We start from the raw sequence: 53,047 nt of genomic DNA, 5'->3' as shown, positions 1-53,047 counted from the left end.
GGATGAAGACGATCGCGGCGATGACGCCGAGGGCGATGAAAGGCATCATCACCCGGAAGACCTGGTCGGGGCTCGTCCACCAGGCCTGGATGCCGTGCGGGAGCCGGGCGACGATCGACGCGAAGATCATGAGCGAGATGCCGTTGCCGATGCCGCGCTGCGTGATGAGCTCGCCCATCCACATGAGGAGGATCGTGCCCGCCGTCAGCGACATGACGATGAGGAAGACGTGCGGGACGTCGAAGCTCGGGATGATCGGCGTGCCCGCGTTCGGCGAGAAGCTCTTGAAGAGGAAGACGTAGCCGATCGACTGGGCGAACGCGAGGCCGACGGTGAGGTAGCGCGTGTACTGCGTGATGCGCGCGGTCCCGACCTCGCCCTCCTTCTGCAGCTTCTCGAGCGACGGCACGACGACGGTCAGGAGCTGCAGGATGATCGACGCCGTGATGTAGGGCATGATCCCGAGCGCGAAGACCGCGATGCGGCTCAGGCCGCCGCCGCTGAACGTGTTCAGGAGGTTCAGCACCCCGCCGGAGCCGAACTGCTTCTGCACCTGCTCGACCGCCTTGATGTCGACGCCGGGCACGGGGATGTGCGACCCGAGGCGGTAGAGCGCGAGGAGCAGGGCCGTGAAGGCGAGCTTCTTGCGGATCTCCGCGACGGTGAAGGCACTGAGGATCGTCGAGAGCATGAACCCGAGAGAGTAGCGTCGGGCGGCCCCGCGGCGCGCTGCCGCCCCGGAACGACGAACGGCCGCCCCCGGAGGAACGGCCGCGCGTGCGATGCGTCGTGGCGCCGGCGTCTACTCGACGACGGTGCAGGTACCGCCGGCGGCCTCGATGGCCTCCTTGGCGGCGGCGCTGAACTTGTGCGCCGAGACGTTGAGCGGCTTGGTGATGGAGCCCTTGGCCAGGATCTTGACCGGGACGTCCTTCGCCTTCGCGAGACCGGCGGCGGCGAGCGCCTCCAGCGTCACGTCCGCACCGGACTCGAAGCGGCGGTCGAGCATCTGGATGTTCACGCCCTGCGTGTGCGTGCGGAACATCTCGAACGGCATCGACTTCTTCATGTGCGGGCCGCGCAGCTTGCGCATCCGCATGTGCAGCGGCATCTGGCCACCCTCGAACCGCTGGCGGTCCTTGGCGCCCGAACGCGAGCCGTAGCCGTCCTGGCCACGCCCGGCGGTCTTGCCCATGCCGGAGCCGTGGCCACGGCCGACGCGCTTGCGCGGCTTGCGGGAGCCGGGGGCGGGCTGCAGGTTGTGCAGGCCGACCTCGGCGGGGTCGTACTTGGGATCAGCCATTGTCTTCCACCTTCACGAGATGCCGGACGCGGTGCAGCATGCCCCGCGCCTGGGGGGTGTCCTTGACCTGGACCGTGTGCCCGATCCGCCGCAGCCCGAGGGAGCGGAGGGTGTCGAGCTGCTTCTGGTCCGAGCCGTTCTTGGACTTCGTCTGGGTCACGGTGAAGTCGCTCATGATGCGGGCGTCTCCTCGGTGGTTGCGGGCGTCTCCTCGGCCACAGCGGGCTCGGCCTCGGCGGCGGGCGCCTCCTCGGCGGCGGGCTCCTCGGCGGGCGCCTCCTCGACCGGCGGGTGCACGTCGGCCTCGGCCGCGGCGGAGCCCGGCTCGGCGATCGTCGCGTGGGCCTCGGCCTCCGCGGCGGTGTCGCTCGGGGCGGCGTCCACGTGCGGCAGGCCGTCGTCCGCGGCGAGCGAGCCGTCGATGACCTCGTTCGGGGTCTCCTCCTTCGGCGCGAGGCCGAGGACGGCGTTGATCGACAGGCCGCGGAGCGCCGCGACCTCCTCCGGCTTGCGCAGCTGCGCCAGCGCGGTGATCGTCGCCTTCACGAGGTTGATCGGGTTCTGCGAGCCGAGCGACTTGCTCAGGATGTCGTGGATGCCCGCGAGCTCGAGGACGGCGCGCACGCCGCCGCCGGCGATGACCCCGGTACCGGGCGAGGCCGGCTTCAGGAACACGCGGCCGGCGCCGAACACGCCGAGCGACTCGTGGGTGATCGTCGAGTTGTGCTTCGGGACGCGGAAGAGGTTCTTCTTCGCCTGCTCGACGCCCTTCTGGATCGCGAGCGGGACCTCGTTGGCCTTGCCGTAGCCGACGCCGACGACGTCGCGCTCATCGCCGACGACGACGAGCGCCGTGAACGAGAAACGACGGCCGCCCTTGACGACCTTCGCGACGCGGTTGATCTCGACGACGCGCTCCTGCAGGTCGAGCCCCTGGGGGCTGACACTGCGATCGATGGCGGTCCTCATACCGTCAGTCCTCCTTCGCGAACGCCTTCGGCGAACGCCTTGACACGGCCGTGGTACTGGTACCCGCCACGGTCGAAGACCGCGACCTCGATGCCCTTCTGCTTGGCGCGGTCCGCGAGGACCTTGCCGGCCTCCGTCGCCTGCTCCATCTTGGAGAGCGTGCGGAGGTTGTCCTCGGTCCACTGCACCGAGGCGAGCGTCGCACCGGCGACGTCGTCGATGAGCTGGGCGTTGATGCCGCGGTTGGAGCGGAACACGGAGATCCGGGGCCGCTCGGCGGTCCCGGTGATCTTCGCGCGGACGCGACGGCGCCGCTTGAGGCGCTTCGCGGGCTTGGTGATCGTGCTCATGCGCGCTTTCCGACCTTCCGGGCGACGTACTCGCCCTCGTACCGCACGCCCTTGCCCTTGTAGGGCTCCGGCGGGCGCTGCTTGCGAATGTAGGCGGCCGTCTCGCCGACGACCTGCTTCGAGGCACCCCTGACGATGATGCGCGTCGGGACCGGGACCTCGAACTCGATGCCGGCGGGGGCCTTGACGTGGACAGGGTGCGAGTACCCGAGCGCGAGCTCGAGGTCGGTCCCCTTGAGGACCGCGCGGTAACCGACGCCCTGGATCTCGAGGGTCTTCTGGAAGCCCGCGGTGACGCCCTCGACCATGTTCGCGACGAGCGAACGGGTCAGGCCGTGCAGGGCACGGTGCTCGCCGCGGTCGGTCGGACGGGTGACGAGGATCTCCTCGCCCTCCTGCGCGACGGTGATGTCGCGGTGGATGCGCTCGCGGAGCTCGCCCTTGGGTCCGTTGACCGTCACGAGCTCAGGCTCGATGGCGATCGTCACGGACGACGGGACGGGGATGGGTTTACGGCCGATTCGGGACATGGGTGCCTACCAGACGTGGGCCACGACCTCGCCACCGACGCCCGCTTTACGCGCGTCGTGACCGGTCATGACGCCCTTGGACGTCGAGATGATCGCCGTGCCCATGCCGCCCTGGACCCGCGGGATCTTCGCGCTGGGCGCGTAGTACCGCTGGCCGGGACGAGAGACACGCTTCAGGCCGGAGATGGCCGAGCGACGATCGTCGGTGTACTTGAGCTGGATGTGGATGAGCTCCGCCGGACGCTCGGGCGTCGGCGCGATGGTCTCCCAGGAGAGGATGTACCCCTGCTCCTTGAGGATCTTCGCGAGCTCCTTCTTGAACGTGGACGCCGGGATGTCGACCGTCTCGTGCGACGCGCGGATGGCGTTGCGGATACGGGTGAGGAAGTCGGCGATGGGATCGGTCATCGACATGTGATCACCAACTGCTCTTCGTCATGCCGGGGATGTAGCCGTTGTGGGCCATCTCGCGCAGGCAGATGCGGCACAGGCCGAACTTGCGGTACACGGAGCGGGCGCGGCCACAGCGGCGGCACCGGGTGTACTCCCGGGTGGAGAACTTGGAACCGCGCGCCTGCTTCACGCGCTGGGACGTCTTGGCCATCTGCGTCAGGCCTCCGTGGTTTCGGCGGTGATGTAGGGGTTCCCGTCCTTGGAGAACGGGAAGCCGAAGGCCTCGAGCAGCGCGTACGCCTCGGCATCGGTCTTGGCGGTCGTCGTGAACGTGATGTCCAGGCCGCGGGTCTGATCGATGGCGTCGTAGTCGATCTCCGGGAAGATCGTCTGCTCCTTGATGCCCATCGAGTAGTTGCCGCGCCCGTCGAAGGACGTCGGCTTCAGGCCGCGGAAGTCACGCACACGCGGGAGCGCGACGGACGTCAGCCGGTCGATGAACTCGTAGGCGCGCTCGCGACGCAGCGTCACCGACGCGCCGACGGGCATGCCCTCACGGACCTTGAACTGCGCGATCGACTTGCGCGCGAGGCGCGTGTTCGGCTTCTGGCCGGCGATCGTCGCGAGCTGCTCGACGGCGTTCGCGAACTGCTTGTTGTCCTGCTTGGCTTCGCCGAGACCCATGTTCAGGGTGACCTTGACGAGCTTCGGCGCCATCATCGGCGTGGAGTAGCCGAAGCGCTCGACGAGAGCCGGGAGGATCTCGTCGTTGTAGCGCTGCTTCAGGCGGGCGTTGGTAACGGTGGCAGACATGGTGATCGACCTCAGTCCAGCTTCTCGCCCGAACGCTTGGCCACGCGGTTGCGCGTGCCACCCTCGCGGGTGACACCGACGCGCGTCGGCTTCTTCGTCTTGGGATCGATGAGCTGGACGTTGGAGATGTGGATCGGTGCTTCCTTCTCGACGACGCCACCGGCGGCCTTCGCCGGGTCCGTCGACTGCATGGGGCGCTGGTGGCGCTTGATGATGTTCAGGCCCTCGACGTAGACCCGCGACTTCTTCGGGTCGACGCGCAAGACCTTGCCGGTCTTGCCACGGTCCTTGCCGCTGATCACGATGACGTCGTCACCGGAGCGGATCTTCAGGGCGGCCATGTTAGAGCACCTCCGGCGCGAGGGAGACGATCTTCATGAAGTTCCGGTCGCGCAGCTCGCGCGCCACCGGGCCGAAGATGCGGGTCCCGCGCGGGTTGTTCGCGGCGTCGATGATGACGGCGGCGTTCTCGTCGAACGCGATGTAGGTGCCGTCGTCACGGCCGAAGGACTTCTTGGTCCGGACGACGACCGCCTTGACGACGTCGCCCTTCTTGACGGAGCCCTGCGGCGCGGCCTGCTTGACCGTCGCGGTGATGATGTCCCCCACGCCGGCGTAGCGACGGCGCGAGCCGCCGTTGACGCGGATGCAGAGGATCTCCTTGGCGCCGGTGTTGTCGGCGACGCGGAGTCGGGTCTCGTTCTGGATCACTTGGCACGCTCCAGCACTTCGTCAAGCCGCCAGCGCTTCGTCGCGCTCATGGGGCGGCACTCGATCACGCGGACGAGATCGCCGGCGCCGGCGTCGTTCTTCTCGTCGTGCACGTGGAGCTTCTGCGTGCTGCGGACGATCTTCTGGTACTTGCGGTGACGGCGGGCGTCGTCGATGCGCACGGTGATCGTCTTGTCGCCCTTGTCGGACGTGACGATGCCCTGGCGCACCTTCGGACGGCCGGTGCCCTTGGGCTCCGCGTGGGCCTGCTCGACGGGCGGCGCGGCGGCGCGGGCGGCCTTGGCCTTCTCGCGCTCCTGCTCCCGGCGGCGCCGGCGCGCCACGGCCTTCTTCTTGCGCTCCTCGGCGCGCTCCTCGGGCGTGGCGCCACGGCGCTTGCCACGGCGGGCGCGGGCGGCGACCTTCCGCTCCTTGGGGCTCAGCTGCGCGACCGGCTCGGCCTTGGGGGCCTCCGGGGCAGCGGTCTCCTCGGCGGCCACGTCGGGCGCCTCGGTCTCAGGGGTATCGGGGGTTTCGTCAGCCATGCTTAAGCCTTCGTGTTCTCGTCGATGCCGCGCTGGCGCGCGACGGTGAGCACGCGGGCCAGATCGCGCTTGGCGTTGCGCAGACCCGCGGTGTTCTCCAGCTCGCCGGTGGCGTGCTGGAAGCGCAGGCCGAAGACTTCACGGCGTGCGGTCTTGACCTGCTCGCGGACCTCGGTGTCGCTGAGGTCGCGCAGTTCCTTGGCGTTCATCACTGACCGTCCTCTCGCATGACGAACTTCGTGCGGACCGGGAGCTTCCGGCCGGCGAGGCGCATGGCCTCACGGGCGAGGGGCTCCGGCACGCCGGCGAGCTCGAACACGACGCGGCCCGGCTTGACGACCGCGACCCAGCCCTCGGGCGAGCCCTTACCGGAACCCATGCGGGTCTCGGCCGGCTTCTTCGTCACGGACTTGTCCGGGAAGGCGTTGATCCACACCTTGCCGCCACGCTTGATCTTGCGGGTCATCGCGATACGGGCCGCCTCGATCTGGCGGTTCGTGAGCCAGCCGGCGTCCAGGACCTTGAGGCCGTAGTCACCGAACTGCACGGTCGTCTGGGCGCGGCTCATGCCGGCCTTGCGACCGCGGTGCACCTTGCGGTGCTTCACGCGCTTGGGGGAAAGCATCAGTTATCGACCTCCGCCGTATCCGCCCGGACGTCCGCCGCCGCCACCCTGGCCGCCGCGTCCACCGGGTCCGCCACCACGACCGCCCGGGCCGCCACGGCCGGGACCGCCCGGTCCGCCGCCACGACCGGACCCGCCGGGACCGCCGCCCTGGCCACCGCGGCCACGACCGCCGCCGCCGCCGCGACCGTCACCGCGACCGCCGCCACCGCCGCCGCGACCGTCACGGTCGTCGGCGCGCTGCGGCGCATCGATCTCGGTCAGGTCGACGCCGCTGAAGCCCTCGGGCATGATCTCGCCCTTGTTGATCCAGCACTTCACGCCGATGCGGCCGAAGGTCGTCACGGCCTCGTAGAAGCCGTAGTCGATGTCCGCGCGCATCGTGTGCAGCGGGACGCGACCGTCGGAGTAGGACTCGGTCCGCGCCATCTCGGCACCGCCGAGGCGGCCGGAGACCTGGACCTTGCAGCCCTTGGCGCCGGAGCGCATCGCGCTGGTCAGCGCGCGCTTCATCGCGCGGCGGAAGGCGACGCGGTTGCGCAGCTGCTCCGCGATCGACTGGGCGACGAGGTTCGCATCGAGCTCGGGACGCTTGATCTCGAGGATGTTCACCTTGACGGACTTGCTGGTGATCTTGTGCAGGTCGCGGCGCAGGGCATCGACCTCGGAGCCGGACTTGCCGATCACGATGCCCGGACGCGCGGTGTGGATGTTGATCTCCACGTCGTTCGTGTCCTTGCGGATCGTGATCTGCGAGAGACCCGCGTGACTGAGCTTGCCGACGATGTGCCGCCGGATGGCGACGTCCTCGGCGAGGTAGTCAGCGAAGTGCTTCTCGTTGAACCAGTTCGACTTCCAGTCGTGGATGTACCCCACGCGCATGGACTCGGGATGGACTTTCTGTCCCATGGTCAGTCCTTCGGGGTGAGCTGGATGGTCAGGTGCGAGGTCCGCTTGCGGATCGGCGTCGCGCGGCCCATGGCCCGCGGGCGGAAACGCTTCAGCGTCGGTCCCTCGTCGGCGAACACGGCGACGATCTTCAGGTCGTCGCCGATCAGCTCGTGGTTGTTCTCCGCGTTGGCGACGGCGGACTTCAGGAGCTTCTCCCAGTCCTCCGCCACGGCACGCGGGGTGTGGGCGAGGATGGCGTATGCCTCGTCGACGCCCTTGCCGCGGATCTGGTCGCAGACCAGGCGCGCCTTGCGGGCGGACGTCCTCACGTACTTCGCCTGGGCGCGCACGATGGTGGGCGCAGCCGCGGGCTCACCCTTGGCCTGGCGAGCGCCCTTCGCCTTGGCGGCGGGCTCCTTCGCGGGCTTCGGGGTGGTGGGTGCGGGCTGCGGCGCTTCGGCGACCGGTTCCTCGACCACGGCGGGCTCCTCGGCAGGAGCCTCCGTCTCGGTCGGTGACTCCGCTGCCGGCGTCTCCTCGACCGGGGTCTCGACGACCTCGGGCTCGGTGTCCTTGGGTTCTTCGGTCATCGGCGCTTCCCCGTGTCGGCGTGGCCGCGGTAGGTGCGGGTCGGCGCGAACTCGCCGAGCTTGTGGCCGACCATCGACTCGCTCACGAACACGGGCACGTGCTTGCGACCGTCGTGGACGGCGATGGTGTGGCCGACCATCTCCGGGAAGATGGTGGAGGCGCGGGACCAGGTCTTGACCATGGTCTTCGTGTTGGCCTTGTTCTGGGCTTCGATGCGCGTCATCAGACGCTCCTCGACCCAGGGGCCCTTCTTACTCGAGCGGGACATGATTCCTAACGCTTGCCCTTGCCACGGCGACGGCCGCGGACGATGTGCTTGTCGGACGCCTTGTTCTTCTTGCGGGTGCGGTACCCGAGCGTCGGGACACCCCAGGGGGTGACCGGGTGACGACCCGGGGTCGTCGAGCCCTCGCCGCCGCCGTGCGGGTGGTCCACCGGGTTCATGGCGGTGCCACGCGTCTGCGGGCGGACGCCCATGTGGCGCTTGCGACCGGCGGTGCCGATCGTCACGTTCTGGTGATCGGCGTTGCCGATCGCGCCGACGGTCCCGCGGCACTCCGCACGGACCAGGCGCATCTCGCCGGACGGCAGGCGGAGGGTCGCCATGTCGCCGTCCTTCGCCATGAGCTGGATCGACGTGCCGGCGGACCGGCCCATCTGACCGCCACGGCCCGGCTGCAGCTCCACGTTGTGGATGACCGTACCGATGGGGAGGTTGGCCAGCGGGAGGCAGTTGCCCACGCTGATCTCCGCCGTCGGGCCGGACATGACCGTCATGCCGACGGTCAGGCGCGCCGGAGCGAGGATGTAGGACTTCACGCCGTCCGCGTAGTGCAGCAGCGCGATGTACGCGGTCCGGTTGGGGTCGTACTCGATCGCGGCGACCTTCGCGGGGATCGCGTCGCGCGTCCGCTTGAAGTCGACCTTGCGGTACAGGCGCTTGGCGCCGCCGCCGCGGTGACGCGCGGTCTTGCGACCGTTCGAGTTACGACCACCGGACTTCTTCAGGCCCTCGACGAGCGTGCGCTCGGGGGTCGTCTTGGTGATCTCGGCGAAGTCGGGGTACGTCGCGAAGCGGCGTCCCGGGCTCGTCGGCTTGGGCTTACGGATGGCCATCGAAAATCAACTACCCCTCGAGGCCCTGCAGGCCCTGGAAGATCGGGATGGACTCGCCCGGCTTGACCTGGACGATCGCCTTCTTCCAGGCCCGGGTGCGGCCGCGCGTGATGCCGCGGCGCTTGGGCTTGGACTTGACGGACGAGGTGCGGACCGAGACCACGTGGACCTCGAAGAGCTCCTCGATCGCCTGGCGGATCTCGGTCTTGTGGGCGTCCGGGTGCACGCGGAACGTGTACTTGTCGGCAGCGGCGAGCACGTAGCTCTTCTCGCTGACGACCGGACGGATGATGACTTGGGTCGCGTCCATGGGACTAGCCCTCCACCGTTGCGGTCTTGTCGCCGTTCGCGCGGGCGGCCAGCGAATCGAGCGCCTCCTGCGAGACGAGCACGTTCGCCGCACCCACGAGATCCACGACGCCGACGCCCTCGACGGGCAGCACGGCGCGGACCTGCGCGAGGTTGCGGAAGGAGAGCGCGGCCTGCGCCTGGTCCTCCGTGAGGACGACGAGGAGCGAGCCGGTCGCGCCCCAGTCGGCGATGAGCTTCGTCGCGGCCTTCGTCGACGGCGTGTCGAACGCCTTCGGGTCGAAGACGGCCAGCGTCTCGCGCTCCGCGTGGACGGAGAGGATCGAGCGCAGCGCGGCGCGCTTCTCCTTGCGGTTCACCTTGAAGGTGTAGCTGCGCGGCTGCGGGCCGAAGACGGTGCCGCCGCCGGTCCAGATCGGGGAGCGGCTCGAGCCGGCACGGGCGCGGCCGGTGCCCTTCTGGCGCCACGGCTTCGCGCCACCGCCGCGGACGTTGCCGCGGGTCTTGGTGGCGTGCGTGCCGGCGCGACGGGCGTTGAGCTCCGCGCGGACCGACTCGTGGACGAGCGGGCCGTTGAAGGAGGCGCCGAACGCCTTCTCGTCGAGCGAGACCGCGGAGCCGCCGCTCAGGTTCTTGGCGCTAGGCATCGGTACGGACCTCCACGACGCCGTTGCGGGACCCCGGGACGGAGCCACGCACCAGCAGCAGGTTCTGCGACGGATCGACCTGCACGATGGTCAGGCCCTTCTGGGTGACGCGCTTGTTGCCCATCTGGCCGGGACCGCGGATGCCCTTCATCACGCGGGCCGGCCAGGCGGACGCGCCGATGGAGCCGGGGGCGCGCACGTTGTGCGAGCCGTGCGACTTCGGGCCGCTGGCGAAGTTGTGGCGCTTGATCGTGCCCTGGAAGCCCTTGCCCTTGGAGGTGCCGGCGACCTTGACCTTCTGGCCGACCTCGAACGCCTCGACGGTGACCGTCTCGCCGACCATGAGCTCGTCCGCGTGGTCGCGGAACTCGACGACATGCCGCATGGGCGGCGCGTCGGCCTTCTTCAGGTGGCCGAGCTCGGCCTTGCTGAGGTGCTTCTCCTTGGTGGCGCCGAAGGCGAGCTGGACGGCGTTGTAGCCGTCCTTCTCCTCCGAGCGGATCGCGGTGACCGGACACGGGCCGGCCTCCAGGACGGTGACCCGCTCGATGCGGCCGTCCTCCATGAAGAGCTGGGTCATGCCCAGTTTCTTGGCGAGAATCGCGGGCATGGCTCAGCCGACCAACTTGATCTCGATGTCGACGCCGGCCGGGAGGTGATCCAGGCGCTGGAGCGAGTCCACGGTCTTCGGCGTCGGCTGATGGATGTCGATGAGCCGCTTGTGGGTGCGGATCTCGAAGTGCTCGCGCGAGTCCTTGTCCTTGAACGGCGAGCGGATCACGCAGTAGATGTTCTTCTCCGTCGGGAGCGGCACGGGACCGGAGACGGTCGCGCCGGTGCGCGTCGCCGTCTCGACGATCTCCTTGGCCGCGGACTCGATGGCCGACGTGTCGTAGGCCTTGAGCCGGATGCGGATCTTGTTCTGGGTGGCGGTTGCCATGTCTTCAGGTTCTTTCCGTCTGCCGTCTGGTGTTGGCTGTGCGCTGGACTTCTGCGCGGCTCCTGCGGTGCTGCGGCCCTGCCGGTGCTCCTTTTACGCGCCGAAGGCGGGCCCTTTCAGAACTTCAGGGCCCGCCCCTGGCTGCGTGGTGCTGCTCGCTACTTGATGACTTCGGTCACGACTCCAGAGCCGACCGTGCGGCCACCCTCGCGGATGGCGAAGCGGAGACCCGGATCCATGGCGATCGGCTGGATGAGCTCGATCTCCATCTGGACGTTGTCGCCGGGCATGACCATCTCGGTGCCCTCGGGGAGGTTGGCGACGCCCGTCACGTCCGTCGTGCGGAAGTAGAACTGCGGGCGGTAGCCGGTGAAGAACGGCGTGTGACGGCCACCCTCCTCCTTCTTGAGGACGTAGACCTCGGCCTTGTACTTCGTGTGCGGCGTGATCGAGCCGGGCTTGCACAGCACCTGGCCGCGCTCGATGTCCTCGCGCTTCGTGCCACGGAGGAGGCAACCGACGTTGTCGCCGGCCTCACCGCGGTCGAGGATCTTGCGGAACATCTCGACGCCGGTGACGACCGTGGTGGTCGTGTCGCGGATGCCGACGATCTCGACGTTGTCACCGGTGTTGATGACGCCGGTCTCGATGCGGCCGGTCGCGACGGTGCCGCGGCCGGTGATCGAGAAGACGTCCTCGACCGGCATCAGGAACGGCTTGTCGAGGTCGCGCTCGGGCTCCGGGATGTAGGAGTCGAGGGCGTCCGCGAGGTCGTAGATCGCCTGCTTGTACTTCTCATCGCCGTTCAGGGCGCCGGTCGCCGAGCCCGTGATGAACGGGATGTCGTCGCCGGGGAAGTCGTACGTGGAGAGGAGCTCGCGCACCTCGACCTCGACGAGCTCGAGGAGCTCCTCGTCGTCGACCATGTCCGCCTTGTTGAGGAAGACCACGATGTAGGGGACGCCGACCTGGCGGGCGAGCAGGATGTGCTCACGCGTCTGGGGCATCGGGCCGTCGGCGGCGGACACGACCAGGATCGCGCCGTCCATCTGGGCCGCGCCGGTGATCATGTTCTTGACGTAGTCGGCGTGCCCGGGGCAGTCGACGTGCGCGTAGTGCCGCGACTCGGTCTGGTACTCGACGTGGGAGGTCGCGATCGTGATGCCGCGCTCCTTCTCCTCCGGCGCGTTGTCGATCTCGGCGAAGGACTTCGCCGTGCCACCCATCTTCTCCGCGAGCACCGTGGTGATGGCCGCGGTGAGCGTGGTCTTGCCGTGGTCGATATGACCGATGGTGCCGACGTTCACGTGCGGCTTGTCGCGCTCGAACTTCTCCTTGGCCACTTCAGTTGCTCCTCTGGGATTCGACGTCTCGGTCCGCGGTGGGCGAACCAGTGAAGGCTATCTCTAAACGGGGTTTTGCTGCGGTCCGGCTAGGGTCTCGCCATGTCCTCAGGCAGAAAAAACGGGCCCGAGGGGCCCGCGCGCACATCAGGAACCGATCCTGTGCGCCGCGCTATGTGCCCTTGGTCTGCATGGGTGCGAGAGCCGCTACCGGCGTGTGGGCGTGGATGACCACGCCTGCCCCGGAAGCGACCGGCAACGATAGCAGAGGGCGCCGCGCGGCCCCGGGCCCGGCCCAGCTCGTCCGTTTGACCCTGCTCCTGCGGGGTTTTCTGACGTTCTCCGGGCTGGCCGGGGTGCTGCTGCTGGTCCTCGCGACGAGCGCGACCGTCATCCGGATCTCGATCGAGGGGACATCGGGCCGAGCCGCCGGCATCGACACGTCGGTCAGCGGGTCGGACCGCCACGGTCCGTTGCTGGTCATGTTCGCCCTGCTCGGGCTCCTCCTGCTCGCGGGCGGGCTGCGCGGCGTGCGCCCGGCGATGGCCGGGCTCGCCGCGACGGGCCTCGTCGTCCTCGCGCTCGCCGTTCTCGGCGACGGCCCCCACCTTCACGACACCGGCATCGTCTCGCAGCTCTACGACGAGGCCCGCTCGAACGCCGGCGCGGGGTTCTACCTCGAGAGCCTCGGGGGCGCGCTGCTGCTCATCGCCGGCGGCGGCCTGCTCCTCCTCGACGTCCCCTGAACGACGAACGCCGCCCCGGAGGGCGGCGTTCGGCCGAAGCGGTGATGGCGGGTGGCGCTACCAGCGGTAGTGCGCGAAGGCCTTGTTGGCCTGCGCCATGCGGAAGATGTCGTCCTTGCGCTTGAAGGCGCCGCCCTGGCTGTTGATGGCATCCATGAGCTCATTGGCGAGGCGCTGGGCCATCGTCTTCTCACGGCGCTGACGGGCGAACTCGACGAGCCAGCGGACGGCGAGCGTCTTCGCGCGGCGCGCGGGGACCTCGACCGGGACCTGGTAGGTGGCGCCACCGACACGACGGGACCGGACCTCGAGCTGCGGCGTGAGGACCTTGAGCGCGGCTTCGAGCTGCTCGATCGGATCCTTGCCGGTCTTCTCACCGATGATCGCGAGGGCGTCGTAGACGATCCGCTCGGCGGTGGACTTCTTGCCGTCCAGCATCACCTTGTTGATGACCTGCTGGACGAGACGAGAGCGGTGGACGGCGTCCGGCTCGATCGTCCGGATATGGGCGGCTGCGCGACGGGGCATGTCTGAGGGTCTCTTTCCGAACTACTTCTTCTTGACGCCGTACTGCGAGCGCGCCTTCTTACGGTCGTTGACGCCGGAGGCGTCGAGCGTGCCACGGACGACCTTGTAGCGCACACCCGGGAGATCCTTGACGCGGCCGCCACGCACGAGCACGACGGAGTGCTCCTGGAGGTTGTGACCCTCGCCGGGGATGTAGGCCGTGACCTCGATGCCGCCCGAGATCCGGACACGCGCGACCTTGCGCAGCGCGGAGTTCGGCTTCTTCGGCGTCGTGGTGTACACGCGGGTGCACACGCCACGGCGCTGGGGCGCGGCAACCTTGGTCTTGCGGCCCTTGCCGGACTTCAGACCGGGGGTCGCGAGCTTCTTGGCCTTGGGCTTACGGCCCTTGCGGATCAACTGGGAGGTCGTGGGCATGCGACGGTGGACTGTAGCAACGGAGGGCTCTGGGAGGCGGTGCGGTGGACGGGCCGGCCCGCGCCGGTCATGCGGCGCGCCGCCCGCGACGGCGTGACGACCGTGCGCGCACCGGCGCCTCGCTCTCGTGGACGCTGCCGGGGAGCAGCCGCCCGCAGCGCTCGCACTCCGGGCCGGGCGGACCCGTCGGCGGGACCCGCGCGGCGAGCGTGAGCAGTTCCGGGACCGCGAACAGCGGGACGAAGAGCGCCACCCGCCGCTCCGGGATGACGACGAGCGCCTCCTCGTCCACGGGCGGATCCGCGGTCCCCGCGAGGTCCTCCAGGTGGACGAACGCCAGCACCGCCCGGCGCGGCGCCGCCGGGCCGCGGTCCATCGCGTCGGCGAGCGCGGCGATCGCCTCGTGCTCCTCGCGGGGGCCACCGGGATCGCCCGGCCTCCCCGCGTACGTCGGAACGGCCCCGTCGGCGCGGAGCGCGTCGGCGTCGGGGACGAGACACGGCTCGCGGCACGCGAAGCACCGGGGCGGGAGCCCGGCCGCGGCCTCCTGATGGGAGCGCCGGAGCGTCCGCAGGCCACCGTGGACCGCGAACGCCGGCCCGTCGATGCGGGCGCGCTCGCGCGGCGTCCAGCAGAACACCGTCGCGTCGTCGACGGTCGGGACGGGGCGCGACGGATGGGCGCCGGGGGTGAGGATGCCGAACCACATGGATCCAGCACACCACCCGCCGGCCGCGTCTCGACGTCGTGCGGGCGAATCCACACACCGCCGTCGCAGATTCGTCGCAGACCTGCCCTACGCCGCCGCCGGCACCTCAGCGAGCGCGGCCTCCGGCGGGGTGTGGTCGAGGCCCTGGTCGCGCGCGACCGGCTCGTAGGTCAGGCGGCCGGCGGCGACGTTGAGGCCGGCCATGAAGCCCGGGTCGGCGCCGAGGGCGGCGTGGACGCCCTGGTTCGCGAGACGCACCACATACGGCATCGTCGCGTTCGTCAGCGCGTAGGTCGAGGTGATCGGGACGGCGCCGGGCATGTTCGCGACGCAGTAGTGCGTGACGCCCTCGACCTCGTAGGTCGGGTCGCTGTGCGTCGTCGGACGCGAGGTCTCGAAGCAGCCGCCCTGGTCGATCGAGACGTCGACGAGCACCGCGCCCGGCTTCATGAGCTTCAGCTGCTCCCGCGTGACGACGTGCGGCGCCTTGGCCCCGTGGACGAGGACGGCCCCGATGACGAGGTCGGCCTCGGGCAGGCGCTGCTCGATGTCGAGCGTCGAGGCGAAGCACGTCGAGCAGCGGCCGCCGAAGGCGATGTCGAGCTCGCGCAGGCGGTCGATCGAGCGGTCATAGACGTACACGTCCGCCTCCATGCCGATCGCGATGAACGCGGCGTTCATGCCGACGACCCCGCCGCCGATGACGAGGACCTTCCCGGCCGCGACGCCGGGGACGCCGCCGAGCAGCAGCCCGCGGCCGCCGAGCGGCTTCTCGAGCATGAAGGCGCCCGCCTGGGTGGCGATCTTCCCCGCCACCTCGCTCATCGGCGCCAGGAGCGGTAGGCGCCCGCGGGCGTCCTCCACCGTCTCGTAGGCGATGCAGGTCGCACCGGAGGCGACGAGGCTCGCGGTGAGCTCCGGGTCCGGCGCGAGGTGGAGGTAGGTGAAGAGCGTCTGGCCGGGCCGCAGGCGCGCGACCTCGACCGGCTGGGGCTCCTTGACCTTCACGATCATCTCGCTCGCGCCGAAGACGGCCTCGGCGTCCGGCAGGATCTCGGCGCCCTGGGCGACGTAGTCCGAGTCGGCGATCGCCGACCCCTCCCCCGCCCCCGTCTGCACGTAGACCGTGTGCCCGGCGTCCTTCAGCTCCCGCACCCCGGAGGGCGTGAGCGCGACGCGGTACTCGTCCGTCTTGATCTCGGTGGGGACGCCGACCTTCATGGTGTGGAGACCTCGTCGTGGGAGTCGATGTGCAGGGTGAACACGGTGCCGCGGGCCTCGAGCTCGGGGAGGAGCAGCTCCGGGGTGAGGACCTGCTCGACCGGCAGCACGCCAGCGAGAGCACCGACGGCGCCGCGGGCGAGCAGCCGGGCGGTCGCCGCGGCGACCGATCCGGTGGAGACGATGCCGCCGCCGAGCCCCCATGCCTCGTGCGGCGGGGTGAGCGCGGTGGCGACGACGGTCTGCGGCGTGGCGCCGTCGAGGCCGAGGCCGCGCAGCGCGACGTGCTGGGCCGACCACGTCCGCGGCGAGGACGGGACGGTCTCGATGTCGGCCGCGCGCACGCCCGACGCGACGACCGCGCGGAGCGCCGCCTCGACGTGCGGGGCGAGCGCGAGGCGGAAGTCGGCCGCCGGCGCGCCGAGCGACGCCGGGAGCGTCGCGACCTCGGAGTGCAGCGTCAGCAGCGTCGGCCGCAGGCCGATCGGGTCGGGGAACCGGACGAGGCCGCCGGCGCTCATCGGCGCGACGGGCCCGGCGACGCCGTCCCGGACGACCATCGGCGGCTCCGTGAGCTCGTCGAGCAGCGTCTGCAGCGCGTAGGGGACGGCGAGCCCCGTCGCCGGCGGCGTCTCGTCGTGGCCGGCCGAGGCGCAGCGCACCTCGTCGACGCGCGAGAGGAGCCGGGCGGCCTGGACCGCGAGCACGTTCGTCTTCCCGGGCCCCGCCCCGCAGCCGAGGACGGCGAGCAGCCCGGCCGCCGCGAACGCCGGCCCGAGCGTCAGCTGGTGGCGGGTGACGTGATAGAGGCCCCCGAGGTCGAGGTAGTTCACGCCGGCGACGAGCGCGGCGTCCATCGCGGCGAGGTTCGTCCGGTAGCTCGCCGCGTTGACGAGCAGGCCGTGGCCCTCGATCGCGAGCATCAGCGCCTGCCGGTCGGTGCCGTCGACCGCGGCGCCCGTGGCGTTGTCGCCCCCGTGCTCGGTCGCGACGCGGCGGGCCGCGTCGCCGTCGAGGTCGAGCAGCGTCAGGCCGTCGACCTCGGGCGTGCCGGCGAGGTCCCGGACGATCGCCGGGGCGATGATGCCGCCCGCCCCGAGGACGGCGATCCTCACGCCCGGCGCCCCCCGGCGGCCGCCGCGTCCTCGAACGGGGCGACCGCGGCGAGGGCGGGCGCGGCCGGGTCGGCGCGCGTCGGGCGGCGGACCGCGATCTCCCGCCCGCGCAGCGCCAGCCAGAACTCGATCCGGTCCCGGGCCGACCCGAGGTCCCGGCCGGTGAGCTCCTCGATCTTCCGGATGCGGTAGCGGAGCGTGTGCCGGTGGCAGTACAGGCGGCGCGCCGCCGCCTCCCACTGGCCGTTGCACTCGATGAACGCCTCGAGCGAGCGCATGAGCTCGCCGCCGTAGTGGCCCTCCCCCTGCTCGATCGGGGAGAGCAGCGAGTCGCAGTACAGGCGCAGGGCGTCGGAGTCCTGCAGCGAGAGGAGGAGCTGGAAGGAGCCGAGGTCGCGGTAGGTGGCGACCGCCGGAGCGGACGCGGGGAGCTCGCCGCCGAGCAACCGGGCCTCCATCGCGCAGCGCGCCTCGTGGTAGGCCTCGCGGGCGAGACCGGCGGCCACGGCGCGGCCGACGCCCGCGTTCGGCGGGCTGGCGGACTGCGCGGTGACGCGGGCGACGATCCGCTGCGCGAGGTCGAAGAGCTCCTCGTCCTCGGCGCCCGGCATGAGCGCGACGACGAGCCGGTCGGCCCGGGCGACGAGTCCGCTGACCGCCTCGTCGCGGAGCGCGGCGCTCACGGCGGCCTCGCAGGCGGCGACGCTCGTCCCGCCCGGCGCGGTGGTCTGCACGACGAGCGCGGTGACCTCGCCGCCGAGCCCGAACGGCTGCAGCCGGCGGGTGAGCTCCGCGCCGTCGGTCTCCCCCGCCACGAGCGCCTTCAGGACGTCGCCGGCGAGGCGGCGCTCGGTCGTGTCGGCGACCCGGTGGCGCAGCAGCTCGAGCGCGACCACCGTCACCGCCTGGTGCAGGACGAGGCGGTCGAGCTCCGAGAGCCCGCCGGTGTCCTTCACCGCGACGAGCCAGGCCTGGGGCACGCCGCCGCGCTCGGAGGTGTCGGCGGCGAGGATCGGCAGCGCGAGGGCGCGCGGGCCGAGGTCCGGGTCGCTCGGGACGAAGACGCGCCGCTCGCCGCGGCGGGCGCGGTCGGCGAGCTCCTGCCCGATCTGCCGGCGGACGGGCTCCTCGATCGCGCGGCGGAAGGTGTGGGACGACTGCAGCTCGCCGCGGCCGTCGAAGACGAACGTCGTCCCCCCGACGAGCGCGGCGATGGCGGCGACGATCGCATCCAGGCCGCGCTCGGAGAGGACGATCCGCTGCAGGCGCTCCTGCGCGGCGATCGAGCGCTGCAGGACGGCGTACTGCTCGTTGACCAGGCGCGTGAAGGCCTTCTCGGTCACCGCGATGAACGGCAGCTCGTACGGGATCTCGAGGATCGGGAAGCCGCGCTCACGGGCCGCCTCGAGCATCGCGTCCGGGACCCGCTCGTGGGCGAAGCCGACGCCGAAGCCGAGCCCGGCGAGGCCGTGGTCGGCGACCGCCTCGACGAAGGCGCGCTGGCCCTCGTCGGTCGACAGGCCGAGTCCGGTCGTCAGGAGCAGCTCGCCGCCGGAGAGCCAGGGGGTCGGGTCCTCGAGCTCGGAGATGTGGACCCAGCGGACGGGGACGTCGAGTTGCTCCTCCCCGCTGCGGACGGGGACGTCGAGCTCGCGGGCGAGATCGCGGAGGGTCAGCATGCTACTTGCATCCGCCGGGATGCCTCCTCGAGCACCGGCCGGAGCACGGATTCGATCTCGGCGAACTCCTCCGGGCCGGCGATGAGCGGCGGGGAGAGCTGGATGACCGGGTCGCCGCGGTCGTCGGCGCGGCAGATGAGGCCGCGGCGGTAGAGCTCGCCGGAGAGGAAGCCGCGCAGCAGCGACTCCGACTCGGCCTTCGAGAAGTGCTCCTTCGTCTCGCGGTCCTTCACGAGCTCGATCGCCTGGAAGTAGCCCGCGCCGCGGACGTCGCCGACGATCGGGATGTCGCGGAGGGACTCGAGCATCGAGCGGAAGTCGTGCTCGTGCGTGCGGACGTTCTCGAGGATGTGCTCCTCCTCCATGACGTCGAGGTTCGCCATCGCGACGGCGGCGCACATCGGGTGCCCGCCCCACGTGAAGCCGTGGGCGAAGGAGTTCGTCCCCTCCAGGAACGGCTCCATGAGCCGGTCCGACGCGATGACCGCGCCCATCGGGGCGTACGAGGAGGTCAGGCCCTTCGCCGTCGTGATGATGTCCGGCTGGTAATCGTAGCGCTGGGCCCCGAAGTACTCGCCGAGGCGCCCCCACGAGCAGATGACCTCGTCGGAGATGAGCAGGACGTCGTGCTCGTCGCAGATCTCGCGCACGCGCTGGAAGTACCCGTGCGGCGGCGTGAAGCACCCGCCGGCGTTCTGGACCGGCTCGAGGATGACGGCGGCGACGGTGTCGGGGCCCTCGAACTCGATGCGCTCGCGGATCGACTCGGCGAGCGTCTCGACGCCCTGCCCCGCGGGCAGGCGGTAGAGGTTCGTGTTCGGGACGTGGCAGCCGCCGGGCATGAACGGCTCGAACGGCTGGCGGAGGTTCGTGATGCCGGTCGCGGCGAGCGCCCCGAGGGTCGTGCCGTGGTAGGCCGTCTGCCGGGCGATGAGCTTCGTCTTGTTCGGCTTGCCGGTGAGCTTGTGGAACTGCCGGACGAGCTTGATCGCGCTCTCGACGGACTCGCCGCCGCCGCTCGTGAAGAAGACGCGGTTCAGGTCGCCCGGCGCGAGGTGGGCGATCCGGGCGGCGAGCTCGATCGCCCGGGGATGCGCGTAGCTCCAGGTCGTGAAGAAGCCGAGCTCCTTCGCCTGGTCGGCGCCGGCCTGGGCGACGTCGTGGCGGCCGTGTCCGATGTTCACGCAGAAGAGGGCGCTGAGGCCGTCGAAGTACTTGTTCCCGTGCTCGTCCCAGACGTGGCAGCCCTGGCCCTTGACGATGATCGGGATCTCCGCGCCGTCGGCGTAGGCCCCCATCCGGCTGAAGTGCATCCACAGATGCCGCTTCGCCAGGGTCTGCAGCTCGCTGCTCGTGCGCGGCTCGGTCGTCGCCATCGGGCGGTCCTCTCGAGGTCTTTGTCCGTTCTGTCGGCGCCTTCAGCCATCTTGGACAACGGAGCCGACCAGCCGAGGCTACCCCCGTGGCCCCGCAGGGGCATTGGCACTTGTGGACAACGCCCGGCCGCCCGGGTGTCCAGGTCGGACCGCAGCGGTCGGGGCGGGGCGTGGTTTAGGCTCGGCCGCGTGTCCCTGAACCATGTCCGCCGCGGCGCCGGTGAGCCCCTCGTCCTCGTCCACGGCATCGGCAGCCAGTGGCGGATCTTCGAGCCCGTCCTCGACCGCCTCGCCGAGGACTTCGACGTCATCGCGATCGACCTGCCGGGCTTCGGCCACTCGCCGCACGACGGCACCGGGCCGAGCGTCAAGGCGCAGGCCATTCGCGTCGCCGAGTTCTTCGAGGAGGCCCGGGTCGAGGTGCCGCACGTCGCAGGCAACTCGATGGGCGGCGCGATCGCGCTCGAGCTCGCGCGCATGGGCGCCGTCCGGAGCGCCACCGCCATCTCCCCGGCCGGCTTCTGGACGGGCCGCGAGCGGGTCTTCTGCCAGCAGTCGCTGCAGAACGCGCGCCGCCTGCTGGGGGTACTCGCCCCGGTCGTGCCGACGCTCCTGCGCAGCCCGGTCGGCCGCGTCGCCCTCATGAAGCAGCTCGTCGCACGGCCGCAGCTCATGGACGCGGAGGCCGCGATCGACCACCTCGACCTGCTGACGAAGGCCCCGGCGTTCGACGCCTGCTGCGACGCCTTCGCGGGCTACACCTTCCACGACGCCGACGAGCTGCGGGGCGTCCCCGTCACGATCGCCTGGGGCGACCACGACTACCTGCTGCTCACCCGTCAGCGCGACCGGGCGCGGCACGTGCTGCCCTGGGCGCGCCACATCGCGCTGCCCGGCTGCGGCCACGCGCCCTTCTCGGACGACCCCGCGCTGCTCGCCGACGTGATGCGGGCGGGCGCGCGGGCGGAGCCGGCGACGGCGGCTTAGGCGGCCGCGCCGCCGAGGGCGACGCCGGCCTTGGCCGCCGCGGTGGAGCGGATCGGCGCGGGGGTCAGCGCGCTGGCGACGACGACCATGATGAAGGCGAGGGCGGTGCCGGCGATGCCGAGCAGGTCCTGGGGCATCGGGTCACCGAAGACGATGATGCCGCCGGCGATGCAGGCGATGTTCGCCGTCGTGCCGGTGACGGCGATGACGGAGACCGCGTCGCCGTCCTGCAGCGACATCGCCGAGGCGTAGAAGGCGGTGGCGGACGCGAGGACCGCGACGACGACCCAGGGGCTGAGGATGCCGACGATGCCGTGCATGCCGATGACCTCGGTGAGGGCCTTCACGGCGACGTTGCAGACCCCGAAGAGGATGCCGGTCGCGGCGGCGAGCATGATGCCGTGGTGCTCGGCCGGGGCGCCGGTGCGCGGCCCGAGGAGCAGGAGGCCGCCGAGGCCGAGGAGGACGCCCTCGAACGCGACCATCGCCTCGAGCGAGTAGCCGCCGGGACCGTGGCCGCCGGGCATCGTGAAGGCGAGGAGGGCGAGCCCGCACGCCATGAGGCCGAGGCCCCACCACTGACGGCGGTCGACCGAGAACCCGAAGAGCTTGTCCGCCATGACGGCGATGAGCACGACCCCACCGGAGAGCACGACCTGGACCGTCGACAGCGGCGCCATCGCGATCGCGCCGACGTGCAGGGCCCAGCCGACGAAGCCGAGGCCCATGCCGGCGGCGAACCACTTGCTGCCCCAGAGGGCCTTGGCCGACGCGAGGGGATGCTTCACGTCGATCGTCGGGACCTCGTTGCAGCCGCGGTGCTTGTAGAAGAAGCCGAGGTTCGCGGCGATGGCGCAGAGGAAGGCGAGGGCGATTCCGATTTGAGTGCTCATAAAGGGGGGTGAGGGGGTCGCAACCGCGTGGCCGAAGCCAGAACTCACGGCGGAGGGGTACCCCTGTTATCGGAGATACCCGCCGTGGGCTTGAAGGTCACGTCCCGTTTTCACGGTAGCGAGGATCCGGCCGGACCGCGCCGATCGGGCTCGATTGTCAGTGTTCTCTCAGGAATGCGCAGCAAACCGGCCCTTCTCGTCGACGTCGATGGCGTCATAAGCCTGTTCGGATTCGCACCGGACGAACGTCCAGATGGCGTCTGGGCGCAGGTCGACGGCTCGCCCCATCTGCTTTCGCCGACCGCCGCCACGCACCTGCTCGACCTGATGGCCGACTTCGAGCCGGTCTGGTGCACCGGCTGGGAGGAGCGGGCGAACGAGCACCTGCCCGGGCTGCTCGGGCTCGGGCCCTGGCCGGTGCTGCACTTCGACAAGGGGGACGCCCGCGCCGGGACGAGCCTCGCGGGCCACTGGAAGCTCGCCGCGATCGACGCCCACCTCGGTCCGGACCGCCCCGCGGCGTGGATCGACGACGTCCTCGACGAGCCGTGCGCGCGGTGGGCCGCGGCCCGCCCCGGGCCGACGCTGCTCGTGCCCACGCAGCCCGCGGCGGGCTTCACGGCGGTCGAGGCGGCGCGCCTGCGCGCCTGGGCGGCCGCACTCTGAGCCCGGACCGCTCCGGGTCAGGCGGGGACGACGGCGCCGTGCAGCACGACGGTCGTGTCGGTGTGCGACGGGACGAGCCGCAGGACGTCGCCCGGGCGCAGGTCGCCGACGTCCCCGGGGACGCGCCCGTGCTCGTCGCCCGCGCTGACCCAGGTCGCGTCGCGGCCGGCGACGAGCGGCGCGCCGAGGTCGGTCGACACGGCGCGGGTGCCCGCGTCGACGATGACCTCGCCGGGCGCGATGAGCGCCGTGACGGACGTGAGCACGAAGGCGGCCTGCGTGAAGGCGACACCGTCGATCGCGGCGTATCGGTGGTCCATGAGCGCGTACGACCCGGGCTGGATCTCGGTGACCGACGGGTGGGCGGCCGCGAGCGCGGCCGTCGCGGTGCCGGCGGTGGTCACGAGCGGCGCGGCGAGTCCCGCGCCGGAGAGCGCCACGACCACCGCGTCGAGCCGCGCCATCGCCTCTGCGTGCCCCGCGGCGCGCGCGGCCGCGCCCGGAATCCCCTGCAGGTGGCCGTCGTAGCCCTGGACACCGCGAAGCTCGAGGGTCGGCGCGGCGGCCACCGCGGCGGCGGTCGCGAGCGCGGCCTCCGGGGTCGGGGCGCCGCCACGGCGCTGCCCGACGTCGACGTCGACGAGCACGCGCAGCGTGCGTCCGGCGTCCGCCGCGGCCGCCGCGAGGACGGCGACGAGCGCCGGGGTGTGGGCGACGAGCGTCAGCGCGCCGGGCGGGCCGAGCGCCGCGAGCTCCGCCGCGCGTCCCGGCGCCGGGATCGTCGTCAGCAGCACGTCCCCCACGCCGGCCTCGAGGAGGATCCGGGCCTCGGCCGCGGTCGCGACCGCGACGCCGGTCGCCCCCGCCGCGAGCTGGCGTGCCGCCACCCACGGGGCGCGATGGCCCTTGGCGTGCGGGCGCAGCGACACGCCGTGGGCGTCCGCGAGGGCCTGCATGGCCGCGACGTTCGCGTCGAGGGCCGCCGCGTCGGCGACGAGGACGGGCGTCGGTGGCGGCATCGACGGGAGCCTACGCGCAGGCACCGGGGTGCGGCCGAACCACGCCATGGGCGCGGGCGCCGGCACCGAGCCGGCGCCGCGCCACCCACCGCGCCCTCTCGCGGCGGGGCCGGAACGACGGAGGGCCCGCCGTGGCGGGCCCTCCGGTACGACGACTGCGGTCGATCAGCGAGCGGCTACGAGTCGCTCGGGATGTCGAGGTCCGCGAGCTCCTCCGCGAAGCCCGGGTCGGTGCCCCCGGCGCCGATCTCCTCGAGGGACGCGATGTCCTCCGAGAAGGCCGTGCCGAAGCCGCCGAGGTCATCGGTGCCCGAGAGGCCGAGGATCTCGTCGCTGTCGAGCAGGCCGAGGTCGTCGACCGCGCGGGGCAGCGGCTCCGCCGGCTCGATCTCGATGCGGCGGTAGCGACGGAGGCCGGTGGCCGCCGGGATGAGCTTGCCGATGATCACGTTCTCCTTGAGCCCGTTGAGGGTGTCCTTCTTGCCCTCGAGCGCGGCGTCGGTGAGGACCTTCGTCGTCTCCTGGAAGGAGGCGGCCGACAGGAACGAGTCCGTGTTCAGCGAGGCCTTCGTGATGCCGAGGATGATCTCCTCGTACTGGGCCTGCTCGCCCTTCTTCTTCTTGATCTCCTCGTTCGCCTTGTAGAACTCGTAGCGGTCGACGAACTGGCCGGGCAGGTAGTCCGTGTCGCCCTTCTGGTCCACGCGGACCTTCTTGAGCATCTGGCGGACGATGAGCTCGACGTGCTTGTCGTTGATGTCCACGCCCTGGGACTTGTAGACGACCTGCACCTCCTTCACGAGGTACCGCTCGGTCTCCGTGCGGCCGCGGAGGGCCAGGAGCTCGTGCGGGTAGATCGAGCCCTCGTTGAGCTGGACGCCGGCCTCGACCGTCTGGCCGGACTCGACGAACACGCGGGTGCGGCGGGGGAACGGGTAGCGGAACTCCTCGCCGGTGTCGTCGGTGATGACGACGGTGAGGGCCTTGTCCGTCTCCTCGATCGTGACCGTGCCGCTCTGCTCCGCGATCCGCGCGAGGCCCTTCGGCTTGCGGGCCTCGAAGAGCTCGACGATGCGCGGCAGGCCGTGCGTGATGTCCGCGCCGGCGACGCCGCCGGTGTGGAACGTGCGCATGGTCAGCTGCGTGCCGGGCTCGCCGATCGACTGCGCCGCGATGATGCCGACGGCGTCACCGATCTGCGCGGTCTTGCCGGACGCCATCGAGCGGCCGTAGCACGCCTGGCACACGCCGGTGATGGCGACGCACTTCAGCGTCGACCGCAGCGGCACGCGCGGGTTGGCCCCCGCGTCGAGCTCGTCGCGGTAGGCCTCGCCGATCGCCGCCGCCTCGGGCCGGTCGATCTCGCCGCCGGCGGCGACGATGACCTGCTTGCCCGACTTGTCGGTGATGTCGAGGGCCGCGATACGCCCGATGAGGTTGTCGTTGACGTCCCCGGTGGCCGTGTAGACCTCGACGCCGATGTACTCGGTCGTGCCGCAGTCCGGCTCGCGGATGATGACGTCCTGGGCGACGTCGACGAGACGGCGCGTCAGGTAGCCGGAGTCCGCGGTGCGGAGGGCGGTGTCCGCGAGGCCCTTACGGGCGCCGTGGGTCGAGATGAAGTACTCGAGGACGTCGAGGCCTTCCATGAAGTTGGCCTTGATGGGCCGCTCGATGATCTCGCCCTTCGGGTTGGCCATGAGGCCACGCATGCCCGCCAGCTGGCGGATCTGCTTGAAGGAGCCACGCGCACCCGAGTTGGCCATCATGAAGATGGGGTTCAGCTCGTCGAAGTGCTGCTCCATCTTGGAGGCCACCTCGTCGGTGCAGGCGTTCCACTGGTCGACGACCATCTCGTGGCGCTCTTCCTGCGTGATGAGGCCCATGTCGTACTGCTCGCGGATCTCGGCCACGAGGTCCTCGTACTTCTTGAGCACCTCGCCCTTCTCCGGCGGGATCACGACGTCGTTCTTCGAGACCGTGATGCCGGCCTGGGTCGCGAACTTGAAGCCGACCTCCTTGAAGGCGTCGAGGACGAGGGCGATCGTCGACGGCCCGTGACGCTGCACGAGGTCGTCGATGAGCTGGGTCGTGTCCTTCTTGCGCATCGACTTGTTGACGAAGATCCGGTCCTCGTCGGTGAACTTGCCGCGGAGGGCCTCCTCCAGCGAACGCTCGATCTTGTCGTTGTAGATGATGCGGCCGATCGTCGTGAGGACGTGACCGCCCTCCGCGCCGGGACGGCGGTACTCGGCGAGCCCGTGGAGCTCGACGATCTTGTGCTCGTAGGCCGTCTCGGCCTCCTGCGCGGTGCGGAACGAGTGCGGGCGCGCGAGGTCCGCGGGCCACTGGTCCGAGTCACGGAGCTCCTCGAGCTTCGCGAACGTGAGCTTGTCCGGGTCCGCCGGGTCCTCGTCGTACTTCGAGTACGTGAGGTAGTACGCGCCGAGCACCATGTCCTGCGACGGCGTGGCCAGCGGGGCACCGTGCGCCGGGGACAGGATGTTGTTCGCCGACAGCATGAGCAGCCGGGCCTCCGCCTGCGCCTCGGCGCTCAGCGGGAGGTGGACGGCCATCTGGTCGCCGTCGAAGTCGGCGTTGAACGCCGCGCAGACGAGCGGGTGGACCTGGATGGCCTTGCCCTCGACGAGCACCGGCTCGAACGCCTGGATGCCCAGGCGGTGGAGCGTCGGCGCGCGGTTGAGGAGCACCGGGTGCTCGTGGATGACCTGCTCGAGAACGTCCCAGACCTGCGGGATCATCGAGTCGACCATCTTCTTGGCGGCCTTGATGTTCTGCGCGTCCTTGCGCTCGACGAGCTGGGCCATGATGAACGGCTTGAACAGCTCGAGCGCCATGAGCTTCGGCAGGCCGCACTGGTGGAGCTTCAGCGACGGGCCGGCGACGATCACCGAACGGCCGGAGTAGTCCACGCGCTTGCCGAGCAGGTTCTGGCGGAACCGGCCCTGCTTGCCCTTGAGCATGTCGGACAGCGACTTCAGCGGCCGGTTGCCCGGGCCGGTGACGGGACGGCCACGGCGGCCGTTGTCGAACAGCGCGTCGACGGCCTCCTGCAGCATCCGCTTCTCGTTGTTGACGATGATCTCCGGCGCGCCGAGGTCGAGCAGCCGCTTGAGGCGGTTGTTGCGGTTGATGACGCGGCGGTACAGGTCGTTCAGGTCGGAGGTCGCGAAGCGGCCACCGTCGAGCTGGACCATCGGGCGCAGCTCCGGCGGGATGACCGGGACGGCGTCGAGGATCATCATCTCCGGCTTGTTGCCGGAGTTCAGGAACGCGGAGAGCACCTTCAGGCGCTTCACCGAGCGGGCCTGCTTCTGCCCCTTGCCGTTCTTGACGATGTCCTCGAGGTCGACGCGCTCGTGCTCCGGGCACAGGCCGGGCATGTCCTGCGGGCGCAGGTCGTCGCCGGGCAGGCGGTCGGGGTCGACCTTGCGCGGCGGCGCGTCGCGGTCGTAGTCGGGCTTCTCGCGCAGGAGCTCGCGGATGTACTCCGCGCCCATGCCGCCGACGAAGTATTCGCCGAAGCCGAACGGGGACCCGAAGCGGTGCTTCAGCTCACGGAAGAACGTCTCGTCCTGGATGATGAGCTTCGGCTGGAACTGGTCCTTGTCGACGGGCTTCTCGACGTAGGAGTCCAGCGGCCAGTCCTCGCCCTCGGCGGGCGGCTCGTCGGCCGGCTCGTCACGGTTGGAGAAGAGCTTCCAGACGTCCTTGAGGCGCATGATCGCGTCCTCGTAGTAGGCCTGGGTGTCGTCGATGTCGGTCGCGAAGGTCTTCTTGACCTCGTTCGTGAGCTTCTTGCGCTCGTCGTCCGAGAGCTTCTTCACGGTGATGTCGAGCGACTCGGCCCACAGGTGGTCCTCGTCGGAGAAGTCGCCCTGGCTGCCGTCGGCGAGGTACGCGAGGCGCGCCTCGCGCGAGGTGCGCAGCTCGCCGGTCCGCTCCTGCTCCTCCGAACGCAGGCGCGTGAGCTCGGCCTGCATCTCCTCCTGGAGCTTCGGGATGTCGCGCCAGCGCGCCTCCTGGTCCACGGACGTCACGATCGACGCCGCGAAGTACAGGATCTTCTCGAGCTCCTTGGGAGCCATGTCGAGGAGGTAGCCGATGCGGCTCGGGACGCCCTTGAAGAACCAGATGTGGCTCACCGGGGCGGCGAGGTCGATGTGGCCCATGCGCTCGCGGCGCACCTTGGAGCGCGTGACCTCCACGCCGCACCGCTCGCAGACGATGCCCTTGTAGCGGACGCGCTTGTACTTGCCGCAGTAGCACTCCCAGTCCTTCGTGGGACCGAAGATGCGCTCGCAGAAGAGGCCGTCCTTCTCCGGCTTCAGCGTGCGGTAGTTGATCGTCTCCGGCTTGGTGACCTCGCCGGAGGACCAGGAACGGATCTGCTTGGAGGAGGCGAGACCGATTTCGATCGCGTCGAAGTTGTTGATGTCAATCATGCTGTGTTACGCCTCGTCTCCGTCGTCAGTGGCCAGCTCGAGGTCCGGCACGTCGCCGGCGGCCTCGGGTCCTGCGTCGTCGTCCGACTCCTCGTCGGCCGACTCCTCCGTCTGCTCGTCCGCCGCGTCGTCGGTGACCGCGGCGCGCACGCCGGAGAGGTCGATGCCGAGCTCCTCGGCGGCCCGGAGCAGGTCGTCGTCCTCGTCCTGCATCTCCGCGCGGGTGCCCTCCTCGGACACGACGTTCACGTCGAGGCCGAGCGACTGCATCTCCTTCAGGAGGACCTTGAAGGACTCGGGGATCGACGGCTCGGCGATGTTCTCGCCCTTGACGATCGCCTCGTACGCCTTCACGCGGCCGACGGTGTCGTCGGACTTGATCGTGAGCATCTCCTGCAGCGTGTAGGCGGCGCCGTACGCCTCCAGGGCCCACACCTCCATCTCGCCGAAGCGCTGGCCGCCGAACTGCGCCTTGCCGCCCAGCGGCTGCTGGGTGACGAGCGAGTACGGGCCGGTCGAGCGCGCGTGGATCTTGTCGTCCACGAGGTGGAGGAGCTTCAGGATGTACATGTAGCCGACCGTGACCATCTGGTCGAACGGCTCACCGGTGCGGCCGTTGTACAGCCGGAACTTGCCGGCCGCCTTCGTGCCGTCGCGGCGGGACTCGTCGACGTCCATGCGGATCGGGCCGCCGGCCTTGATGTGGTCGCGCTGCCAGTTGACGAGCGCGTTGTCCACGTCGGTCACCGAGGCGCCGTCGAACACGGGGGTCGCGGTGTAGACCTTGCCCTTGCCGTGCTCGAAGCCCTTCTCGGGGTCGTCGTACCAGCCCTCGGCGGCGGCCCACCCGAGGTGGACCTCCAGGAGCTGGCCGACGTTCATGCGGGACGGGACGCCGAGCGGGTTGAGGATGACGTCGACCGGGGTGCCGTCCTCCATGAACGGCATGTCGTGGTCGTCGACGATCTTCGAGATGACGCCCTTGTTGCCGTGGCGGCCGGCGAGCTTGTCGCCCTCGGAGATCTTGCGCTTCTTCGCGACGAACACGCGGACGAGGTCGTTGACGCCCGGCGGCAGGTCGTCGCCGTTCTCGCGGCTGAAGGTCATGACGTCGATGACGACGCCGCCCTCGCCGTGGGGCACCTTCAGGGAGGTGTCGCGGACCTCGCGGGCCTTCTCCTTGAAGATCGCCCGGATGAGCTTCTCCTCGGCGGTGAGCTCGGTCTCGCCCTTCGGCGTGACCTTGCCGACGAGCAGGTCGCCCGAGGTGACCTCGGCGCCGATGCGGACGATGCCGCGGTCGTCGAGGTTGCGGAGCGACTCCTCCGAGCGGTTCGGGATGTCGCGGGTGATCTCCTCGTCGCCGAGCTTCGTCGTGCGGGCGTCGATCTCGTACTCCTCGATGTGGATCGAGGTGAGCTCGTCGTCCTTCACGAGCCGCTTCGAGAGGATGATCGCGTCCTCGAAGTTGTAGCCCTCCCAGGACATGAAGGCGACGCGCAGGTTCTTGCCGAGCGCCATCTCGCCGTGGTCGGAGGCCGAGCCGTCCGCCAGCAGGTCGCCCTTGGCCACCTTGTCGCCCGTGTTCACGCGCGGCTTCTGGTGGATGAGGGTGCCCTGGTTGGAGCGCATGAACTTCTGGAGCTCGTACTCCTTGCGCTCGTCGCCGGCCGGGTTCTCGAGGATGATCGAGGTGGCGTCGACGTGCGTGATCTCGCCGTCGAACGCGGCGAGGAGGATGTCGCCGGTGTCGTGCGCGGCGCGCTTCTCCATGCCGGTGCCGACGACCGGGGCGTCCGGCACGAGCAGCGGGACGGCCTGGCGCTGCATGTTCGAGCCCATGAGGGCGCGGTTGGCGTCGTCGTGCTCGAGGAACGGGATCATCGCCGTGGCGACGGACCAGATCTGCTCGGGCGAGACGTCCATCAGCTCGACGGCGCCCGGCTCGACCATGACGTACTGGCCGGCCTGCGTCCGGCAGATGATGTCCGTGCCGATGAGCTTGCCGTCCTTGTCGACGGGCGTGTCCGCCTGCGCGATGAGGCGGATCTCCTCCTGCGTGGCGTCGAGGCGGACGATCTCGTCCGTCATCTTCCCGTCCTTGACGACCCGGTAGGGCGTCGTGACGAAGCCGTGCTCGGAGACCTGCGCGTAGCTCGACAGCGAACCGATGAGGCCGATGTTCGGACCCTCCGGCGTCTCGATCGGGCACATGCGGCCGTAGTGGGTCGGGTGGACGTCGCGGACCTCGATGGGCGCGCGCTCGCGGGTCAGGCCGCCGGCCCCGAGGGCGCTGAGGCGGCGGCGGTGCGTGAGGCCCGCCAGCGAGTTCGTCTGGTCCATGAACTGCGAGAGCTGCGAGGAGCCGAAGAACTCCTTCTGCGCGGCGACGACCGGGCGGATGTTCACGATCGTCTGCGGCGTGATCGTGTCCTCGTCCTCCGTCGTGAGGCGCTCGCGGACGACGCGCTCCATGCGGTAGAGGCCGATGCGGAAGGCCTCCTGGATGAGCTCGCCGACGGTGCGCAGGCGGCGGTTGCCGAAGTGCTCGTACTCGTCGAGGTGCTCGTCGACGGGCTCGCGGGGCATGGACGCGGCCTCGGCGGCGTAGTCCTTGATCTCGACCTCGCCGTCCTCCGGGATACCGAGGATGCGCGGCAGGGCGACGAGCTCACGCACGAGGGCGTGGATGTCGCCGTGCGTGAGCTGGCGGGTGTCGAGGTCGATGTCGAGGCCCAGGCGCGCGTTGAGCTTGTAGCGACCCACGCGGGTGAGGTCGTAGCGCTTGGGGTCGAAGAAGAGCTGCTGGAGCAGGGCGTACGCGGCGTCGACGGACGGCGGCTCGCCGGGGCGCTGCTTCTTGAAGAGCTCGATGAGCGCGCCCTTCTTCGTCTTCGTCGTCTCCGGGTCGCCCTCGATGGTGTTCCGGATGTAGAGCGAGTTCTCGAACAGCTCGAGGATCTCGGCGTCGAGCTTCGCGATGTCCTCCTCGGACTCCTCGCGCGTGCCGTCGACCTCGGGGTCGTACGTCATCGCGCGCAGCAGCACGGTGACCGGCAGCTTGCGCTTGCGGTCGATGCGGACGAAGACCTTGCCCTTTTTGTCGATCTCGAGCTCGAGCCACGAGCCGCGGGCCGGCATGAGGTTCGCGATGAAGACCTGCTTCTCGCGGTCCTTCGGCTCCATGAGGTAGGCGCCGGGGGAGCGGACGAGCTGCGTGACGACGACGCGCTCGGTGCCGTTGATGATGAACGTGCCGCGCTCGGTCATCCAGGCGAAGTCGCCCATGAAGACCGACTGCTCGCGGATCTCGCCCGTCTCGTGGTTGATGAACGCGACGGTGACCGTCAGGGGACGGGAGTACGTCAGGTCCTTCTCGCGGCACTCCTCGATCGTGGCGGCCGGCTCGTCGAAGTGGAAGTCGCCGAAGTTGACGGCGAGGTGGCCGGTGTAGTCCTCGATCGGGGAGATGTCGTCGATCGTCTCCCGCAAGCCTCCCTTCTCGGTGTCGACCAACCACTCGAACGACTTGCGCTGGATGTCGATGAGGTTGGGGACTTCGACGGACTTGTCCAAGCGCGCGAAGGTACGGCGCTTGCGGGGGGCGTCAACACGAGGCACGACGGGCGACTCCTCAAGGGGTCGGGAAGGACGAGACGAGGGCGGGCTCACCGGCGAGGGCGAGCGCGACTGTCCAAGATAGCACAGCAAGCTGCTGCCCCCAGGGAGGGCGGATCGACGCTCACGGACCCCGCTTCGTGTGCTCCCCGTATGTGGCGGGGACACGTCCTTCGGGCGGCTACGGCTATCGGTCGATCACGTCCGAGTGTAGCTGTCCGGGTCCGGGGTCGCCACCCCTCGCTCCACGAGCCGCGGCCGCCCGGTGTGGAAGCCCTGGGCGTAGTCCACCCCGTAGCCGCGCAGCAGCCCGGCGTCCTCGACGCACTCGGCGACGGTCTGCAGCCCGAGCCCGTGCGCGACCGACACCATGCCCTGCACGAGCACCTGGTCGGTGCGGCTCGCCCGGAGGTCGCGGATGAACTGGCCGTCGATCTTCAGGAAGTCGAGCGGGAGGTGGCGGAGGTAGGCGAAGGACGCGAAGCCCGCCCCGAAGTCGTCGAGCGCGACCCGGCACCCGGAGCCGCGCAGCCGCTCGGCCAGGGCGGCGGCCCGGGCGACGTTCGCGATCGCGGTCGTCTCCGTGATCCCGAAGACGAGGATCGACGGGTCCACGCCGTGCCTGGCGAGCGCGGCGTCGAGGAATCCCGCGAGGCCGGGGTCGTTCAACGAGTGACCGGAGAGGTTGATGCCGACGCACCCCGTCTCCCCCAGCGCGCCCTCCGCGACGAGGGCGCGCGCCTCGTCGATGACCCAGCGGTCCACGCCGACCATGAGGCCGCGGCGGTCGGCGACGTCGAGGAACTCGGCCGGCAGCAGGAGGCGGCCGGCGTCGCGCATGCGGAGCAGCAGCTCGCCCTTGAGCGGCAGCCCGCCGTGGAGCGGGACGATCGGCTGCAGCGCGAGCCGGAAGCCGCCCTCCTGCAGCGCGGCGCGGATGCGCGCCTCCGTCGACACGAGTGCGGTCAGGCGCGTCTGCTCCGCGGTGGACGCCCGGCGCACGGTGTTGCGGCCCTCGGCCTTCGCCGTGTACATCGCGAGGTCCGCGCGGACCAGGAGGTCGTCGACGCTCGCGCCGTGCTCGTGGACGGCGACCCCGACGCTCGCCGTCGTGGTGAGCGAGCGGCCCGTCGCGTCGGCGATCGCGGCCCGGAACCGCTCGGCCGCGAGCTCCGCGGTCTCCGCATCCGCCCGCGGGAGGACGATCGCGAACTCGTCGCCGCCGAGCCGCGCGACGACGTCGGCGGCGCGGGCGCTGCGCTCGAGGCGGTCGGCGACGTCGCAGATGAGGGCGTCCCCGCGCTGTGGCCGAGCGTGTCGTTCGTGTCCTTGAAGTTGTCGAGGTCGAGGATGACGAGGGCGACGGGCTCCGCGTAGCGGTCGGCGCGGGCGAGGGCGCCGCCGAGCTCGTCCTCGAGCCCGCGCCGGTTCAGCAGGCCGGTGAGGGCGTCGTGCGAGGCGAGGTGCTCGAGCTGGGCGAGCAGGCGCCGGCGCTCCGCGATGTCGCGCTCGACGAGCGAGACGGCGACGACCTCCCCCGCCGCGTCCCGGATCGGGGTGAGGGCGAGCGCGACCTCGACGGGGCGGCCGTCGCGCGTGCGCCGCGAGGTCTCGACCTCGGCGGTGCGGGCCCCGGCGAGCGCGGCGCCGAGGAGCGCGTCGAGCTCCTCGCGGGCCTCCGGGGTGAGTACCGAGCCGATGTCGCGGCCGAGCATCTCCTCCGCCGGCCACCCGTACATCCGCTCGGCCCCCGGGTTCCAGCAGGTCAGGCGGCGCTGGCGGTCGACGGCCATGATCGCGTCGAAGGAGGACTCGACGATCGCGGCGAGGTGCGCGGCCTTGGCGTCCGCCTCGCGGCGGCGGGCGTTCGCCGCCGCCTCCTCGAGCTCGCGGTCCAGCGCGGGCGCGAGGCGCGAGAGGCTGCCCTTCATGACGTAGTCGCTCGCCCCCGCGGCCATCGCGTCGACGGCGGACTCCTCGCCGATCGTGCCGGAGACGATGATGAACGGGATGTCGGGGTCGTGCTCGCGGACGATCCGCAGGGCCGAGCGGGAGTCGAAGCCCGGCAGGCCGTGGTCGGAGATGATCGCGTCGTAGCGGTCGGCCAGCGCGGCGCGGAGCGCGGGCTCGTCGACGACGCGGGCGCTCTCCACGTCCCAGCCGGCACGGCGCAGCGCCCGGAGGATGAGCTGCTCGTCGTCCTCGTCGTCCTCGACGAGCAGGACACGGAGCGGGCGGCCGGGGGCGGTCACGACGGTGGCGGCTCGTTGATGACCAGCCAGTAGAGGCCGAGCTGCCGGATGGCCTCGGCGAACTGCGAGAAGTCGACGGGCTTGCGGATGTAGCTGTTGACCCGTAGGCGGTAGCCGTCGAGGCGGTCGCGGTCCTCGTGGGAGGTCGTGAGGATGACGATCGGCATGAGCGTCGTGCGCTCGTGCTCGCGCAGGCGGCGGAGGACCTCGAGGCCGTCGATGCGCGGGAGCTTCAGGTCGAGCAGGACGAGGGCCGGGAGCCGGCGCTCCTCGCAGCCCTCGCCGATGAGGTAGTCGAGCGCCTCGGCGCCGTCCCGGACGACCTCGACGTCGCTCGCGACGCCGCTGCGCGAGAGGGCGCGAAGGGTCAGCGCCTCGTCGTCGGCGCTGTCCTCGACGAGGAGGATGAGCGGGGTGTCGCGGTCGCGGCTCACGGGGCGAACCGGAAGGTGAAGCGGGCGCCCTGCCCGACGTGGCCCTCGGCCTCGATGCGGCCGCCGTGGCGCGTGATGATGCGCTGGACCGTGGCGAGCCCGAGGCCGCTGCCCGGGAACTCGCGCTCGGCGTGGAGACGCTGGAAGGCGCCGAAGAGCTTGTCGGCGTAGGCCATGTCGAATCTGTCCGTTGTCGCGGACGACGACCGCCGGCTCACCGGCGAGGGTCCCCGGCTCGACGACGATGCGGGCGTCCTCGGTGGTCGCCGTGAACTTGAAGGCGTTGCCGAGGAGGTTCTCCATCGCGACACCGACCTGGCGGGGGGACGGCGTCGACGACGATCCCGGGCGTGATGTCGACGGTGACGGCCCGCTCGGCCGGGTCGGGGGCCAGCTCGTCCGCGATCTCCCGGGCGACCGCCGAGAGGTCGACCGGCTCGCGCCTGAGGTCGGTGCGGGTCAGGCGCGAGAGCGACAGCAGGCCGTCGAGCAGGGTCGCCATCCGCTGGCTCGCCCGTCTGATCCGGTGCAGGTGGTCGAGGCCGACCTCGTCGAGCTGCCCGGCATGGTCCTCGATGAGCGCCTGGCCGAAGCCGTCGATGCTCCGCAGCGGCGCGCGCAGGTCGTGGGAGACGGTGTAGGAGAACGCCTCGAGCTCCCGGTTCGTCGCGGCGAGCGCGTTCGTCCGCTCGCTCACGAGCTCCTCGAGCCGCTCGCGGTGGTCGCGGAGCTCCGCCTCGACGGCGCGCCGGTCGGTGACGTCGCGGATCGCCGCACAGGACATCGGCTGCTCGGTCCCGGTCAGCGGGCTGAGGGAGATCTCGACCGGGAACTCGCTGCCGTCGGCGCGGCGCGCCCACAGCTCGAGGCCCGCCCCCATCGGGCGCGGGCGCGGGCTCGCGGCGAACGCCTCGCGGTGACGCGGATGACGGGCGCGCAGGCGCTCGGGGACGAGCATCTCCACCGGGCGGCCGACGAGCTCGTGCCGGGGGTAGCCGAAGAGCTTCTCGGTCTGCCGGTTGATGAGCTGGATGACGCCCTCGGCGTCGACGATGACCATGGCGTCCGGCGCGGACTCGAGCACGCCGCGGAAGAGGCCGTGAAGGCGGCGTCGCTCGGTCACGTCGCGGATGGCGGCGGAGACGAGCGGCAGCCCATCGTGGCGGAGCGGGCTGAGCGAGATCTCGACGGGGACCTCGACGCCGTCGCTACGCAGCGCCGAGAGCTCCAGCTGCCCGCCCATGGCCCGCGGGCGGGCGTCCGCCGCGAAGACCGCGCGATGGCCGCCGTGGCGGTCGGCCAGGCGCGCCGGCACGAGCGTCTCGACCGGACGGCCGATGAGCTCGTCGCGCGAGTAGCCCAGCAGCCGCTCGGTCTGGGCGTTCACGAGCACGATCAGGCCCTCGGGGTCGACGATGACCATCGCGTCGGGTGCGTTCTCGAGGAGTGCCTGATGCTCGGCGAGGCCCAGCTGCAGACCGGTCTTCACCCTCGCATCGTAGTTCCGATCCACCAGATTGTGGCTGGGACCCGGCGGCTCGACGAATGTTGCGCTCGCGGGGGTCGCGGCGGGAACGCGCCGGAACGACCGAGGGCGCCCGGTGGGCGCCCTCGGATACGACGTGGAGCGGGGCTCCGAGCTACTTGAGCTCGACGGAGCCGCCGGCCTCCTCGAGCTCGGCCTTGAGCTTCTCGGCCTCGTCCTTCTCCAGGCCCTCCTTGATGGGCTTGGGGGCCTCGTCGACGAGCGCCTTGGCCTCCTTCAGGCCCAGGCCGGTCGCCGCGCGGACGACCTTGATGACCTGGATCTTCTTGTCGCCGGCCGCGGTGAGGATGACGTCCCTCGTGGTGGACTCCTCCTCGGCCGCGCCGCCGGCGTCGCCGCCGCCGCCCGCGGGCGCCGCAGCGGCGACGGCCGTCGCGGACACGCCGAACTCCTCCTCGAGCGCCTTGATGCGCTCAGACAGCTCCAGCACGGAGATGCTCTTCAGCTCTTCGATCCATTCAGCGGTGGTGCTCATGTGTGTCAGTCCTCCTGGGGGGTCTGGTCAGTGGTGTCGGCAGGCGCGGCGGGCGGGGCCGCTTCGTCCTCCGTTGCTACAGCGTCGGTCGTGTCGGCCTCGGCGGCCGGGGCCTCCTCGGCGGGCGCCTCCTCGGCGGGAGCGGCGGCAGCTGCCGGCGCGTCGCCCGAGGGGATCTCGCCCGACTCCTTCTTCTCGCGCACGCCGTCGAGGGCGATCGCGAGGCCTCCGATGAGCCCGTTGAGGCTCCGGGCCAGGCCGGTGAGCGGCGAGGCCACGAGGCCGACGAGCTGCTGGTACAGCACGTCGCGGCTCGGGAGCTTCGACAGCGCGGTGATCTGGGCGGCGTCGAGCGCCTCCCCGTTCAGCACGCCGCCCTTGAAGGCGAGGAACGTCGTCGACCTCTGGGCGTCCGCGAGGGCCTTGGCGGCCCCCGCGACGTCGCCGCGCACGAACGCCAGCGCGGTCGGGCCGGACAGCAGCGCCTTCAGCGCCTCGGTCTCGGTCTGATCGGCCGCACGCTCGGTCAGCGTGTTCTTGACGACACGCAGCGAGGCGTCCGACTCGGCAAGCTTCGTCCGCAGGTCGGCGACCTGGGCGACGGTGATCCCGCGGTAGTCCACGGCGAAGATCGCCTCGGACTCCTGGATCTGGCCGGCGATCTCTGCGATCGCCGTGGCTTTCTGCTCTCTGTTCATGAGCCTCCTATCGCGGGCTTAGCAGCCGGAGCACGGGTGTGCGCCGGCCTGCCGCGGGTCTGTGGTGGCCTCGAGGGTGGTGACTACGCCGCGGTGGGCGTGGCCTCCTCGAGGATGTCCTTGATGCGGGTGGGGTCGACCTTGACGCCGGGGCCCATGGTCGAGGCCATGGTGATCGACTTGATGTACTTGCCCTTGGCCGCGGACGGCTTGGCACGCATCAGCTCGTCGATGACGGCGGCGTAGTTCTCGAGCAGCTGGGAGTCGGGGAAATCGACCTTGCCGATCGTCAGGTGGACGATCGCGGTGCGGTCGGTGCGGTACTCGACCTTGCCGGCCTTCGCCTCCGTGACGGCCTTCGCGACGTCCATCGTCACGGTGCCGACCTTCGGGTTGGGCATCTTGCCCGACGGGCCGAGGACGCGGCCGAGGCGGCCGACGACGGGCATCATGTCGGGGGTCGCGATCGCCACGTCGAAGTCGGTGAAGCCCTCCTCGACGCGCTTGGCCAGATCCTCGTCACCGACGACGTCGGCGCCGGCGGCGGTCGCCTCGGCGGCCTTGTCGCCACGGGCGAAGACCGCGATCTTGACCTCCTTACCGAGGCCGTGGGGCAGCGCGATCGTGCCGCGCAGCTGCTCGTCCGCGTGGCGGACGTTCAGGCCCGTGCGGACGTGGATCTCGATCGACTCGGTGAACTTCGCGCGCTTGAGCTCCTTGACGAGCTTCACCGCGGCGGCCGGGGAGACCTCGACCGTGCGGTCGACCTTGGCCTTGACCTCGTTGTAGGACTTGCCGTGCTTGGGCATCAGGCCTCCACCTCCACGCCCATCGAGCGGGCGGTGCCGGCGATGATCTTCACCGCGGCGTCGATGTCGTTCGCGTTGAGGTCCGGCAGCTTCTTCTCCGCGATGCCCACGATCTGGGCCTGGGAGAGCTTGCCGACCTTCGTCTTCTGCGGCTCGGCCGAGCCCTTGTCGATCGACAGCGCCTGGCGGATGAGCACGGCGGCCGGGGGCGTCTTGGTGACGAACGTGAACGAGCGGTCCTCGTACACGGTGATGACGACGGGGATCGTCGTGCCCTGGTCACCCTGGGTCTGCGCGTTGAACGCCTTGCAGAACTCCATGATGTTGATGCCGTGCTGACCCAGCGCGGGGCCGACCGGCGGCGCCGGGCTGGCCTGGCCGCCTGCGGCCTGCAGCTTGATGGTGGTGAGGACCTTCTTAGCCATTGCTATCTCCTGCCACGGCCCCGGCCTGTCCGGGGGAAGTGGTCGTCGCGGATGTTCGTCGTGCTGCGGTGCTGCGGAACGTCAGTGTCCGCGATTCGTTGCGGACTGTGAAACTAGATCTTCTTGACCTGGTCGAAGCCGACTTCGACCGGGGTCTCACGCCCGAAGATTGACACAAGCACCTTCAGCTTGGCCTGCTCCTGATTGACCTCCGAGATCTCTCCCGAGAAGTCCGACAGGGGGCCATGGACGACCTTGACCGACTCGCCGATGGTGAACTGCGCCTTCGTGGCGACCTTCTGCGCGACCTCGCGGTGCAGCAGGCGGTCGACCTCGGGCTGGGTCAGCGGGACCGGCTCGTTGGCGGAGCCGACGAACCCGGTGACGCCGGGGGTGCCCTTCACGAGCTGCCAGGAGTTCTCGTTGAGATCGAGGTTGATGAGCACGTAGCCGGGCATCGTGCGCTTCTCCTTCGTCTCCTTCACCCCCTCCTTCATCTCCGAGACGGTCTCGGTGGGGATGACGACCTGGCGCAGGAACCGCTTCTGCCCGAGCGTCTCCGCCCGGTGCTCGATGTTCTGCTTGACCTTCTTCTCGTGGCCGGAGTAGGTGTTGACGACGTACCAGCGGAACATGTTGTGAAGTCTCGTTCTCTTCTCGGGTCGGCCTAGAGGATGTAGTCGACGATCTTCTTCGCGAGCGCGTCGGCGAGGCCGAGGTAGGCCCCCGCGACGATCACGAAGCCGATGACGACGGCGGTGGCCTGTCCGACCTGGCTGCGGTCCGGCCACTGCACCCGCTGCAGCTCGGCCCACGAGGCACGGAGGAACGCGGTGAAGCGACCGATGCCCCGGGTGGTCGGCGCGCCCGGGACGGCGGCGGCGCCACGGGCAGGGGCGCCCGCGAGCGCAGCGCGCTCGAGCTCGGCGTCGCCGGGGGCGGCCGCCAGGTCCTGCTCGTCTTCGGGTGCTTCGGCCACGTCAGAGCACACCCGGGATTAGCGGGTCTCCTTGTGGCTGGTGTGCGAGCGGCACCACTTGCAGTACTTGCTCATGGAGATGCGGTCCGGATTGTTCCGCTTGCTCTTGTTCGTCTGGTAGTTGCGACGCTTGCAGTCCTCGCAGGCGAGGGTCACAGCGATACGCACGTCTCCGCGGGCCATTACGGGCTCCCGATGCTTAAGGTGGTGGACGGCGACTGGCAGCAGCCGGGGCAAAGAAAAGACCCGCCCCGGAGCGAGTCACCGGATGAGGATAGCGCAGGGCGGGGTTTGGCGACCGGCGGGGGTGGTAAGCCGCTCCGTACGGCCACCCTACGGCCGGCGGATGACAGCTGAGCGCCCCACCGCGCGGGTGAGCCGTCACTCGCCGGATCTCGGACCCGGGGCGCCGCGACGAGCGCCGACGCGCCAGGGAGCCGGCCGGCGGGGGCGGACCCGGGGCGCCCGCGACCTATTGGGGGTATGGACGCCGACGCCGTCATCCACCGCATCCGCCGTACCGCGGAGCGCCAGCACGGGCGCATCACCTGGGAGCAGCTCGTGGTCGCCGGCGCCGACGAGCATCGCGTCCGGCGGTGGACGCAGAAGGGCTGGCTCGTCCGCGAGCACCATCGGGTCTACGTCGTCGGGGCCAGACCGTCGAGCCGCATGGGCACGTTCGCCTCGGCGCTCTTGACGATGGGCGATGACGCGGCTCTCAGCTTCCGCGCGGCCGGCGCGCACTGGGAGCTCCTGCGCGGTGCCGTCCCGACCGAGGTGACCGTCCCGCGCCGCTCCGGTCGCGGTCACCGCCGGAGGATCATCGTCCATCGGGCCGACCTGCCCGCCGAGCACGTGACGGTGCGTGACGGTCTGCGCGTGACGACGCTCGTGCGGACCCACCTCGACCTCGCCGGGGTCCTGCGCCCACCCGCGCTGGCCCGCATGTTCGAGCAGGCTCAGGTGCGCCATCACCTGGATCCCGCCGACCTCGCCGCCGAGGTCGTCTGCCGCCGCGGCTGCCGCGGCGCCCCGGCGCTGCGTGCGATCCTGGAGGACGCCGTCGACCCCGCTGCCGTCGCGAGCATCCTCGAGCTGCGGTTCCTGAAGCTCTGCGCCGCGCACGGGATCGCACGTCCCGTCGTCAACCAGAGCCTGGGACCGTGGGTGCCCGACTTCCTCTGGCCGGACGCCTGGGTCATCGTGGAGACCGACGGCTGGAGGTATCACCGCACCGCGGAGCGCCGCCGGCGTGACGCGGACAAGGACGCGTGGCTCCGGGCCCGCGGCTACGTCGTCCTGCGGCTCACGTGGCAGGACGTGACCTCCCGCCCCGAGGCCGCAGCGGCACGCGTCGCCTCCGCCTTGGCCGCGCAGGCCGATGGGTGACAGCTGACCCGCGCCATACGGCGGTGAGCTGTCACTCACCGCTGGGACGGCGCCCTACGCCCGGGCGGACGCCGCCGGGTCCAGGCGCGTCATCTGCACCGCCGCCGACAGCTCGGTGCGGGCGGAGCCGCGGTAGACGCCCTTGATCGGCGGGACGTCGGCGTAGCGGCGGCCGTGGCCGACCTTCACGTGGGTCTCCCCCGCGAGGCGCCGGTTCGTCGGGTCCGCGCCGACCCAGACGGGCTCGCCGCGGCCGCCGGTGCCGGGCAGGAGGGCCTCGAGCCACGCGTGGGTGTGGACCTCCATCGAGTCGCTGCCGCCGTCCTCCGGGGCCGCCCAGAGGTAGCCGGAGACGTAGCGGGCGGCGATCCCCTGGTTGCGCAGGAGGACGAGCCCGAGGTGGACGAAGTCCTGGCAGACGCCGCCGCCCCCGACGAGCAGGTCCTCGACGGTCGAGCCGACGTACGTCGCCTCCGGGTCGTAGCGGAAGCGGTCGGGGATGATCTCGCAGAGCAGGCGCAGCGTCCCGAGCGGCGAGGAGGCGCGTACGACGTCGGTGAGCTCGGTGAGCATCGCGGCGGGCGGCTCGTCCCCGGTCGGCAGGAGGAACTCGCCCCCGGCCTCGTCGTAGGCGGGGGAACCGATCGCGTTCCACGACGCCTCGGGCGGCTCCGGCGGCGGCGAGGTGACGACGCGCGCGCGGACGTCGATCGTCAGGTGGTCGTGCGGCTTGGGGATGCCGAACTCGATGACCTCGGTGCCGAAGTAGTCCGAGTGGCGGCTGATGCGCGCCTCCGGGTCGGTCCGGATGTGGAAGTCGTCGGTGCGCTGCGTCGACGTCGTCGCCGGCCGCACGCGGAGCGCGTTGAGGTTGTCGGTGACCGGTGAGTCGTACCGGTACTCGGTGAGGTAGCGGATTGAGAAGTGCATGTGATCGGGGCCCTAGGAGCTCGAGGTGACGACGCCGGGGCTGGCCGCGCCGGCGAAGTAGCGGTCGGCGATGTCCTGGTCCACGCGGGCGAGCTCCTGCTGGACGGCCTCGCAGGTGGCGGCGAGGTCGCGGCTGCCGCCCTCGGCCCGGGCCTGGAACTCGAGGTCGGCCCCCAGGCGGCTGAGGCGGAGGATCGGCTCGGACGCCCGCGGCGAGGAGTCGGCGCGCTGCAGGACGTTCAGCGTCGACTCGACCGACGCGGCGACCGAGTCGGGGTAGGCGCGCTCGTAGAGGAGGAAGTTCGCCACCGGGAGGGCGTTCGGCTGCCCGGGGACGGCGCGGCGGAAGGCCTGCACGCCGCCGACGGCCGCGAGCAGCGCGATCGCCTGTCCGTCGCGGACCGCACCGACGTCCTCGACGTCGGCCTGGATCGGCAGGGCGACCCGCAGCATCCGGAGGACCATGTCCGCGGACTCGATCCGGCCGCCGGCGGCGAGGAACGCGGACGCCTCGTCGCGCAGCATCGTGCGGGACGTCGTCCCCCAGATGAGGGCCGAGCGCTCCTTCACGTACTGGTAGACCGAGTAGGGTCCGGTCCGCAGCCGCGCGGAGAGGTCGCCCTCGAGCAGGGTGAGGTTCGTCGTGTTGATCGCCTCCCACATCTCGGTGGAGATGACGTCGCGGACCGTGCGGGCGCCCTCGCGGGCCCGGCCGATGCAGGAGACGACGGAGGTCGGGTTGTCCGGGTCGAGCGTCAGCGAGGAGAGGACGTCGTCGCGGCGCACACGGGCGACGTCGTCGACCTCGCCGCCCATGATCGCGAGGATCGAGCCCCAGCCGAGCGTGACGCGGTTGGGGTCGTCGGGGCGCCCCTGGAGGTCGGCCGAGAACACGCCGTCGAGCATGCGCGCGGTGTGCTCGGCGCGGACGAGGTTGCGCCCGAGCCAGAAGAGCTCGTGGGCGATGCGGGCGAGCATGGCTAAACCTCGCCCAGGGGGCTCGGTTTAGCTGAGCGAGTTCTCGCGCAGGGCGCTCGAACATCGCGGCCGATGTCGGGATCCTCGGCGCTCTGCTGCTGCTGTTGCTGCTGGCCGCTCCACTCGCTGCCGTACTGCAGGTCCGGCAGCGCCGGCGGCAGCGTGGCGGCCATTGTCGGCTCGGCGCGGTCGTTGTCCATGCCGTCCTCGAGCACCCACGTGTCCTTGGAGCCCCCGCCGCGGGAGGAGTTGACGATCATCGAGCCCGGGACCATCGCCACCCGGGTCAGGCCACCCGGGACGATCTTGATCGTCTCCCCGAAGACCGCGAACGGACGCAGGTCGACGTGCCGCGCGGAGAGGCCGCCGTCGACACCCGCGGTCGGGACGGTCGAGAGCTTCACGACCTCCTGGGCGATCCACTTCTCCGGCTGGGCGCGGAGGACGTCCGCGAGCGCCTCGAGCTCCTCGGCCGGCGTCGCCGGGCCGATGAAGACCCCCTTGCCGCCCGACTCGCTCGTCGGCTTGACGACGAGCTGGTCCAGGCGCGGGAGGACGGCCGCCAGCTGCTCGGGGTCGCTGAGCAGGTACGTCTTGACGTTGTCGAGGATCGGCTTCTCCCCGAGGTAGTACTCGATCATCTCGGGGACGTAGTGGTAGATCGCCTTGTCGTCGGCGACGCCGGTCCCGAAGGCGTTCGCGATCGCGACGGTGCCGGCGCGGTAGGCGCGCACGAGGCCGGGGACGCCCAGCAGCGAGTCGGGACGGAACTCCAGCGGGTCGACGAAGTCGTCGTCGAGGCGGCGGTAGACCGAGTGCACGCGCTCGAGCCCGCTCGTCGTGCGCATGTACAGGACGTCGTCGCGGACGACGAGGTCGGAGGCCTCGACGAGCTCGACGCCCATCTGGCGGGCGAGGAAGGCGTGCTCGAAGTAGGCGGAGTTCAGCGAGCCCGGCGTCCAGACGACGACGGTCGCCTCCTCGTCCGTCGACGGGGCGACGGCGCGCAGCGCGGCGAGCAGGAGCTGCGGGTAGTGGTCGACGGGCCGCACGCGGTAGTGCTGGAAGAGCTGCGGCACGAGGCGCGTCATGGCGACCCGGTTCTCGAGCACGTAGGAGATGCCCGAGGGCGTGCGGACGTTGTCCTCGAGGACCTTCCACGAGCCGTCCGCGTCGCGGACGAGGTCGCAGCCGGCGACGTGGCAGTAGACGCCGCCGGGCGGGCGGATGCCGTGGACCGCGCGGGCGAAGTGGCTGCGGGAGACGATGAGCTTCCACGGGACGATGCCCGCGCGGACGATCTCCCGCGCGTGGTAGACGTCGTCGACGAAGTGGTTCAGGGCCCGGATGCGCTGGGCGAGGCCGCGCTTGATGTGGGTCCACTCCTCGGCCGGGAGGATGCGCGGCACGAGGTCGAGGGGGAACGGGCGGTCCTTCACCGGGCCGTCCTCCCCGGTCGCGTCGAAGGTGATGCCCTGCTGCATGAAGATCGCGTCGCGGCGGCGGCCGGCGGACGCGAGCTGCTCGGGCCCGAGGCGGTGCAGCTCGGCGACGAGCGGCGAGGCGTAGTCGCGCGGCATGCCCCCGTGCGCGAAGACCTCGTCGAAGAACTCCGGCGAGGGCCGGTACACGGTCGGCTCGCGGATGATGATGGGTTCGGGCATGCGCCTGTCGATCTTCCCACGCCCGTGGGCTGTCAACCCCCTGACCACGGGAGGAAGTTTGCGCGCGGCCGTTGTCCACCGGGTCGAGCGCCCGTCGGCCGGGCTACTTCACGGTGACGGACGCGCGGGCGACCGACCGGCCCGCCGCGTCGATCGCGAGGACCGTCACGCGGCCGCGGCGCCGGGTGATCCAGGCGCCGCGGGCGGCGGCGCCGGAGCGCCTGGCGACCGTGTGGCCGGCCCGGCGCAGCCGGAACCCGGCCACGCGCGACGCGTCGCCGGTCACGGTCCAGGTGACGAGGACGCGGGCGCGGGCGCGGGCGGCGCTCGCACCCGACCGCCGCTTCACACGAGCCCGGAGCACCGGCGCCGCCGCGACGGCCGCCGACGGCCACTGCGCGGCGGAGACGACCTGGTGCAGCGCGGCGGCGACGTCGAGCGAGCCGGCCGCGACGCGTCCGAGGAGGCCGGCCGGGCGGCGCGCGGTCGCGAGCAGCGCGGCGCGCAGGTCGCTGTCCGCCATGTCGGGCCGGGCGCTGTGCAGGAGGGCGAGCGCGGCGGCGACCTCGGGCGCGGCCATCGACGTGCCGGAGCGCAGCTCGTAGCCGCCGGTGCTCGAGGTCGAGAGGATCCCCACGCCGTCGGCGGCGATCTGGACGCCGCGGCCGAAGTTCGAGAAGTCCGCGAGCAGGCTGTCGCCGTCGGTCGCCGCGACGGCGAGCATCGCGGGGTCCGGGTACGAGGCCGGGTAGGACGGCGTGAGGCCGAGGTCGGCGCCGTCGTTGCCCGCCGAGGCGACGATGGAGACGCCCGCGGCGCCCGCCGCCTGGACCGCGGAGCGCAGGACGTCGGACTCGCCGGAGCCGTTGACCGACACGTTGATGACGTCGGCGCCGTGCGCGAGGGCGTACCGGATGCCGGCGGCCACGGTGTCCGCGGACCCGGCGCGGTTGGCGTCCAGCACCTTCACGGCCATGAGCTGCGCCTTCGGGGCGAGCCCGACCGAGCCCTCGCCGTTCGCCCGCGCCCCGATGATCCCGGCGACGTGGGTGCCGTGCCCGTTGTCGTCGGCGGGGTCGCCGTCGTGGTTCACGAGGTCGACGCCGTGGACGTCGTCGACGTAGCCGTCGTGGTCGTCGTCGATGCCGTTGCCGGGGATCTCCCCCGGGTTCGTCCACAGCGCGCCCCGAAGATCGGGATGGCTCTCGTCGACGCCGGTGTCGAGGACGGCGACGACGACGCCGGCCCCCTGCGTCACCTCCCAGGCCTCGGGAGCGCCGATCGACGCGCCGTCCTGGAGCTGGGCCTGGTCGGCGTAGAGCGGGTCGGAGGGGATCACCGGGCGGCCGGTCGCGGCGCCGGCGGCGGCGGGTAGCGCCGCGGCGCCGAGCAGCGTGGACGCGACCGCGAGGCGCACGAGGCGGCGGCGCAGCGCGATCGGCGAGGGTCCCATGCCCTTCCCAACGACGCGTCGCGTCCGATCTTGAAGGGGGGTTCCCCGCAATGTGGCCGTTCGTATGACCACGTCTGGCCGGTCGGAGGAGGGTAGGTTCGGCCCTTCCGTCCCCTTCCCGTCCAGGAGCCCCGTGTCCGACCTGCCCCGCCTGTGGTCCTTCGCCGCCTCGCCGTTCGCCGGGAAGGCGCGCGTCGCCTTCGCCGAGAAGGGCATCGAGTACGAGCTGCTGGAGGTGCACCCGGCCAAGCGCCCGCCGCGCCTGAAGGAGCTCAACCCGCTCGGGCGCGTCCCGGTGCTGGAGGTCGAGGGCGCGCTCCCGATGCGCGAGTCCTCCGTGATCTGCGACTACCTCGAGGAGACCTGCCCCGAGCCGGCCCTGTGGCCTGCCGACCCGGCGGCGCGCGCGTGGGCCCGCGCCTGGGCGAAGTACGTGGACGACGGCATCGCCGTGAACTTCTTCCTCGGGATGCGCAAGCTCGCCTTCGGCCGGGACGCGGACGACCCCGAGGACATCACCGAGCGCCTCCACGTGATCGTGCCGCGCCAGTATCCGCGGCTCGAGGACGCCCTCGGCGTCCACGACGGGCCGTGGCTCTGCGGTGAGCAGTTCACCTACGCGGACGTCGCCGGCATGGCCGCCGCGGTCCGCATCCCGCAGTGGGCGCCACAGCTCGCACCCGACCCGGCGGAGCGGCCGCGCGTGGCGGCGTGGATGGACGCGCTCCGCGCCCGGCCGAGTGCCGCGGCCATCGAGGCGAAGGGGACGCCCGTCGAGGCGTGAGCCGGAGGCGTGAGCGGCGCCGCGGACGTCCGGTAGCCTCGGCCCCGATGAGCGTCCGCGCCGCCTCCCTCGCCGTGCTCGCCTGCGGCGGCGCCGTCGGGCTCGGCGGCTGCGCGACGACGATCGACGCCGGGAAGGCCGAGAAGCGCGTGAAGGAGCTCACCGAGGAGAAGTTCCGGATCGACGTGCGCAGCGTCGACTGCCCCGGAGGCCACAAGGCCCGCAAGGGGGACGTGCTCACCTGCCGGATCGTCGCGACCGACGGGTCCACCGCGACCGCGACGCTCACCGAGAAGGACGACAAGGGGGACGTGGACATCACCGTCGTCCCGCAGGCCGCGCGCATCGACGCCACCCGCGCGGCCGCGCTCATCCGCAGCGCGGTCGTCCAGCAGGTCGGCGCGCGCGTGAAGCGGGTCAGCTGCCCGCCCGGCCGGGTCGCCAAGGCCGGCGACAGCTTCACCTGCCGCGTCACGGGGGCCGACGGGACCGCCGGCGACGCGATCGTCAACGAGACCGACGAGAGCGGGCAGATCACCGTGAGCGCGCCCTTCCTCCACATTGGCGACATCGAGCGGCGCCTCGCGCGGCAGTTCGCGGCGGAGCTCGGGGGGAAGGCGACCGTCTCGTGCCCGGAGATCGTGCCGCCGCAGGCCGGCGGCCGGTTCCGCTGCCAGGCCACCGGCGCCCGCTCCGGGGCCCGGACGGTCGAAGTCCGTCAGCTCGACGGCCAGGGCCACGTTCGCGGCACCCTGCGGCCGGGCACCGGCGGCTGACATGGCCCCGCTCCCGCCGCTGCCGCGACTGCCGCTCGTCAGCGACCCGCTGCGTCGCATCCGCGTCCCTCGCGACCTCGACAGCATCACCGCCTTCGGGCCCGAGGCCGACCCGCGCGACGCGGGGATGACCCGGGACCAGGTCGAGGCGATGTGGCGCTCGGCCCGGCGCCTGTACCGCTCGGGCGTCCACCCCGCCCTGCAGCTCTGCGTCCGCCGCGACGGGCACGTCGTGCTCGACCGGGCGATCGGCCACGCGAGCGGCAACGGCCCGCACGACGACGCGGACGTCCCGCGGGTGCCGGTGACGACGGACACGCCGTTCGTCATCTTCTCGGCCTCGAAGGCGATCACCGCGATGGTCGTCCACCTCCTCGACCAGCGCGGCGTCCTCCACGTCGGCGACCGCGTCGCGGACTACGTCCCGGAGTACGCGCGGCACGGCAAGGAGGCGATCACGATCGCCCACGTCCTGAGCCACCGCGCGGGCGTGCCGAACCTCCCCGGCCACGTCATGGACGTCGACAACCTCGCCGACCGCGACCTGCTCGTGGAGGTGCTCTGCGACGCCAGGCCCGCCTCCCGGGCGGGCAAGACGCTTGCCTACCACGCGATCTCCGGCGGCTTCATCCTCGGTGAGGTCGTCCGCCGCGCGACCGGGGACGACATCCGGACCGTGCTCGACCGCGAGATCCTCGCACCGCTCGACTTCCGCTTCATGAACTACGGCGTCGCGGCGGAGGACCTCGAACTCGTCGGCCGCTGCTACGCGACCGGCGCACCGGTGCTCCCGCCGATCTCGAACGTCCTCGAGCGCGCGCTCGGCAAGAAGCCCGACGACGTGGTGGAGGCGTCGAACGACCCGCGGTTCCTCACGGGCGTCATCCCGGCGGGCAACGCCGTGGCAAGCGCGACCGAGCTGTCGCGGTTCTTCGAGCTGCTCCGCGCGGGCGGCGAGCTCGACGGGGTCCGGATCTTCGAGCCGCGCACGATCACCCGCGCGCGCTCGGAGCAGTCCTACCGCGAGATCGACTTCACCCTCGGGTTCCCGACGCGGTACGGCCTCGGCTTCATGCTCGGCGCCGAGCTGCTCAGCCTCTTCGGGCCGAACACCGAGCAGGCCTTCGGGCACCTCGGCTACACGAACACGATCGGGTGGGCGGACCCGCAGCGGGCGCTGGCGGCGGCCCTCGTCACGAGCGGCAAGCCGATCGTCTACCCGGAGCTGCCGGACCTGCTCGCGCTCATGCGGCGCATCGGGCGCTGCGTCCCGTTCGCCTGAGGCGCCGGCGTCTCAGCGGCGCGCGTCGCCGTCGAACGCCATCTCGGCGCTGACGACCTTGACCATGCGACCGGCGTCGCCGCGCTCGCGGTAGGTCGCGATGAGCCCGTCCTCGATGGCGAAGAGCTGCGCGTACTCGAGCTCGTGGCGCTTCCCGTTGAGCGTCACGACCGTCACGGTCCCGATGGCCATGACCGACGCCCCCGCCACGTGGAGCTCGGGCGCCCCGAGGTCGACGTCGTCGAAGAAGACCCAGAGGTCGGTGAGGTAGCCGCGGACCGCGTCCACGCCGGTGTGGTGGCCGCCGAACGGGAATCCGCTCGGGACGTGCCAGTCGACGTCCGGCGCGAGGAGCGCGGCGCAGGCGTCGAGGTCGCGGGCGCGGGAGGCGGTAAGGAAGCCGCGGACGATCCCCTCGTGCTCCCCCTCGATCACCGGGCGGACGATAGACCTTTTCTGCGCATCTGTCGCAGTTCTCGTCGCCCGTTTGGGGGCGCGGCCGGCCCGCCGCCCCGCGGATCCGGTCAGCCGGCTGACGGTGATCGGTTTCAGGGTTTGGGACGTATCACGAGCGGGAACGCCCCAATCGCTGAGCCGCCCCATACCGGTCTCGTGTTCCCCCCCGATCCGCGAGACCACGCGGCCAGCATCCCCAAGAAGCCATGGACGGCACCAGTGCCGGGTCGGGCCACCGCAGAACCCCCAAGCTGCGGTGGCCCACCGGCGCGCCCCCCGCGGCGTCGCTCAGGCGCCTGCGTCGTCGCCCTTCTCCGGCTTGTCGGCACCCGCCGGAGCGGTCTCGCCGGACTGGTCGGAGACGGTCTGATCCTGGTCGCGCTCGAGGGACTCGGCGTCCTGGTGGTCCCGGTTGGGCGTGCCTTCTTCGTCTTCCATGCCATGAGTTCTACCCGGGCTCGGAGAAGAGCATCCGCGTGTCGGGGCCCTGGTGCTCGACCGCGAGGGCCGTGATGGCGTCGACCGTGCGGCGCAGCTCGTCGACCGCGGGCTGCGCGTGCTCGCCCATCCGGCCGCGCTCGCGCTCGAACGCGGCGGCCAGCTCGCGGTAGTAGATCCGGGTCGCGAGGCCCTGGCCCTGCTTGAAGCGCGCCCACACCGCGTCGCCGTGCGTGCGGTAGTCGATGAGGATCGAGCGGGCGTTGTGGAGCTTGTCGGCGAGGGACACGCGCAGCGCCGCCGGGGTCTTGTGCGGGAAGGCGTCGACGTAGGCGCGCTTGCGCTCGAACCAGGCGTGGCGGCGCTCCCCGCGGGCCGCGCCGTGTGGCCGGTCCCCGTCGTCGACGACGTCGCTGTTGGCGAGGACGATCGCGGCGACCTCCGCGCCGAACTCGCGCTCGATGTGAGCGAGCGCGGCGGCGCCCCCGCCGTCCTCGACGACGTCGTGGAGCAGCGCGCCGATCGCCTCGTCCTCGTCCCCGTGCATCTCGAGGACGAGCGAGGCGACGGCGAGCAGGTGGGCGGCGTACGGCACCGGCGTCCCCTTGCGGAGCTGCCTACGGTGGTGGTCGAGGCCGTAGTGGAGCGCCGCGTCGAAGCGCGCGGTGAGCAGCGGGGTGTCGGTGAACGACTCGGCCATGCGCTGACCGAGCGTAGTGCGACCCCGCAGCGGACAGGCAGATCGCGCCCCGCGGAAGGTGAATGCAGGTTCCGGGTGCTGTGGGCACCGTGAACCTTCATTCAGCTTCACGGGAGGGGTTACCGGCGTACAAATTTATATGTGAGTAATATGAACGGTCGTGGCCGCTCGAGACACCTCCCCCCGCCGCCTGCCGCGCGCCGAGCGCGAGCAGCAGACGCTCGACGTCGCCCAGGCGCTCTTCGCGCAGCACGGGTACGCCGCGGTGACGATGGACGAGGTCGCCGCGGCCGTCGGCGTCACGAAGCCGCTGCTCTACAACTACTTCGGCAACAAGGAGCGGCTCTACCTCGCGTGCCTCGGCCGTACCGCCGACGCGCTCATCGCCCGCCTGACGACCGCGTTCGCCGAGGCGTCCGACCCCGGCGAGGGCCTGCGCGAGGCGCTGCGCGCCTTCTTCGCCTTCGTCGACTCCGACCGCGCCTCGTGGCAGGTCCTCTACGACGAGACCCTGCCGACCGGCGGCGAGATCGCCGACCACATCGACGCCTACCGCGGGCAGGCGACCGACCTCGTCGGCAGCGCCCTGCGCCACCTCGATCCCGCGCCCGGCCCGGCCCTCCTGCCCGGCATGGCGCACGCGCTGCTCGGCGCCGTCGAGGCCCTCTGCCGCTGGTGGATCCGCGACGGCGCCGGCGACCTGAGCGCCGCGGCCACCGCCGACGCCTTCATCGCCCTCGTCCGCCCGGGCCTCGCCCGTGGCGTGCGCGAGGGCGCTCCGACCTTCTCCCCGTCCCCGAACCCAGGACCTGCCCGAACATGATCACGAACCTGCGCAAGGTCGCCGTCGTCGGCGGCAACCGCATCCCCTTCGCGCGCTCCAACAGCGCCTACGCCTCCGCGTCCAACCAGGACATGCTCACCGCCGCGCTCGACGGCCTCGTCGCCCGTCACGGCCTCGAGGGCGAGCGCCTCGGCGAGGTCGTCGCCGGCGCCGTGCTGAAGCACAGCCGCGACTTCAACCTCACGCGCGAGTCCGTCATGGGCACGCGCCTGTCGGCCGACACCCCCGCCTACGACGTCCAGCAGGCGTGCGGCACCGGCCTGCAGGCCGCGATCCTCGTCGCGAACAAGATCGCGCTCGGGCAGATCGACGCCGGGATCGCCGGCGGCGTGGACACGACGAGCGACGCCCCGCTGGCCGTCGGCGACGACCTGCGCCACCTGCTCATCAAGCTCAACAACGCGCGCTCGAACACCGACCGCCTGAAGGTCCTCGCCGGCGTGCGGCCCGGGATGATCGTCCCGGCGATCCCGCGCAACGAGGAGCCGCGCACCGGCCTCTCGATGGGCGAGCACCAGGCCCGCACCGGCGCGCGCTGGGGCGTCACCCGCGAGGAGCAGGACGAGCTGACCGCCCGCTCCCACGCGAACCTCGCCGCCGCCTACGACCGCGGCTTCCAGGACGACCTCGTCACGCCGTACCTCGGCCTCGAGCGCGACCAGAACCTCCGCCCCAACTCGTCGGTGGAGAAGCTCGCAAAGCTGAAGCCCGTCTTCGGCGGGCCGGACGGCACGATGACCGCGGGCAACTCGACGCCGCTAAGCGACGGCGCCGCGGCGGTGCTGCTCGCGAGCGACGAGTGGGCGCAGGAGCGCGGGCTGCCCGTGCTCGCCCACCTCGTCACGGGCGAGACGGCCGCGGTCGACTACGTCGGCGGCGACGAGGGCCTGCTCATGGCGCCGGCCTACGCCGTCCCGCGGATGCTCGACCGCGTCGGCCTGACGCTGCAGGACTTCGACATCTACGAGATCCACGAGGCGTTCGCCTCGCAGGTCCTCTCGACGCTCAAGGCGTGGGAGGACGCGGTCTTCTGCTCCGAGCGCCTCGGCCGCTCCGAACCGCTCGGCGCCATCGATCGCTCGAAGCTCAACGTCAACGGCTCGTCGCTCGCGGCCGGCCACCCCTTCGCCGCGACCGGCGGGCGCATCGTCGCCGCCGCCGCGAAGGAGCTGCACGAGCGCGGCGGCGGCCGCGCCCTCATCTCCATCTGCGCCGCCGGCGGCCAAGGCGTCGTCGCGATCCTCGAGAAGTAGCCCGGAAAGGACCTCTTCATGACCGACACCTACACGAAGCTCGCCAACTCCCCGATCGGCAAGCTCATCACGAACCAGGTCGGCCTCCCCCGGCCGACGATCCTCGAGCGCTGGTCGCCTGGGGACGCGACGATCGGCGGCCGCGTGCTGCTCGGCGCCGCGCCCGGCGGGCGCCTCGCCGGCGACGTCGCGACCGTCATCGCGTCCTTCGGGGCGACGGCGTCCACCGAGCTGCGCGACGACCTGCGGACCGCCGCGGCCGCCGCGGGCCTCGACGCCGCCGTCTGGAACGCCGAGGTCCCCGGCGACGCGCGCTTCAAGGCGCTCGTCTTCGACGCCACCGGCATCACCGACTCCACGCAGCTGCGCGAGCTGCACGCCTTCTTTCACCCGGTCGTGCGGCGCACGCAGCCCTGCTCGCGCGTCGTCGTCCTCGGCACGGCGCCGGAGGACACGGGCTCCCCGCGCGAGGCGACGGCGCAGCGCGCGCTCGAGGGCTTCACGCGGTCGCTCGGCAAGGAGATCGGCGGCGGTTCGACGGTGCAGCTCGTCTACGTCGCCCCCGGCGCGGAGGCGAACCTCGCCTCGACGCTCCGCTTCCTCCTGTCGGCCCGCAGCGCCTACGTGTCCGGCCAGGTCGTCCGCGTCGGGAAGGCCGCGGGCAAGGTCCCGGCCGTCGACCTGCACCGCCCGCTCGACGGGAAGGTCGCGCTCGTCACCGGCGCCTCGCGCGGCATCGGCGCGGCGATCGCGTCGGTCCTCGCCCGCGACGGCGCGCACATCGTCGGCCTCGACATCCCGCCGCTCGCCGACGACCTCGCCGCGGTCACCGGCGCCCTCGGCGGCTCGTCGCTCACCTGCGACATCACCGCCGCGGACGCGCCGCAGACGATCGCCGCGTTCCTGAAGGAGGCCCACGGGACGGTCGACATCGTCGTCCACAACGCGGGCATCACCCAGGACCGG

General features: G+C 71.4%; 61 protein-coding genes and 2 pseudogenes (2 of these 63 cut by a window edge). 10 read left to right on the top strand and 53 right to left on the bottom strand.

The features are described 5' to 3' along the window. The 23 genes and pseudogenes from secY to tuf all read right to left on the bottom strand — a co-directional run. Positions 1-691: the 5' portion of a preprotein translocase subunit SecY gene (gene secY, locus NBH00_RS04940; RefSeq protein ID WP_254572237.1), read on the bottom strand. Its footprint begins 581 nt before the window's first position; 691 of the gene's 1,272 nt are visible here — the first part of the coding sequence; the start codon lies at positions 689-691; its stop codon lies beyond the left edge, outside the window. 111 nt (positions 692-802) lie between these two features. Then, the gene (gene rplO / locus NBH00_RS04935) at positions 803-1,303 is read right to left on the bottom strand and encodes a 50S ribosomal protein L15 (protein ID WP_254572236.1); all 501 of its coding nucleotides are present in this window, start codon (positions 1,301-1,303) and stop codon (positions 803-805) included. Beyond that, on the bottom strand, positions 1,296-1,478 hold the full coding sequence (rpmD, locus tag NBH00_RS04930) for a 50S ribosomal protein L30 (RefSeq protein WP_254572235.1): 183 nt from the start codon (positions 1,476-1,478) through the stop codon (positions 1,296-1,298). The genes rplO and rpmD overlap by 8 nt, the downstream gene beginning before the upstream one ends. Positions 1,479-1,765: 287 nt before the next feature. Further along, a pseudogene (rpsE, locus tag NBH00_RS04925) lies at positions 1,766-2,272 on the bottom strand (30S ribosomal protein S5); the annotation flags it as partial. Beyond that, positions 2,269-2,622, bottom strand: a complete 354-nt coding sequence (gene rplR / locus NBH00_RS04920) for a 50S ribosomal protein L18 (protein WP_254572234.1) — start codon at positions 2,620-2,622, stop codon at positions 2,269-2,271. The gene rplR and the pseudogene rpsE, both read right to left, overlap by 4 nt. Then, the gene (gene rplF / locus NBH00_RS04915) at positions 2,619-3,152 is read right to left on the bottom strand and encodes a 50S ribosomal protein L6 (protein ID WP_254572233.1); all 534 of its coding nucleotides are present in this window, start codon (positions 3,150-3,152) and stop codon (positions 2,619-2,621) included. The genes rplR and rplF overlap by 4 nt, the downstream gene beginning before the upstream one ends. A 6-nt stretch (positions 3,153-3,158) precedes the next feature. Then, positions 3,159-3,566 carry a 30S ribosomal protein S8 gene (gene rpsH, locus NBH00_RS04910; RefSeq protein ID WP_254572232.1) on the bottom strand — a complete coding sequence of 136 codons (408 nt, stop codon included), beginning with the start codon at positions 3,564-3,566 and terminating at the stop codon, positions 3,159-3,161. Between the two features lie 4 nt (positions 3,567-3,570). Beyond that, a complete protein-coding gene (locus NBH00_RS04905) occupies positions 3,571-3,756 on the bottom strand; it encodes a type Z 30S ribosomal protein S14 (RefSeq protein WP_254572231.1) in 186 nt (61 codons plus the stop codon). A gap of 5 nt (positions 3,757-3,761) precedes the next feature. Then, a complete protein-coding gene (gene rplE, locus NBH00_RS04900; protein ID WP_254572230.1) occupies positions 3,762-4,358 on the bottom strand; it encodes a 50S ribosomal protein L5 in 597 nt (198 codons plus the stop codon). A gap of 11 nt (positions 4,359-4,369) precedes the next feature. Beyond that, positions 4,370-4,699 (bottom strand): 50S ribosomal protein L24, encoded by a 330-nt coding sequence (rplX, locus tag NBH00_RS04895; RefSeq protein WP_367401286.1) that lies wholly within the window; start codon positions 4,697-4,699, stop codon positions 4,370-4,372. A 1-nt stretch (position 4,700) separates the two neighbouring features. Further along, entirely contained in the window at positions 4,701-5,069 is a 369-nt protein-coding gene (rplN, locus tag NBH00_RS04890) for a 50S ribosomal protein L14 (protein WP_254572229.1), read from the bottom strand. Next, positions 5,066-5,299, bottom strand: coding sequence for a 30S ribosomal protein S17 (gene rpsQ, locus NBH00_RS04885; RefSeq protein ID WP_254573698.1), 234 nt, complete (start codon positions 5,297-5,299; stop codon positions 5,066-5,068). Before rpsQ ends, rplN begins: the two co-directional genes overlap by 4 nt. 317 nt (positions 5,300-5,616) lie before the next feature. Continuing rightward, positions 5,617-5,823 (bottom strand): 50S ribosomal protein L29, encoded by a 207-nt coding sequence (rpmC, locus tag NBH00_RS04880; RefSeq protein WP_254573697.1) that lies wholly within the window; start codon positions 5,821-5,823, stop codon positions 5,617-5,619. Continuing rightward, positions 5,823-6,239 (bottom strand): 50S ribosomal protein L16, encoded by a 417-nt coding sequence (gene rplP / locus NBH00_RS04875; RefSeq protein WP_254572228.1) that lies wholly within the window; start codon positions 6,237-6,239, stop codon positions 5,823-5,825. Before rplP ends, rpmC begins: the two co-directional genes overlap by 1 nt. 3 nt (positions 6,240-6,242) lie before the next feature. Continuing rightward, positions 6,243-7,148, bottom strand: a complete 906-nt coding sequence (gene rpsC / locus NBH00_RS04870; RefSeq protein ID WP_367401285.1) for a 30S ribosomal protein S3 — start codon at positions 7,146-7,148, stop codon at positions 6,243-6,245. Between the two features lie 2 nt (positions 7,149-7,150). Beyond that, positions 7,151-7,483, bottom strand: coding sequence for a 50S ribosomal protein L22 (gene rplV, locus NBH00_RS04865; RefSeq protein WP_254573696.1), 333 nt, complete (start codon positions 7,481-7,483; stop codon positions 7,151-7,153). A 233-nt stretch (positions 7,484-7,716) separates the two neighbouring features. Beyond that, the gene (gene rpsS / locus NBH00_RS04860) at positions 7,717-7,989 is read right to left on the bottom strand and encodes a 30S ribosomal protein S19 (RefSeq protein ID WP_254572227.1); all 273 of its coding nucleotides are present in this window, start codon (positions 7,987-7,989) and stop codon (positions 7,717-7,719) included. 5 nt (positions 7,990-7,994) lie between these two features. Then, positions 7,995-8,837: a 50S ribosomal protein L2 gene (gene rplB / locus NBH00_RS04855; RefSeq protein ID WP_254572226.1), complete on the bottom strand. Its 843-nt coding sequence runs from the start codon at positions 8,835-8,837 to the stop codon at positions 7,995-7,997. 10 nt (positions 8,838-8,847) lie between these two features. Next, entirely contained in the window at positions 8,848-9,147 is a 300-nt protein-coding gene (gene rplW, locus NBH00_RS04850) for a 50S ribosomal protein L23 (RefSeq protein WP_254572225.1), read from the bottom strand. Between the two features lie 4 nt (positions 9,148-9,151). Further along, positions 9,152-9,793, bottom strand: coding sequence for a 50S ribosomal protein L4 (gene rplD, locus NBH00_RS04845; RefSeq protein ID WP_254572224.1), 642 nt, complete (start codon positions 9,791-9,793; stop codon positions 9,152-9,154). Next, positions 9,786-10,403 carry a 50S ribosomal protein L3 gene (rplC, locus tag NBH00_RS04840; RefSeq protein ID WP_254572223.1) on the bottom strand — a complete coding sequence of 206 codons (618 nt, stop codon included), beginning with the start codon at positions 10,401-10,403 and terminating at the stop codon, positions 9,786-9,788. Before rplC ends, rplD begins: the two co-directional genes overlap by 8 nt. Positions 10,404-10,406: 3 nt before the next feature. After that, the gene (rpsJ, locus tag NBH00_RS04835) at positions 10,407-10,733 is read right to left on the bottom strand and encodes a 30S ribosomal protein S10 (protein ID WP_254572222.1); all 327 of its coding nucleotides are present in this window, start codon (positions 10,731-10,733) and stop codon (positions 10,407-10,409) included. Positions 10,734-10,891: 158 nt separating this feature from the next. Next, positions 10,892-12,076: an elongation factor Tu gene (tuf, locus tag NBH00_RS04830; protein WP_254572221.1), complete on the bottom strand. Its 1,185-nt coding sequence runs from the start codon at positions 12,074-12,076 to the stop codon at positions 10,892-10,894. 308 nt (positions 12,077-12,384) lie between these two features. Between tuf and NBH00_RS04825 the strand changes: the two genes are divergently transcribed. Beyond that, entirely contained in the window at positions 12,385-12,822 is a 438-nt protein-coding gene (locus tag NBH00_RS04825; RefSeq protein ID WP_254572220.1) for a hypothetical protein, read from the top strand. 57 nt (positions 12,823-12,879) lie between these two features. On the opposite strand, the gene rpsG is transcribed toward NBH00_RS04825, so the two are convergent. The 7 genes from rpsG to NBH00_RS04790 all read right to left on the bottom strand — a co-directional run bounded on the left by rpsG (position 12,880) and on the right by NBH00_RS04790 (position 19,867). Continuing rightward, positions 12,880-13,350 (bottom strand): 30S ribosomal protein S7, encoded by a 471-nt coding sequence (rpsG, locus tag NBH00_RS04820; protein ID WP_254572219.1) that lies wholly within the window; start codon positions 13,348-13,350, stop codon positions 12,880-12,882. 21 nt (positions 13,351-13,371) lie between these two features. Beyond that, positions 13,372-13,767, bottom strand: coding sequence for a 30S ribosomal protein S12 (gene rpsL, locus NBH00_RS04815; RefSeq protein ID WP_254572218.1), 396 nt, complete (start codon positions 13,765-13,767; stop codon positions 13,372-13,374). Between the two features lie 67 nt (positions 13,768-13,834). After that, positions 13,835-14,476 carry a hypothetical protein gene (locus NBH00_RS04810; protein ID WP_254572217.1) on the bottom strand — a complete coding sequence of 214 codons (642 nt, stop codon included), beginning with the start codon at positions 14,474-14,476 and terminating at the stop codon, positions 13,835-13,837. A gap of 87 nt (positions 14,477-14,563) precedes the next feature. Beyond that, positions 14,564-15,697, bottom strand: coding sequence for an alanine dehydrogenase (gene ald, locus NBH00_RS04805; protein WP_254572216.1), 1,134 nt, complete (start codon positions 15,695-15,697; stop codon positions 14,564-14,566). Continuing rightward, positions 15,694-16,812, bottom strand: coding sequence for a saccharopine dehydrogenase family protein (locus NBH00_RS04800; protein WP_254572215.1), 1,119 nt, complete (start codon positions 16,810-16,812; stop codon positions 15,694-15,696). The genes ald and NBH00_RS04800 overlap by 4 nt, the downstream gene beginning before the upstream one ends. Then, positions 16,809-18,491 carry a PucR family transcriptional regulator gene (locus NBH00_RS04795; protein ID WP_254572214.1) on the bottom strand — a complete coding sequence of 561 codons (1,683 nt, stop codon included), beginning with the start codon at positions 18,489-18,491 and terminating at the stop codon, positions 16,809-16,811. Before NBH00_RS04795 ends, NBH00_RS04800 begins: the two co-directional genes overlap by 4 nt. Beyond that, the gene (locus NBH00_RS04790) at positions 18,485-19,867 is read right to left on the bottom strand and encodes an aspartate aminotransferase family protein (RefSeq protein ID WP_254572213.1); all 1,383 of its coding nucleotides are present in this window, start codon (positions 19,865-19,867) and stop codon (positions 18,485-18,487) included. Before NBH00_RS04790 ends, NBH00_RS04795 begins: the two co-directional genes overlap by 7 nt. 189 nt (positions 19,868-20,056) lie before the next feature. Between NBH00_RS04790 and NBH00_RS04785 the strand changes: the two genes are divergently transcribed. Beyond that, complete coding sequence (locus tag NBH00_RS04785) at positions 20,057-20,854, top strand: alpha/beta fold hydrolase (protein ID WP_254572212.1); 798 nt, start codon at positions 20,057-20,059, stop codon at positions 20,852-20,854. On the opposite strand, the gene NBH00_RS04780 is transcribed toward NBH00_RS04785, so the two are convergent. Beyond that, positions 20,851-21,747 carry a DMT family transporter gene (locus NBH00_RS04780; protein ID WP_254572211.1) on the bottom strand — a complete coding sequence of 299 codons (897 nt, stop codon included), beginning with the start codon at positions 21,745-21,747 and terminating at the stop codon, positions 20,851-20,853. The genes NBH00_RS04785 and NBH00_RS04780 overlap by 4 nt on opposite strands. A gap of 327 nt (positions 21,748-22,074) precedes the next feature. Between NBH00_RS04780 and NBH00_RS04775 the strand changes: the two genes are divergently transcribed. Next, on the top strand, positions 22,075-22,413 hold the full coding sequence (locus tag NBH00_RS04775) for a hypothetical protein (RefSeq protein ID WP_254572210.1): 339 nt from the start codon (positions 22,075-22,077) through the stop codon (positions 22,411-22,413). A 17-nt stretch (positions 22,414-22,430) separates the two neighbouring features. Here NBH00_RS04775 and NBH00_RS04770 read toward each other — a convergent pair whose 3' ends face one another. The 15 genes and pseudogenes from NBH00_RS04770 to rpmG all read right to left on the bottom strand — a co-directional run bounded on the left by NBH00_RS04770 (position 22,431) and on the right by rpmG (position 39,317). Further along, positions 22,431-23,432, bottom strand: coding sequence for an alanine racemase (locus NBH00_RS04770; RefSeq protein ID WP_254572209.1), 1,002 nt, complete (start codon positions 23,430-23,432; stop codon positions 22,431-22,433). A 176-nt stretch (positions 23,433-23,608) separates the two neighbouring features. Next, positions 23,609-27,898 (bottom strand): DNA-directed RNA polymerase subunit beta', encoded by a 4,290-nt coding sequence (gene rpoC, locus NBH00_RS04765; RefSeq protein WP_254572208.1) that lies wholly within the window; start codon positions 27,896-27,898, stop codon positions 23,609-23,611. 6 nt (positions 27,899-27,904) lie between these two features. Further along, complete coding sequence (rpoB, locus tag NBH00_RS04760; RefSeq protein ID WP_302182699.1) at positions 27,905-31,519, bottom strand: DNA-directed RNA polymerase subunit beta; 3,615 nt, start codon at positions 31,517-31,519, stop codon at positions 27,905-27,907. Positions 31,520-31,714: 195 nt separating this feature from the next. Then, entirely contained in the window at positions 31,715-32,551 is an 837-nt protein-coding gene (locus NBH00_RS04755) for an EAL domain-containing protein (protein ID WP_254572206.1), read from the bottom strand. A 21-nt stretch (positions 32,552-32,572) separates the two neighbouring features. Beyond that, positions 32,573-33,768 (bottom strand): annotated as a pseudogene (locus NBH00_RS04750) (diguanylate cyclase domain-containing protein); the annotation flags it as partial. Then, positions 33,765-34,202, bottom strand: coding sequence for a response regulator (locus NBH00_RS04745; protein WP_254572204.1), 438 nt, complete (start codon positions 34,200-34,202; stop codon positions 33,765-33,767). The pseudogene NBH00_RS04750 and the gene NBH00_RS04745, both read right to left, overlap by 4 nt. Further along, a complete protein-coding gene (locus tag NBH00_RS04740; protein ID WP_254572203.1) occupies positions 34,199-34,378 on the bottom strand; it encodes an ATP-binding protein in 180 nt (59 codons plus the stop codon). The genes NBH00_RS04745 and NBH00_RS04740 overlap by 4 nt, the downstream gene beginning before the upstream one ends. A 38-nt stretch (positions 34,379-34,416) precedes the next feature. Then, positions 34,417-35,691: a sensor histidine kinase gene (locus NBH00_RS04735; protein WP_254572202.1), complete on the bottom strand. Its 1,275-nt coding sequence runs from the start codon at positions 35,689-35,691 to the stop codon at positions 34,417-34,419. A gap of 151 nt (positions 35,692-35,842) precedes the next feature. Next, entirely contained in the window at positions 35,843-36,223 is a 381-nt protein-coding gene (gene rplL / locus NBH00_RS04730; protein ID WP_254572201.1) for a 50S ribosomal protein L7/L12, read from the bottom strand. A gap of 5 nt (positions 36,224-36,228) precedes the next feature. Then, on the bottom strand, positions 36,229-36,921 hold the full coding sequence (rplJ, locus tag NBH00_RS04725) for a 50S ribosomal protein L10 (protein WP_254572200.1): 693 nt from the start codon (positions 36,919-36,921) through the stop codon (positions 36,229-36,231). 83 nt (positions 36,922-37,004) lie between these two features. Then, entirely contained in the window at positions 37,005-37,730 is a 726-nt protein-coding gene (gene rplA, locus NBH00_RS04720) for a 50S ribosomal protein L1 (protein WP_254572199.1), read from the bottom strand. Further along, positions 37,730-38,155, bottom strand: coding sequence for a 50S ribosomal protein L11 (gene rplK, locus NBH00_RS04715; protein ID WP_254572198.1), 426 nt, complete (start codon positions 38,153-38,155; stop codon positions 37,730-37,732). The genes rplA and rplK overlap by 1 nt, the downstream gene beginning before the upstream one ends. A 113-nt stretch (positions 38,156-38,268) precedes the next feature. Continuing rightward, positions 38,269-38,790: a transcription termination/antitermination protein NusG gene (gene nusG / locus NBH00_RS04710; RefSeq protein ID WP_254572197.1), complete on the bottom strand. Its 522-nt coding sequence runs from the start codon at positions 38,788-38,790 to the stop codon at positions 38,269-38,271. A gap of 32 nt (positions 38,791-38,822) precedes the next feature. Further along, entirely contained in the window at positions 38,823-39,134 is a 312-nt protein-coding gene (gene secE / locus NBH00_RS04705; protein WP_254572196.1) for a preprotein translocase subunit SecE, read from the bottom strand. Positions 39,135-39,152: 18 nt separating this feature from the next. Continuing rightward, positions 39,153-39,317 carry a 50S ribosomal protein L33 gene (gene rpmG / locus NBH00_RS04700; RefSeq protein ID WP_302182698.1) on the bottom strand — a complete coding sequence of 55 codons (165 nt, stop codon included), beginning with the start codon at positions 39,315-39,317 and terminating at the stop codon, positions 39,153-39,155. Positions 39,318-39,617: 300 nt separating this feature from the next. Between rpmG and NBH00_RS04695 the strand changes: the two genes are divergently transcribed. Further along, on the top strand, positions 39,618-40,523 hold the full coding sequence (locus NBH00_RS04695) for a DUF559 domain-containing protein (RefSeq protein WP_254572194.1): 906 nt from the start codon (positions 39,618-39,620) through the stop codon (positions 40,521-40,523). A 54-nt stretch (positions 40,524-40,577) separates the two neighbouring features. On the opposite strand, the gene NBH00_RS04690 is transcribed toward NBH00_RS04695, so the two are convergent. From NBH00_RS04690 to NBH00_RS04675, 4 genes are all read right to left on the bottom strand, one after another. Then, positions 40,578-41,453 carry a transglutaminase family protein gene (locus NBH00_RS04690; protein WP_254572193.1) on the bottom strand — a complete coding sequence of 292 codons (876 nt, stop codon included), beginning with the start codon at positions 41,451-41,453 and terminating at the stop codon, positions 40,578-40,580. A 12-nt stretch (positions 41,454-41,465) separates the two neighbouring features. Further along, on the bottom strand, positions 41,466-42,431 hold the full coding sequence (locus tag NBH00_RS04685; RefSeq protein ID WP_254572192.1) for an alpha-E domain-containing protein: 966 nt from the start codon (positions 42,429-42,431) through the stop codon (positions 41,466-41,468). A 2-nt stretch (positions 42,432-42,433) separates the two neighbouring features. Continuing rightward, positions 42,434-44,095: a circularly permuted type 2 ATP-grasp protein gene (locus NBH00_RS04680; RefSeq protein WP_254572191.1), complete on the bottom strand. Its 1,662-nt coding sequence runs from the start codon at positions 44,093-44,095 to the stop codon at positions 42,434-42,436. Between the two features lie 103 nt (positions 44,096-44,198). Further along, positions 44,199-45,548: a S8 family serine peptidase gene (locus tag NBH00_RS04675; protein ID WP_254572190.1), complete on the bottom strand. Its 1,350-nt coding sequence runs from the start codon at positions 45,546-45,548 to the stop codon at positions 44,199-44,201. A 133-nt stretch (positions 45,549-45,681) separates the two neighbouring features. On the opposite strand from NBH00_RS04675, the gene NBH00_RS04670 reads away from it, so the two are divergent. The 3 genes from NBH00_RS04670 to NBH00_RS04660 are packed head-to-tail and all read left to right on the top strand — an operon-like array spanning position 45,682 to position 48,390. Continuing rightward, positions 45,682-46,332 carry a glutathione S-transferase family protein gene (locus NBH00_RS04670; protein ID WP_254572189.1) on the top strand — a complete coding sequence of 217 codons (651 nt, stop codon included), beginning with the start codon at positions 45,682-45,684 and terminating at the stop codon, positions 46,330-46,332. Between the two features lie 47 nt (positions 46,333-46,379). Next, positions 46,380-47,108: a DUF4333 domain-containing protein gene (locus tag NBH00_RS04665; RefSeq protein WP_254572188.1), complete on the top strand. Its 729-nt coding sequence runs from the start codon at positions 46,380-46,382 to the stop codon at positions 47,106-47,108. Between the two features lies 1 nt (position 47,109). Next, the gene (locus NBH00_RS04660) at positions 47,110-48,390 is read left to right on the top strand and encodes a serine hydrolase domain-containing protein (protein ID WP_254572187.1); all 1,281 of its coding nucleotides are present in this window, start codon (positions 47,110-47,112) and stop codon (positions 48,388-48,390) included. 12 nt (positions 48,391-48,402) lie between these two features. Here the strand turns inward: NBH00_RS04660 and NBH00_RS04655 are convergent, their stop codons facing one another. From NBH00_RS04655 to NBH00_RS04645, 3 genes are all read right to left on the bottom strand, one after another. Further along, positions 48,403-48,825: a nuclear transport factor 2 family protein gene (locus NBH00_RS04655; protein WP_254572186.1), complete on the bottom strand. Its 423-nt coding sequence runs from the start codon at positions 48,823-48,825 to the stop codon at positions 48,403-48,405. 309 nt (positions 48,826-49,134) lie between these two features. Next, positions 49,135-49,284, bottom strand: coding sequence for a hypothetical protein (locus NBH00_RS04650; protein WP_254572185.1), 150 nt, complete (start codon positions 49,282-49,284; stop codon positions 49,135-49,137). Between the two features lie 10 nt (positions 49,285-49,294). Next, positions 49,295-49,984 (bottom strand): HD domain-containing protein, encoded by a 690-nt coding sequence (locus tag NBH00_RS04645; protein ID WP_254572184.1) that lies wholly within the window; start codon positions 49,982-49,984, stop codon positions 49,295-49,297. Between the two features lie 160 nt (positions 49,985-50,144). Here NBH00_RS04645 and NBH00_RS04640 point away from each other — a divergent pair, with 160 nt between their 5' ends. The 3 genes in view from NBH00_RS04640 to NBH00_RS04630 are tightly spaced (at most 18 nt apart) and all read left to right on the top strand, a layout consistent with a single transcriptional unit that may run on beyond the window. After that, positions 50,145-50,807 carry a TetR/AcrR family transcriptional regulator gene (locus NBH00_RS04640; protein ID WP_254572183.1) on the top strand — a complete coding sequence of 221 codons (663 nt, stop codon included), beginning with the start codon at positions 50,145-50,147 and terminating at the stop codon, positions 50,805-50,807. Then, on the top strand, positions 50,804-52,081 hold the full coding sequence (locus tag NBH00_RS04635) for an acetyl-CoA C-acetyltransferase (RefSeq protein ID WP_254572182.1): 1,278 nt from the start codon (positions 50,804-50,806) through the stop codon (positions 52,079-52,081). The genes NBH00_RS04640 and NBH00_RS04635 overlap by 4 nt, the downstream gene beginning before the upstream one ends. Positions 52,082-52,099: 18 nt before the next feature. Beyond that, positions 52,100-53,047: the 5' portion of a 3-oxoacyl-ACP reductase gene (locus NBH00_RS04630; protein ID WP_254572181.1), read on the top strand. 459 nt of this gene lie beyond the right edge of the window; only the first 948 of its 1,407 coding nucleotides appear in the window; its start codon is at positions 52,100-52,102; its stop codon lies off the right edge, out of view.

Origin of the sequence: Paraconexibacter antarcticus (genome assembly GCF_024220175.1) — a bacterium.
Classification (GTDB): Bacteria; Actinomycetota; Thermoleophilia; order Solirubrobacterales; family Solirubrobacteraceae; genus Paraconexibacter; species Paraconexibacter antarcticus.
Note: the sequence above shows the minus strand (reverse complement) of the source record. Positions and strands in the feature narration are given on the sequence as shown.

Excerpts from the sequence above, each read along its gene's own strand:
- NBH00_RS04775 (WP_254572210.1), top strand. The coding sequence starts at position 22,075 with ATGGCCGACTTCGAGCCGGTCTGGTGCACCGGCTGGGAGGAGCGGGCG.
- NBH00_RS04810 (WP_254572217.1), bottom strand. The coding sequence starts at position 14,476 with ATGTGGTTCGGCATCCTCACCCCCGGCGCCCATCCGTCGCGCCCCGTC.
- NBH00_RS04905 (WP_254572231.1), bottom strand. The coding sequence starts at position 3,756 with ATGGCCAAGACGTCCCAGCGCGTGAAGCAGGCGCGCGGTTCCAAGTTC.
- rpsH (WP_254572232.1), bottom strand. The coding sequence starts at position 3,566 with ATGTCGATGACCGATCCCATCGCCGACTTCCTCACCCGTATCCGCAAC.
- rplE (WP_254572230.1), bottom strand. The coding sequence starts at position 4,358 with ATGTCTGCCACCGTTACCAACGCCCGCCTGAAGCAGCGCTACAACGAC.
- rpmG (WP_302182698.1), bottom strand. The coding sequence starts at position 39,317 with ATGGCCCGCGGAGACGTGCGTATCGCTGTGACCCTCGCCTGCGAGGAC.
- nusG (WP_254572197.1), bottom strand. The coding sequence starts at position 38,790 with ATGTTCCGCTGGTACGTCGTCAACACCTACTCCGGCCACGAGAAGAAG.
- rpoC (WP_254572208.1), bottom strand. The coding sequence starts at position 27,898 with ATGATTGACATCAACAACTTCGACGCGATCGAAATCGGTCTCGCCTCC.
- NBH00_RS04790 (WP_254572213.1), bottom strand. The coding sequence starts at position 19,867 with ATGGCGACGACCGAGCCGCGCACGAGCAGCGAGCTGCAGACCCTGGCG.
- rpsG (WP_254572219.1), bottom strand. The coding sequence starts at position 13,350 with ATGCCCCGTCGCGCAGCCGCCCATATCCGGACGATCGAGCCGGACGCC.
- rplD (WP_254572224.1), bottom strand. The coding sequence starts at position 9,793 with ATGCCTAGCGCCAAGAACCTGAGCGGCGGCTCCGCGGTCTCGCTCGAC.
- NBH00_RS04690 (WP_254572193.1), bottom strand. The coding sequence starts at position 41,453 with ATGCACTTCTCAATCCGCTACCTCACCGAGTACCGGTACGACTCACCG.
- rpsJ (WP_254572222.1), bottom strand. The coding sequence starts at position 10,733 with ATGGCAACCGCCACCCAGAACAAGATCCGCATCCGGCTCAAGGCCTAC.
- rplC (WP_254572223.1), bottom strand. The coding sequence starts at position 10,403 with ATGCCCGCGATTCTCGCCAAGAAACTGGGCATGACCCAGCTCTTCATG.
- NBH00_RS04660 (WP_254572187.1), top strand. The coding sequence starts at position 47,110 with ATGGCCCCGCTCCCGCCGCTGCCGCGACTGCCGCTCGTCAGCGACCCG.
- NBH00_RS04635 (WP_254572182.1), top strand. The coding sequence starts at position 50,804 with ATGATCACGAACCTGCGCAAGGTCGCCGTCGTCGGCGGCAACCGCATC.
- NBH00_RS04740 (WP_254572203.1), bottom strand. The coding sequence starts at position 34,378 with ATGGCCTACGCCGACAAGCTCTTCGGCGCCTTCCAGCGTCTCCACGCC.
- NBH00_RS04680 (WP_254572191.1), bottom strand. The coding sequence starts at position 44,095 with ATGCCCGAACCCATCATCATCCGCGAGCCGACCGTGTACCGGCCCTCG.
- rplL (WP_254572201.1), bottom strand. The coding sequence starts at position 36,223 with ATGAGCACCACCGCTGAATGGATCGAAGAGCTGAAGAGCATCTCCGTG.
- rpsC (WP_367401285.1), bottom strand. The coding sequence starts at position 7,148 with ATGGGACAGAAAGTCCATCCCGAGTCCATGCGCGTGGGGTACATCCAC.
- NBH00_RS04650 (WP_254572185.1), bottom strand. The coding sequence starts at position 49,284 with ATGGAAGACGAAGAAGGCACGCCCAACCGGGACCACCAGGACGCCGAG.
- rplF (WP_254572233.1), bottom strand. The coding sequence starts at position 3,152 with ATGTCCCGAATCGGCCGTAAACCCATCCCCGTCCCGTCGTCCGTGACG.
- NBH00_RS04695 (WP_254572194.1), top strand. The coding sequence starts at position 39,618 with ATGGACGCCGACGCCGTCATCCACCGCATCCGCCGTACCGCGGAGCGC.
- NBH00_RS04675 (WP_254572190.1), bottom strand. The coding sequence starts at position 45,548 with ATGGGACCCTCGCCGATCGCGCTGCGCCGCCGCCTCGTGCGCCTCGCG.
- rpmD (WP_254572235.1), bottom strand. The coding sequence starts at position 1,478 with ATGAGCGACTTCACCGTGACCCAGACGAAGTCCAAGAACGGCTCGGAC.
- rplW (WP_254572225.1), bottom strand. The coding sequence starts at position 9,147 with ATGGACGCGACCCAAGTCATCATCCGTCCGGTCGTCAGCGAGAAGAGC.
- rplA (WP_254572199.1), bottom strand. The coding sequence starts at position 37,730 with ATGCCCAAGCACGGCAAGTCCTACAACGAGGTCAAGGCCAAGGTCGAC.
- NBH00_RS04665 (WP_254572188.1), top strand. The coding sequence starts at position 46,380 with ATGAGCGTCCGCGCCGCCTCCCTCGCCGTGCTCGCCTGCGGCGGCGCC.
- rplX (WP_367401286.1), bottom strand. The coding sequence starts at position 4,699 with ATGGCCGCCCTGAAGATCCGCTCCGGTGACGACGTCATCGTGATCAGC.
- rpmC (WP_254573697.1), bottom strand. The coding sequence starts at position 5,823 with ATGAACGCCAAGGAACTGCGCGACCTCAGCGACACCGAGGTCCGCGAG.
- NBH00_RS04780 (WP_254572211.1), bottom strand. The coding sequence starts at position 21,747 with ATGAGCACTCAAATCGGAATCGCCCTCGCCTTCCTCTGCGCCATCGCC.
- rplB (WP_254572226.1), bottom strand. The coding sequence starts at position 8,837 with ATGGCCATCCGTAAGCCCAAGCCGACGAGCCCGGGACGCCGCTTCGCG.
- NBH00_RS04770 (WP_254572209.1), bottom strand. The coding sequence starts at position 23,432 with ATGCCGCCACCGACGCCCGTCCTCGTCGCCGACGCGGCGGCCCTCGAC.
- NBH00_RS04685 (WP_254572192.1), bottom strand. The coding sequence starts at position 42,431 with ATGCTCGCCCGCATCGCCCACGAGCTCTTCTGGCTCGGGCGCAACCTC.
- NBH00_RS04795 (WP_254572214.1), bottom strand. The coding sequence starts at position 18,491 with ATGCTGACCCTCCGCGATCTCGCCCGCGAGCTCGACGTCCCCGTCCGC.
- rplR (WP_254572234.1), bottom strand. The coding sequence starts at position 2,622 with ATGAGCACGATCACCAAGCCCGCGAAGCGCCTCAAGCGGCGCCGTCGC.
- rpsL (WP_254572218.1), bottom strand. The coding sequence starts at position 13,767 with ATGCCCACGACCTCCCAGTTGATCCGCAAGGGCCGTAAGCCCAAGGCC.
- rpsS (WP_254572227.1), bottom strand. The coding sequence starts at position 7,989 with ATGTCCCGCTCGAGTAAGAAGGGCCCCTGGGTCGAGGAGCGTCTGATG.
- NBH00_RS04645 (WP_254572184.1), bottom strand. The coding sequence starts at position 49,984 with ATGGCCGAGTCGTTCACCGACACCCCGCTGCTCACCGCGCGCTTCGAC.
- NBH00_RS04755 (WP_254572206.1), bottom strand. The coding sequence starts at position 32,551 with ATGTACACGGCGAAGGCCGAGGGCCGCAACACCGTGCGCCGGGCGTCC.
- rplK (WP_254572198.1), bottom strand. The coding sequence starts at position 38,155 with ATGGCTAAGAAGGTCCTCACCACCATCAAGCTGCAGGCCGCAGGCGGC.
- rplJ (WP_254572200.1), bottom strand. The coding sequence starts at position 36,921 with ATGAACAGAGAGCAGAAAGCCACGGCGATCGCAGAGATCGCCGGCCAG.
- rplP (WP_254572228.1), bottom strand. The coding sequence starts at position 6,239 with ATGCTTTCCCCCAAGCGCGTGAAGCACCGCAAGGTGCACCGCGGTCGC.
- rplO (WP_254572236.1), bottom strand. The coding sequence starts at position 1,303 with ATGGCTGATCCCAAGTACGACCCCGCCGAGGTCGGCCTGCACAACCTG.
- ald (WP_254572216.1), bottom strand. The coding sequence starts at position 15,697 with ATGAAGGTCGGCGTCCCCACCGAGATCAAGACGGACGAGTACCGCGTC.